Raw genomic sequence first — 57671 nt, 5'->3', positions numbered from 1 at the left:
GCAGCGCCATGCGGGTGGCGGCGCTCAATGCGGCCTTGAGGTTGGCGATCAATGCCAGGCGCATGTCCCGCGCCACCACGGCTGTGTGCAGGCCGATGACCGCGGCCAGTTGCGCCTGGTAACGGGCGCCGAGATCGAGGCTGCGGCACAGGGCCTTGAAGGTGTGCGCGGTCAGGCGCTCGCCGGTGCTGCGGTGCGCGACGTTCAGTACGTCCCGTTGGCCACGGGCATCTTCGGGGCCGAAGAAGGCGAAGTCGACAAACGTGTCATCGCGGGCAAAGTTGTACAGGGCTGCGTCCAGCAGCGAGCAGGTACGGCTGGTCTGCCCCTTGACCGTCTCGATCACCCACCATGCATTGGCGGCGTTGGCGTAGGTGCGCAGGAACACCTGGCGAACATCCAGCGCGCCGTAGGCCGCCAGTGCCTGTTTCAGCAGGGGCTCGGCGAACGCATACACATCGGTGAGGCCATGGAATTTCTGATCCAGGGTGTTCTGGGTGCGCCAGTGTTCAGCGATAGCGGCCTTGAGTTGGCGGTGCTGGTGGGCGCTGGCCTTCGGGTAGGGCGCAAGGTCCGGTAGGCCGACGGTTTTCAGCCTGGCAAGGCGGGCAAGGCTCGTGGTTTTTATCCACGGGGGCAGGGCGTCTTGCATCAGCGTGGCGTGGACGGACAGGGTGTTGGAATCGGGCATGGGGCAACCTGGAGAGACTCAAGAAAGCCTCGAGTCTAGGCACGCAGGCGCCGCCCGATACGGTGGAATGATAGGTGCAAGCCTCGCGCTTATTGCGCCATGCACAGCGTGTGGCTGGCCGGCTGCAGGTACGGCGTCAAAATCGGCGCCATGCCCTTGAGCACTTGTACTGGCAACGCCGAGGTGAATTTGAACGCCTGGGCCGAGGCACCTGGGACAAACGCGGTCAGGGCGCCAAAGTGATGGTCGCCGATGTAGAACACGAAGGTTGCGGTGCGGTTGATCGCCTTGGAGCTGAGAATCCGCCCGCCCGCGCCAATTGCCTCGATACGGTTGTCACCAGTGCCGGTCTTGCCACCCATGGCCAGCGGCGTTCCATCTGCCAGCTTGAAACTGCCGGAAACGCGCCGCGCGGTGCCTGCGTCCACCACCTGGGACAGCGCGCCCCTGAGGGCTGTCGCGACCTCGGCAGGCATCACGCGTTTACCCCGATTGGGGTCGTTGACCAGGCGGGTTTCGTACGGTGTGCCAGTGGCAAATTGCAGGCTGTCGATGCGCAGGGTGGGCTGGCGCACGCCGTCGTTGAGGATGATGCCCACCAGTTCGGCCAGCGCTGCCGGGCGGTCGCCGGAGCTGCCGATGGCCGTGGCGAGCGACGGCACCAGATGATCGAAGGGGTAGCCGACTTTTTGCCAGCGCTGATGAATATCGAGGAACGCTTCGATCTCCAGCATGGTGCGGATACGGCTGTCGCGGGCGCTCTTGTGGCGGCTCTTGAACAGCCAACTGTAGACCTCCTGGCGCTCGTGTTCACTGGCGGCGGTGGCCTGGGTGAAGGTAGCGTCCGGGGTGTTCAGCAGGTAGCCCATCAGCCACAAATCCAGCGGGTGGACTTTGGCGATGTAGCCTTGGTCGGGCAGGTTATAGGCGCCCGGGCCATAGTTCTGGTAGAGCTTGTCGAGGCGCTCGTCGGTGAGTTTTTCGGTGCTTTTGATGCTGCTCAAGTGCGAGCGAATGAAACTGTTGAAACTCGCCTGGCTGGCGTTGGGCAGCAAGTACCGGTGCACGGCAGCCAGGCGAATGGCAGTGGGGTGCATGCCGTCCAGGAAGGTGTCGAGGCGGGCCTGGGTGTTCTTGTTGCGGTACTTTTTCCAGAACTTGAGCAGGAAGGTGGTGCCTTCGCGGTCGGCAAACCTGGCGAGGTATTCCTGGCGGCGCGGGTCGTTGTCGTCCTTGAGCAACTCGGCACTGTTGTTGGCGCCGTGGTAAGTGCTGTAGCGCACCAGGTCACGCATCAGGCGTATGAACGGCAGGTTGATGGACTCGCGCAGGGCCTCGATCAGCGTGGGTGTGCGGCCATTGTCCTGGACGCGAAAGTTATGGAAGTGGTGCATGCCGCCCCCGGTGAAAAAACCTTCGCTGGTGTTGGCCGAGTAGCTGCGATTGAGGGCTGCGTCGAGCATCGCGGGCAGGTTGCGGTCGTTGTTCTGGGTCAGGTAGTCGAGGGCCCAGCGGGTGATGCGGTCCTGGTCGTCTACCGGCACTTTGCTCAGTTCGGCGGCCGGCATCGCGCCGTATTTGTCGTGCAGTTCGCTGACGATTTGCAGGTAGGTGGTCATCACGCGCAGCTTGGCGGTGGAGCCCAGTTCCAGCTTGCTGCCTTCGTTGATGTCGAAGGGTTGGTCGGTGCTGTCGGTTTGCACGCGCACGCGGGCGCCGTCCGCGGTCATCTCGTAGAGGTTGAAGCTGTAGCGGACCTGGGCGGTGCTGGCAGGCGTCAGCAGCGTAGGGCCAAGGATGCCGACCTGTGCGGCGAAGGCAGGGTCGGCGAGGTGCTTGAGGTAGGCGCTGGCCTGGCTTTGCAGGTCGGCTTGCAAGGTGCTGGTGGCGGCGAGGTCGAGGCGGTCGAGGTCGTACAAAGGCTGGTTGAGCAGGGCGGCCAGGCGGGTACGGGCGACGCTGATGCCCTTGTTGGTTTCGATCGGCTGGATCGTCGGCTGCTGCTGCCAGTCGCGGTAGGTGACCTTGCTGGCGAGGGCGGCGCTGGCCAGCGGTTGGTCGATCACGTTGTTGTGTGCGAGCAGGCGGATGTGGCTGTCGGTGAGGTCTGCCAGTTCCGTGTGGCCCTTGGACAAGTAGTGAGAGGGGCGGCGCTGGGCAATCATCAGCGACAGCACTTCGCGCAGGGCCAGGCCTTTTTGCGGCAACTGTTTGGGGTCGGTGCTGTTGAGCAATGCGTTGGTCTGGTTGAAGTCGGCGCCGTACCACACACGTAAACCTTCGGCCATGCCGTGCACTTCACCATGGCCGGGCACCGCCGACAGGGGCACGCTGTTGAGGTAGTCACGCACGATGTCCTGGCGGGCGGCGAGGGTTTGCGGGCCGTCCTGATAGGCGCGCACGCTGGCGGAAATCATCTGGCGGATTTTCTCGCCGCCGGACAGGGTCAGGCCGTCGGGCGAGTGGCGGTATTTCTCCAATTGCGTGGCCAGGGTACTGCCGCCTGCGGCCTGGCCGGGCAGGTGCAACAGCTTCGCCACCTGGGACCAGGCGGCCTTGGCAAAGCGCGGCCAATCCACGGCCGGGTTGAGTTGCGGGTTTTTCGGGTCGAGCAGGTCGCGGTCTTCGATAAACAACAGGCTGTTGACCACCACCGGCGGGATTGCCGCGAAACCTGGGTAGAACTGTTGTGGGTAAGTGAACTGATACAGCGGCGCGGCGCGGCAATCGGTGATGCTCAGGCCTGCCTGGATTTTTTCCGGGTAGGGCACGAACAGCCCGCGTTGGGCGTAGGCCATCAGGTCGGGGGAGAAGCGTGCCTGTGCCTGGATCAGGTAGTCACGCTTGATCAGGCGTGGCAGGAAGTCGCCAAGGGCGCTGTAGCCCAGGCGTTTGTCAAACGGCCCGGCGCCGGGGTAAACCCGCGCATCGCTGGGGCCGGCGTGCATTTGGTAGGTGAGGGTGGAGGCCAGGCCGGTGAAGGTTTTGGCCTGCAGCCTGGAGCTGCGCATCTCCCGCATGACGGCAAAGGCCAGGGCGATCAGCGCAATCAGCAGCACCAGCCAGAACAGCCGCCACCACAGACGGCGGCGACGGGGAGGGGGGCTTTGTGGCAATGGCTGTTCATCCGGGCTATCGGTGGATACCGCAGCCTTGGTCGAAGCGTTTTGCCATAAAGCGCCCATAGTCGATTGATCCCTTCACGCAGATTGATCGGACTTGGTTGAAGCTTAGACGGTGGTGGGCGAGTGGGAAGAATTTGTGAGGACGCAGTGATGCCGTCACTTCTTTTGGAGAGGGAGTTTGTCTGTGGCGAGGGAGCAAGCTCCCTCGCCACGCAGATGTCTATTCCAGCTTATAGCCAACAGGCATCCCAAAGTGGGTAGTCACCGGCGCGTGTTACCAGTCCTGCTCTGATGGGGTTGGCGATAATGTACCGAGCCACGTGACGCAAGTCTTCACCGTCCCTGATTCCCCTGTCGTGATAGCCGTTCTGCCAAAAAGCTCCTGTACTGTTCCTTGCCCGGTTGATCGTGTGTGTGCTGCGGGACTTAATCGCCTGCATCAGTTGGGGCAGGCTGTGTTGCTCAAGTTGGACCAGCCAATGGAAGTGGTCAGGCATGATGACCCAGGCTACGGAGCTTGCCCATTTTTGCTCATGGGCGCGCCTGAACTCTCTTACCAACAGACGGCCAAGGCGAAAGTCGGCAAACAGGGGTTTGCGATTGTGGGTGACAGCCGTTACCAGGTAAGCCCTGCCGGGCTCACTGAATCTGCCGGTTCTCAGGCGATGTGATTGAGGGCGAGTTGGCATTCCATTGCATTCCTTGCTGCTCCAGATGAATTGACGCTAGCAGCCTGATAGGTGCCCTGACCCCGGAATTATTGAGTACATATTTCTATCGCCGCGCATTCACTGTGGCGAGGGAGCTTGCTCCCGCTGGAGTGCGAAGCACTCCCATTGAACCCACCGCGATTTAACTGAAAAACCGCGTGCTTGGGTTTTTGGGCCGCTGCGCAGCCCAGCGGGAGCAAGCTCCCTCGCCACAGGGGTGGGGCAGGCAGGAAGTACCGCTCTAGAGCCTCCCCCACGGTAAATCCGCCAAAGGTCGGGGCATGACGCTGCACCATTACCGTGCAATACTCGCCGCCGTTTGTTGGCGACGGTTCTTGCGCTGGCCAGGTAATGCACCTCCGCTGAAGGGGCTTTTGCCGCGAGTTCCCGCTGAATCTTGCCGTTTATAGAGTGAAAACCCCTGGGTTTAGCTTTTTATACTGCACCCCCGCTGATCTGGCCCGGCCAGGCCGGTTTACCCAAAAGGTGAACCGCAAACGGTACGCCATGGCACACCCGCCGTGACGTCCCGGACTCGGTGGCTCATATCCAATAACAAGACGAGGTTGTATCCCTATGCCCGCTGGCAATCACCTGCCCCATGGCGAGACCGCTCAGGGCGGCCCACTTAAACGCGAACTTGGCGAACGGCATATTCGCCTGATGGCCCTCGGCGCCTGTATCGGTGTCGGTCTGTTCCTGGGCTCGGCCAAGGCCATTGAAATGGCTGGCCCGGCAATCATGCTGTCCTACATCATCGGCGGCCTGGCGATCCTGGTGATCATGCGCGCCCTCGGCGAGATGGCGGTGCACAACCCGGTGGCCGGCTCGTTCAGCCGCTATGCCCAGGATTACCTCGGCCCGTTGGCGGGCTTTCTCACCGGCTGGAACTACTGGTTCCTGTGGCTGGTGACGTGCGTGGCAGAAATCACCGCCGTCGCCGTGTACATGGGCGTGTGGTTCCCCGATGTGCCGCGCTGGATCTGGGCCCTCGCGGCGCTGGTCAGCATGGGCACCATCAACCTGATCGCGGTCAAGGCGTTCGGCGAATTTGAGTTCTGGTTCGCCCTGATCAAGATCGTCACCATCATTGCCATGGTGATCGGCGGCGTCGGCATCATCGCGTTCGGCTTTGGCAATGACGGCGTGGCCCTGGGCATTTCCAACCTGTGGACTCACGGCGGCTTTATGCCCAACGGTGTGCAGGGTGTGTTGATGTCCCTGCAAATGGTGATGTTCGCCTACCTGGGCGTGGAGATGATCGGCCTCACCGCCGGTGAAGCGAAGAACCCGCAAAAGACCATCCCGAGTGCCATCGGCTCGGTGTTCTGGCGCATTTTGCTGTTCTACGTCGGTGCGTTGTTTGTGATTTTGTCGATCTACCCGTGGAACGAAATCGGCACCCAGGGCAGCCCGTTCGTGATGACCTTCGAGCGTCTTGGTATCAAGACCGCCGCCGGCATCATCAACTTCGTGGTGATCACTGCGGCGCTGTCGTCCTGCAACGGCGGTATCTTCAGCACCGGGCGCATGCTCTACAGCCTGGCGCAGAACGGCCAGGCCCCGGCCACGTTCGGTACCACGTCGAGCAACGGGGTGCCACGCAAGGCGCTGCTGCTGTCGATCTTCGTGCTGTTGCTGGGCGTGCTGCTCAACTACATGGTCCCGGAAAAAGTCTTTGTGTGGGTGACCTCCATCGCCACCTTCGGTGCGATCTGGACCTGGCTGATGATCCTCCTGGCCCAGCTCAAATTCCGCAAGGGCCTGACCCCGGCCGAACGTGACGGCCTCAAATACCGCATGTGGCTGTACCCGGTCAGCTCCTACCTGGCGCTGGCGTTCCTGGTGCTGGTGGTGGGCCTGATGGCGTACTTCCCGGACACCCGCGTGGCGCTGTATGTCGGCCCGGCATTCCTGGTGCTGTTGACGGTGTTGTTCTACGTGTTCAAGTTGCAGCCGACCCAGGCTGCGGCAAGCACCGCGAGCTGATTTTTTGCGCTCAACAAAAAGCCCCTTTCGGGGCTTTTTGTTTTTCAGGCGGTGGCGGTGCGTGTCGGTTGTGTGAGCCGCTTGTTCAAATCCAGCCAGGCTCCGAGCAGCGCCATCAGCCCTGCGCCAACCAACGCGGTGAAAATTTGCATGGCGAAGGCATCGCCGGTGATCGCGTTGATCATGTCTGCCAGCGGTGCCAGCAACACCCCGAGGCAGAACACTTCGAGGGAGTAGCGCCCCATGCGGCAGGTTTGCTGCGCCAGCCAGTTCTGCGTCCAGGCGCGGCCGGGCAACAGTTTGGCGGTGACATAGGCCAGTGCCAGGAAGTGCAGCAGCCGCACCGGTGACAGGTCGGTCTTGCTGATGGGGTAGAGCAGTTCACTGAGTGCCGCCGGCATCAGCGCATCGTGGATATGCGGCCAACGCCACAAGACCGTAAGAACCCCTGCGGCCAGTGCGTACGCTGCCGCTGCGACGAACAACGGCTGACGCAGCAGGCGCCGAGTCTCGATGGGACGTGGTTGCCCGGCATGAATCGCCGCCGCACCGCCCAGCACAAACAGCAACTGCCAGGTTACGGGATTGAAGTACCACACGCCGTCGGCAATCGCCGCCAGGTTCCAGCCCAGGTGCGGTGCCAGCAGGTACACCGCCAGCGACACGGCCACCACTGCCCAGGTCTTGCGCAGCAGCAACGGCAGCACCAGCGGCAGGCAGCCCAGCAGTACGATGTACAGCGGCAGCGGGTCCATCAGGTTGGGCTTGAAGCGCAACAGCAATTCATCCACCAGGGCTTGCTGGGGATGGGTGACGAAGTGCGTCAGGCCCATCTCTTCGACCAGGTCGCGGGTTTCCACATGGCTGTTGGCGAAGAACACGATGCCCATCAGCATCGCCAGCAAAAAGATGTGCACCACGTACAGCACCCAGGTGCGCCGCCAGATTTTCACGCAGGCGACCAAATACCCGTCGCGCTGCAGGATCTTGCCGTAGGCCAGCACCGCCGCGTATCCGGCCAGGAATACGAAGACTTCCGCCGCGTCGCTGAAGCCGAAGTTGCGCAGAGTGACCTGGCCGAGCGGGTTGTGGGGCACGTGATCCCAGAAAATAGAGATCAACGCCAGGCCGCGAAAAAAATCGATGCGTGGGTCGCGTCCGTTCAGCATGGCAGCGGGCTCTTGAACAAAGGGTTTAGTAATGACAAGTGGACGACGGCTTTTGTCGTGCCGTACGTCGGGCGGGGCGCAGGTTGGCGGTATTTGTAAGCAATTGCAAAGCTCAGTTTTTACTGAATGTCTCATCGCTTCGGTTAAACATCGATGATCACCAGCGTGCCGTGGCTGCCGGCAAGCACGGCATGGGCAATGCCTGCTTGCACCAGGTACATCTGGCCGGCGCCGACGTCGATGGCTTCCTCGCCGATGGACAGGCGCAAAAGGCCGTCGATCACCAACAGCCCTTCGTTGTAGTCGTGGGTTTCTTCTGCGTAGGCTTGCGCGTCCATGCGCAGCACCTTGATCCGCGCCGGGCCGACGTGGCCCAGGCGCGTGGATTTCCAGGTGTCCGGCAGTTGCGCAGCGAGGGTAGTGAAGTCGAGTAACGGCATGGTGAAGCTCCTTGTTTCAACGATGCCGTTCGGTGGTCCGGTTCAGCGGGATTTTTGGGTGTGAGGCTCAGGCCGCAGCGACTTCATTCGGCTCAAAACTGTCCGCCCGCGCCATCTGCCACATGCGCGAATAAAACTCGCCGTTCACTTCGCCGGTGAGCAATTCGCCCGGCTTGAGGAACACATGCAGCTGCGAGAACAGCTTGATCTCGGTGGCCGACATGCGCCGCACCAGATGCTTGGCCGACAGTTGTGAAGGGTGGTCGAGACCGGCGGCAGCGAGCATTTCTGCCAAAGCCTTCAGCGTATTGCGGTGGAAGTTGAACACGCGCTGGGCCTTGTCCGGCACCACCAGTGCGCGTTGGCGCAACGGGTCCTGGGTGGCCACCCCGGTGGGGCATTTGTTGGTGTGGCAGCTTTGCGACTGGATGCAGCCGATGGCGAACATGAAACCGCGCGCCGAGTTGGCCCAGTCGGCGCCGATGGCCAGCACGCTTGCGATGTCGAACGCGCTGACGATCTTGCCGCTGGCGCCCAGCTTGATTTTGTCGCGCAGGTTCAAGCCCACCAGGGTGTTGTGCACAAACAACAGGCCTTCGCGCAGGGGCACGCCGATATGGTCGGTGAACTCCACGGGCGCGGCGCCGGTGCCGCCTTCCTTGCCGTCCACCACGATAAAGTCCGGCAGAATGCCGGTTTCGAGCATCGCCTTGGCGATGCCCATGAACTCCCACGGGTGGCCCAGGCAGAACTTGAAGCCCACTGGCTTGCCGCCCGACAGTTCACGTAACTGGGCGATGAACTGCATCATCTCGATCGGGGTGGAAAACGCGCTGTGACGCGACGGCGAGATGCAGTCTTCGCCCATCATGATGCCGCGGGTCTCGGCGATTTCCCTGGTGACCTTGTGCTTGGGCAGGATCCCGCCGTGGCCCGGTTTGGCGCCCTGGCTCATCTTGATTTCGATCATCCGCACTTGCGGGTTCTGCGCCTGCACGGCGAAGCGTTCCGGGTCGAAAAGGCCGGCGCTGGTGCGGCAGCCGAAGTAGCCGCTGCCCAGCTCCCAGGTCAGGTCGCCGCCGTGTTCCCGGTGGTATGGGCTGATGCTGCCTTCGCCGGTGTCGTGGGCGAAATTGCCGAGCTTGGCGCCCTGGTTGAGCGCGCGAATCGCGTTGGCGCTCAGTGAGCCGAAGCTCATGGCCGAGATGTTGAACACCGAGGCCGAATAGGGTTGCGTGCACTGCGGGCCGCCGACGATCACGCGAAACGCGCTGGGGTCGCTCAACGGCGCGGGGCGCATGGAGTGGCCGATAAATTCAAAGCCCGACTGGTACACGTCGATCAACGTGCCGAAGGGTTTGTCGGCGCTTTCGTTCTTGGCACGGGAATAGACCAGCGAGCGCTGGGCCCGGGAGAAGGGCAGGGCGTCGCTGTCGGACTCCAGCAGGTACTGGCGGATTTCCGGGCGGATGCCTTCCACCAGGTAACGGATATTGCCCAGGATGGGGTAGTTGCGGCGTACCGCGTGAGGGCTTTGCAACAGGTCGAAAATGCCGATCAGGCTGAGGATGCCGGTGACGACGGCGATGGGCCAGAGCCATTCGTGCTCGATGAACGGCATGCTGGCGAGGGTGAAAATAACGCAGACGGCAAAGAACGCGTAGCGGCTTAGTAACGACAGGCTCATACGGTTTTTCCTCAGGTTCAACTCTACAGGTCGATCCGCCATTCTGCGCCTGTACTCAAACCCCGAACAAGGATTGACCGCTCTGGGGCGCATTTTACCGGCCGTGACGCTGGCCCGCCCCGGGAACCATTCCCGAGGCATTTGCCACTATGGGCGTAGGACGCAAATCCCGTGCGTCAACTTCTGCCAGGAGTGAATGGGTTATGAGTATCAGTGTTTCGATTGCCCCTGATCGCTATGTGTCTCGGCCTGCGCCGCAACAAGAAGCGCTATCGCCCCCGGATCATGCGAAGGCGAACGATGTAGCGCCTCAAACGGATGATCAGGCGCAGGAACGGCCTGGACGCACGTGCCACGCCGCAGTAGTGCCCGACAACCCGGTCGTCAGGTTCCTGTTGAGCCAGAAAGCCGTCGAACCTCGCCAGGCCGTCGCTTTGCTTGCGGATGAGGGGGCGAATCTGGACGCTACGCCGAAAAACATGACGCAGAATATCGCCGGCGCAATCGGCAACAGGGCATGGATGTTCCCGGGCCTGAGCAACATGGCCCTGGGCGTCGAAAAGTCGGATGGCAGCACTGCCGGCATGATGGACGGTGCGAAAAGCGGGCTTGAAAAAACCCTGAACGATGGCCTGCAAACGTCGCTCAGTGGCGCCGCCCGGGGGGACTTGGTATCAATCTTCAAAGGTTATGCCGAGGCCGTCGCCAAAAACGAAGCCACGCCAGTGTTCGTCAAGGAGGTCGTGCTCAGGCTGTTGGATTGGTTAAGCACATGGGGGCGCCCTAGCCCTTCTGCGCCTGCAGGAAAATCGAAAACAGCTCTGACTGAGACTTGATCCCCAGCTTGCTGTACATGTGTTTCTTGTGGACTTTCACGGTCTCTACCGAGATCTCCAGCTTGCGGGCGATTTCCTTGCTGGAGCAACCACTGAGCATCAAGCGGCCCACATCCAATTCCCGCGCCGTCAGTTGTGCCCCCCAGTCGTCATTCTGCAACGGCGGCTCGGCGCAGCTGACCTCGTGCAGTTCATGAGGCAGGCGCTGGCGCAGCAGGCTCAAGACCCAGGGTTGAATCAGCGACAGCAAGGCAACCTGTTCCCGGTCAAAGCGCTGCCTGGACCCGAGTGACAGGCACAGCGTGCGCCCGTCCGGCAGTTGGCAATTGAACTGGATTTCATCGGCGACCACGTTCAGCCGGAAGTAGCGCTGGTAATACTCGGTCAGCTCAAAATGCTCCGGCGCCACTTCGGCCAGGCGAAACAGCCCGGTGCGCGAGTGTTCGCGGCTGGCGATGTAGAACGGGTCGAGCAGGTACAGGCCGTTGAGATAATCCTGGAACAGGTGGTCTGGCTCGCCGTCCTGGCCGGGGCATTCGGCGAACACCAGCGGCTTGTGCCCGCTGCTGAACAGCAACACCACCCAACTGTCGAACGGCACATATTGGTCGAGCAACCGCACAAGCTGGGTCCAGAAGTTGGGCTGGTCCAGGGCGTCTATCATTTGCCCCACCGAACGGTGCCAGGCGATGTCTTGCAGCGACAATGTCATGCATCTACCCCCATAGGGTTAACCCGGCTGCGTGATTTCCCGAGTGTTCGCGGCTGCGCATACTGCGCCACAGATAAAGAACAAGGAATCACCATGAAGGTCGAATTTGCCCAACTGGCAGGCCGCGATAACGGCACAGCTTACAACCTTGAGCGCGCGTTGGCGGCGATTGCTGCGTGTGCGGCGGATACCCGAATGGTGGTATTCCCGGAAACCCACCTGATGGGCTTTCCGAGCGCCGACACCGTGGCCGCTATTGCCGAGCCGGTGGATGGCCCGACAGTGCAGGCGATTATCCAGGCGGCCCGCACCCGCAATATCGCCGTGGTGATCGGCATGGCCGAGAACGACGCGGGGCAATTCTATAACACCACCTTGATGATCACGCCCGATGGCATTGCCCTGCGTTATCGCAAGACCCACCTGTGGGCCTCGGACCGCGGCGTATTCACCCCCGGCGACCGTTACGCCACCTGCCTGTGGAACGGCGTGCGCGTGGGCCTGTTGATCTGCTACGACATCGAATTCCCGGAAACCGCCCGCGCCCTGGCGCAGTTGGGCGCTGAAGTGTTGATCGTCACCAACGGCAACATGGACCCGTACGGTCCCACCCACCGCACCGCAATCATGGCCCGCGCCCAGGAAAACCAGGCGTTTGCGCTGATGGTCAACCGGGTGGAAGAGGGCGACGACGGCCTGATGTTTGCCGGTGGCAGTGCGCTGGTGGACCCGTTTGGCACGTTACTGTTTGAAGCCGGGCGTGACGAAGGGCAGTTCAGCGTTGAACTGGACCTTGGGCAACTGGCGGCGGCGCGACAGGACTATCGCTACCTGGACGACCAGCGCTTGAAATTGCCGGGGGAGGTGATCGAGCGCAACGACGGCACGCGGGAGCTGCTGATTCCTAAAACCTGACACCGATTTTGTGGCACGGATGCTGTTGTGGCGAGGGAGCTTGCTCCCGCTGGGGCGCGAAGCGGCCCTAAGATTTTTGGGGCCGCTGCGCAGCCCAGCGGGAGCAAGCTCCCTCGCCACAGAAAGCTGCACCTCACTTAAAAACTGTTTCAACCATAAAAATTATTGCGTTCGCTGCACCGACTTCAGTTCTGCCATAACTCTAATAATTGCGCGGAGAATCGCTCATGGCTCGTTTGCAACGTACCCTGTCGTTAGGGTCGGTGGTGCTGTTTGGCATCGCCTATATGACACCGATCATTGTCCTCGGTACCTTCGGGATCCTGGCGCAATCCACCGCCGGCATGGTCCCGGCCGCTTACCTGGCCGCCCTGGTGGCGATGTTCTTCACCGCCATGAGCTACGGCCGCATGGCCTCGGCGTTTCCGGTGGCCGGTTCCGCCTACAGCTACGTGCGCAAGGCCATCAGCCCCAAGCTTGGGTTTATCGCCGGTTGGGCGGTGTTGCTCGACTACCTGTTCCTGCCCATGGCCATCTGGCTGATCGGTGCGGCCTACCTGCATTCGGCCTTCCCGGCGGTGCCGCAATGGCTCTGGGTGCTGGCGTTTATCGGGATCACCACGGCGATCAACATCATCGGCCTGAAACTGGCCAACGGGATTAACGCGGTGCTGATGCTGGTGCAGTTTTTGGTACTGATCGCTTTTGTCGCGCTGTGCATCCACTACCTGGGCGGTGACGCCAGCAAGCCACTGTGGACCATTGCCCCGTTCTTCAACGGCCAGATGCAAATGCCGCTGATCATGAGCGGCGCGGCGATCGCCTGTTATTCGTTCCTGGGCTTTGATGCGGTCAGCACCCTGACCGAAGAAACCCGCGACCCACGCCGCACCATCCCCCGGGCGATCATGCTGATCACCCTGATCGGCGGGTTGATCTTCGTCGGTGTGTCGTACTTCGTGCAGATCGCCCATCCATCGTTCGAATTTACCGACGTGGACTCAGCCGCCTACGAGATTGCCCGCAACATTGGCGGCGACCTGTTCGTGTCGATCTTCCTGATCGGCCTGATCGTCGGCCAGTTCGCCTCGGGGCTGTCGGCCCAGGCCAGCGGGTCGCGGTTGCTGTTTGCGATGGGCCGCGACGGGGTGTTGCCCAAGTCGTTCTTCGGCACCTTGCATGCGCGCTTCGGTACGCCGGTGAACAGCATCCTGCTATGCGCGGTGGTCGCCTTGCTGGCACTGAAGCTGGACGTCACCACCTCCACGTCGTTCATCAACTTCGGCGCGTTCCTGGCCTTCAGCCTGGTGAACCTGTCGGTGATCTTCCACTACTGGATCGGTGCCAAGCAGCGCGGGCTGCGGGAACTGGTGCTGTTCCTGGTGTTCCCGAGCATCGGCCTGGTGGCAGACTTGTGGCTGATGGTCAGCCTCGATCACCTGGCGATTTACCTGGGCCTGAGCTGGTTGGCAATTGGCCTGGTGTACCTGGGTTTCCTGACACGGGGCTTCTCCCAACAGCCACCGGAGATGGACTTCCAGGAAGCGGCATAGAAGCCTGGGGTCTATCCTTATTGCAATCGGTTCTCGTTTGGGTGCATTGTGTGTGTTACTGTATAACACTTACTGATCACCCAGACGCCCCGGAGGCCTTATGAAACCTGGTATCCACCCCGACTACCGCACTGTGTTGTTCCACGACACCGCCGCCGATGTGTTCTTCCTGATCGGTTCCACTGTCGACACCGACCGCACGCAAAAACACAGCGACGGCAACACTTACCCCTACGTTCTGCTCGACGTCTCCAGCGCTTCGCACCCGGTGTACACCGGCCAACAGCGCAAGACCCAGTCCGAAGGCCGCATCGCCGGCTTCAACAAGCGGTTTGCGTCGTTCGGTTCGGCCGGCAAACCCGCCGAGGCGTGATGCGCAGCGCTTTGCCTCAGGGCCGCTTCAGTCGATGAAGCGGCCCTTTTTTATGTCCATCTGACGAAGTGACATCATAAGGCCATTACTGCAAGGAAAAGCCGACTAAACTGCTGGGTAATTGCCAGGAGGCTGTTACCTTGACCGTAGGAAGCGCACATCGAGGCCATACGAGGTGCCCCATGGGAGAGTCAGTGACATTCGTAAATGTAGACCGTCCGGTGGTGCTGTTGATTGACACACACGCCGACGTACTGGACCGCCTGACGCAGTTGCTGCGCCTGGAGCCGTTTGAAGTCTGCAGCGCCACCGACGCCGCTCAGGCGCTGGCCATTCTGGCGCAGCAACCCGTCGACCTGGTGATGAGCGCCGCGCGCCTGCCGGACATGGACGGTGCCACCCTGCTGGCGCAGATCCACCACGACTACCCGCACACCGTACGCATTCTGCTGACCGGCGAAACCGACCTGACGTTGATCATCAAGGCGATCAACGAAGGGCAGATCTACCGCTACCTCAGCAAACCCTGGAAGGACGAAGAGCTGCTTCTGGCCTTGCGCCAGTCCCTGGCCCATCAACATTCCGAGCGTGAGCGCCTGCGCCTGGAACAACTGATCCGCCAGCAAAATGACGAACTCAAGCAGCTCAACAGCAACCTGGAAAAACGCGTGGCCTCGCGCACCAGCGAGCTGCAGCAAACCGCCGACATGCTCGACCTGGCCTACGAAGAACTCAAGCACAGCTACGCCACCGGCACCGAGGTGTTTTCGCTGCTGGCCAACCTGCGCCTGCCGCGCAGCAAACAGACCAACCGGCAAATCATCGAACTGGTGCGTACCTGGTGCCACGGCCACGGCCTGGACGAGGCCAGCAACCGCGACCTGACCATGGCGGCGGCGCTCTACAACATCGGCAAGCTGAGTTGGAGCGACAGCATGATGATCGCGCCCGCCGACCTGCTGCACAGCACCGACCGTGAGCGCTATCGGGCGTACCCAACCCAGAGCGAGTCGTTGCTGATGACCCTGGAACCGATGAAAGATGCCGCCCGCTTGATTCGCCACCACCAGGAACGCTGGGACGGCAGCGGCTTTCCCGACCACCTCAAGGGCGATGCGATTCCCCTTGGCTCGCGCCTGTTGAAGCTGGCGGTGGACTTCATCGAACTGCAACGCGGCTTGATCCTTGAGCGGCAGATGAACAGCGATGAAGCGCTGCTTTACATCCGCAAATACGCCGGGCGCCTGTACGACCCGGACATGGTGGAAGACTTCATCCAGGCCTGCGCGGCGTTCCTCAGCGACGTGACGTTGGGCGACCCGACGGTGAAAGTCCTGACCACCCGCGAACTGGCCGAAGGCATGGTGCTGGCGCGCAACCTCAATGCCGACAACGGCATGCTGCTGCTCAATGCCGGCAAGGTGTTGAACCTGCCGCTGGTGGACAAGCTGATTGCTTTCGAGGCGATGGAAGGGGCGAAGTACAGCGTGTTTATCAAGGAGCCGGATGAGGCATTGCTTTCGGGGTAAGGCGGGTTCATGGGATCCTTGCGCTTTTGTTTTCAAGGCGACCTTTGCATGACTTCTATCATTCGTATCGCCGCTGCCCTGCTGATCGGCAGCGACGGCCAGACCCTGCTGGTACGCAAGCGCGGCACCCAGGCGTTCATGCAGCCGGGCGGCAAGATCGACGCCGGCGAGCAACCTGCCGAGGCTTTGGCTCGCGAGCTGCACGAAGAACTGGGGCTGCGGATCGATCCGGCGGCTGCGGTGTACCTGGGCCAGTTCTCGGCCCCGGCGGCCAACGAGCCGGGGTGTGTGGTGCAGGCCGAGTTGTTCCAGGTGCAGATTTACGAGCCGGTGGCACCGGCCGCCGAAATTGAAGAGGTGCGCTGGATCGACCCGGCCGGCGACGGCGATTTGCTGCTCGCGCCCCTGACCCGGGACTTGATCCTGCCGTTCTACCGCGCCTCGCTGATCCCTGCCTGATCTTGTGGCGAGGGCGCTTGCTGTGGCGAGGGAGCTTGCTGTGGTGAGGGAGCTTGCTGTGGTGAGGGAGCTTGCTGTGGTGAGGGAGCTTGCTGTGGTGAGGGAGCTTGCTGTGGCGAGGGAGCTTGCTGTGGCGAGGGAGCTTGCTGTGGTGAGGGAGCTTGCTGTGGCGAGGGAGCTTGCTGTGGCGAGGGAGCTTGCTCCCGCTGGGGCGCGAAGCGGCCCCGAGATTTTTGGGTCTGCTGCGCAGCCCAGCGGGAGCAAGCTCCCTCGCCACAGGTCTCCGCTATTTATCAGCGCACCGCGCTGACGCCGTCCAGGGTCGAAAACGAAGTGTCCTTGGCCGTCAGCAAAAAGTCGCGCATGTACGGTGCGTCCAGCATGTCGGCGCGAATCCCGGCGTACAGCGTGGCAAACAGGCCTTTCTCCCCCAGCCGCTTGGCCTTCACATAACCCCGGGAGCTGTATTCATGCAGCGCCCAGTGGGGCATGCCGCACACGCCACGGCCGCTGGCCACCAACTGCATCATCATCACTGTCAGTTCCGAGGTGCGTACCTGGGCCGGTTCCACGTCGGCCGGCTCCAAAAAGCGCGTGAAGATGTCCAGGCGATCCCGTTCCACCGGGTAAGTGATCAAGGTTTCGCTGACCAGGTCCTCGGGCACGATGTACGGCTTGTTCGCCAGCGGATGCTGGTTGGCCACGGCGAGCATCGCCTCGTAGGTGAACAACGGCACATAGGTGATGCCCGGCAGCTCCAGCGGGTCGGAGGTCACCACCAAGTCCAGGTCGCCACGGGCGAGGGCCGGCAGCGGCGCGAAGGCGAAGCCGGAGGCCAGGTCCAGTTCGACTTCGGGCCAGGCGTCGCGGAACTGGTCGATGGTGGGCATCAGCCACTGAAAGCAACTGTGGCATTCGATGGCCATGTGCAAACGCCCGGCGGTGCCGCCGGCCAGGCGCGCGATGTCACGTTCGGCGCCGCGCAGCAAGGGCAGGGTGGCGTCCGCCAGTTGCAGCAGGCGCAGGCCGGCGCTGGTAAAGCGCAACGGCTTGGTCTTGCGCACAAACAACTGCATCCCTAAGCGTTCTTCCAGCTCCTTGAACTGGTGGGACAGCGCCGATTGGGTCAGGTGCAAGCGTTCAGCGGCTTCTACCAGGCTGTCGGCTTCGCGCAAGGCGTGCAGGGTCTTGAGGTGGCGGATTTCGAGCACGGGCTCTCCATGAATATAACTTGTGACAAATTAGAATCGGATGAGTTTGTCTCATGTTTGCATGGCTGTCGACCGCGTCGCCGAGGTGGGCGGCGCGGGTAACGCAGGTTTATAGGCTGGCGAAGTGCTTCAGGAACAGCGCACGACTGATATCTCCACGCCAAATGGGCGTGTGGGTTGTTTGTTGCTTCTGCCATTCCAGGCCCAGGTTATGTTGCTCCGGCAGTTTCAAATGAGCTTTGACAACGGCGTCGAAGGGCGTTGTTGCCGAGTCGTAATGTGCATGGACGTACCACAGCACGGGTTCATTGGGTTTACTGAGGTCGTGCACGGCGTACTCCTGTAGAAAGTCGCTGCGGCCGCCCTGGCGTCTGCCATTGGCGATGCGTTCACCTATTTTGCTCAGGCGTACACAGGGCTTTGGGTCTTTCGGATCAGGCGTGAGCAGGTAATCGAGGTACCCACTGGTCGGGGTCTTGCTGATCATCGACTGCTCAATACGCAACTTGCGTCCAGTAACGGTCAGCTCATCCGCCTTGCTGCGTAGCAGTTCAATGATGGGCTCGTCGGGTGCCACGCGGTGAATCCGGTTGGCGCGCACCGTCAGCTCGCCGGCCTCTCTGATCAGCAGGTGCTCCAGATTCACAGGTGCCATGTTCTGGCTGGCATATCGTCGGGCATTGGTTTGGTGACTCTCCACGTCATTGAGCCTGGACTGGGCTTCCTGGACCAGGGTGTTGCGTGAAACGCTGCTGTCGGGGACCGGCGGGGGCTGGGTGGGGGTGGCAAGGCGAGCGCGATCGCTTTGGGGGTCAAGGTGCCAGGTTTCGACTTGGCCCGTAGACGTTTCGATGATGAATTGACGGGCGTGGGTTTGCGGGTGAGCTGTTTCGGTACCGACCATCAATTGATTGTCTTCGGTTGTAAATACCTGAAAGGTGGCGTTTTGCGGCCGGGCTGGAGTGAGGCCCAGGTCCTGACGGCCGAGGTCGACCATTTCGTCCAGGTCGTCGAGCAGTCTGCCCAGGTTCGGTTGATCGAAGTGCTGCGGGTAACCCAGGTTCCAGGCTTTCAGGTCAAGGCTGAATCTCTGGTATTCCAGGATGCAGGCTTCCAGAATGATGGCGCGCTGGGAGCGCGTGGCCGAGGATTGGCCCAGGGTGTAGTGGATCTGAAGGGCCCGCGTGATATCGAGATGGCGCCGGAATACCTGTTGGTGCAGGTAGAACCACGACAGGTCGTTGATAGCGTCGTAGCGGTAAAAGGTCTCGAGGCTGAAACTGAACTTGAGATAGCGGCGATACTCGGCGCCGAATTGGTTATTCAGGTCAGCGAGGTCCTTGCTCAGGTCCGCGAATTCCTTTCGGTTGACTTCCAGCCGCTCGGGATTGGTTTCGGTGTACTGGAAGTCTCGCTCGTTCCTGATTTTATGATGCCAGGCATTGGCCGCTTTGGCGTATTGGTCCAGGTCTTCGAGTGTCTTGCGGACCTCCACACTGACAGTTTTTCGTTGATTCAGAAGGTTGATCGCGCTGCCGGCGTCGATATGGTCGAGCGCCAATGCGCTGAATTGCGCCACCAGCGCCTGTAAGTCGAGCCTTGCTTTCCTGCTGAGTTCGATAGTGTTTCTGGCAATAATCGCGGCGTTGGCCTGGCGTATGCCGCGCAGGGCGTTGATGCGATCCCGGCCAACCGGTTGAGGCAGTTGTTGCAGTACATGATCGTGGCGGATGGCCAAATCATTCGTTGCACGCAAGGCCTGTCGCAGATCATCCCAGGCGAGCGTTTTGCCTTCGGGGGCCGCGTTCATGTAGCGCACCCCCAGTCGCCGCGCCCTTTGGATATGGTTGCTCACTTGGCTGCCCAGGGCCATGGATTCGTCTTGCAGGCGCAGTTGCTGGCGCAGGGCACGATCGGTCCACCAAACGGGCAAGCGTTCACGAATTGCATGCGGCCAGAGTGGGTCAAGCCGCTCGGCCATATGCCCAAGCACACCACCGCCACCGACCAGCCCGCCGTTGAATGCAACGCCGTACACGCCGAAGTGGGTGTCCCATTCGCCGTTTTCATCAAGGGTGATGGGCTGCTTGTAGGTTTTGCTGGGGGTGCCGCTCAGGCGCCAGCCCGGCGGGTCACCCGCGAGTTCGACCTGGTGGATGCGCCCGCGCCGCACGATGAAGTCGCCAGTGGCATGGCGGTACACCTGACGATAAAGGCCGTGGGCGTGAGGTTGCATTTCGGCCAGGGACACCAGCCCTTCGTATTCGTAACCGGCGAAGCGCTGGGCGGCACGGCGGGACTGGCTGATGCTCGACACTTGCAGGCCAGCGGCGCTGCTGCCCAGGCTGCGCAATTGCCGCTGGCGCGTGATTCCCCGGGCGCTAACAGGCAAAGCGATGCTGCCGGGCAAAACGTCCATCGCGCAGTCGATCAGCGCTAACAAGACGCCTTCCACTTCCGCCAGGCCGTGGCCAACATCGCCGCGCAAGAAATTTGCCACGGCCAGGTTGGCGCTGGTCCAGGCGTCGTACAGGGCAATCACCGAGCCTGCGAATGGCACCAACCCCAACGCGATTTTCAGATAGTTGAACACCAGCCCGGCGCGCAAGGCGTTCTGTTCCAGCAGCAGCGCGGCATTGGAGCGCGAAGTGGCGCGGTGGGCTTCGATCAACCGACCCATTCTGGCGTTGAGCAAATGGCCGGCCAGTGAGGTGGTGACGGGCCAGCGGGGGCCGACGGCGAACATCCCGTCGAAGTTTTTCAGTTGGGCCTGGGCGAGGCGTGCGAGGTGGGCCTGGGTATCACCCTTGATGGCCAGGCCGGCGAAATATGCACTCATGCCGCTGCCCAGGCTCAGGTCGTAAAGCGCCTTGCGCGCGAGGTCCAGGCTGGCATAGCGGCGTACGTGGCGGCCGTCCGGAATGTCGGGCAGGTACAGCAGTGTCACGCCTGACTGTTGCTCTTGAATAAACGTGACACCCGCCAGGGTGGTCGGCCCGTGGTCGGTGTCTTTGCCGCCGGCACTCAAGTGGGCCGGCAACAGCACAATGCGTTTGCCTTCCACCTGCCAGGCGGCGGTGTCGGTGGCGTCAATGGCGATGTTCAATATCTGCAGTTCGGTGTCGTTGAGCAGGCCCTGGGCCCGGGCGAGTTTGCCGTGCAGGGCGAGCATCAGGCGTAGGGGCTCGGTGAGGCATTCGCGCCGATATTGGGTGGCAAAGGGCGGGTCTGTCGGGGCGCCGAGGAAGGTGTGGGTGATCAATTGTTCGTAGGCGCCCGCCAGGTCCAGCTCCTTGACCAGCACCTTGAGGTAATCGAGGGTCAGGCCTTTGGTCAGCCGGTCGACTTCGATTGCGCTCGGGCCAGTGGCGTTGACCTTCATGTAGCTCAAGCGCTGGGCCAGAGGCTGGTCGATGTTCTGTTGCGCCAGTTGCAGCAGGGAAAGCGTGCCGCGGCCTTGGCTGGCGACCGTCACGTATTTGAACGGAGTGCCGGGGCCGGCATACGCAGACAGGTATTCGCGTTCCTGGCTCACCGAGTCAGGCAGGTCCAATTGCACCTCAAACGGCTGTTCAAGCATGAGGTCTTCGCGCAGGCGCGCGTCCAGGCGGCGCTGGCTGAAGTCTTGGAAAGGTTCCAGGTCGCGCTGCAGCAACTGCTCGGCCTGCTGCATGGCCTTGATCTGGGACAGCAGCAGGGCCTTGAGCGCTCCTCGCTCATCTTCGGAAAGTTGGCTCAGTGTCGTCGGTAGCGCGCTGGCCAGCTTGCTGCTGCAACAGTTGCCCGTACGCCAGTTCCCGGGCCGGGTGATGGTGGGCTTGCACCTCGAACAGGGTTTGCGCGTGGAGCTTGCCCATGGCTTCGGCCAGCTCTGTGGCGAAGGCGGGGGCCGGGTAGCGTTTGATCAACCCTACGGCCTGCTGTTCACTGGCATACAGCTGCTGTTGCAGCGAGTACTCGAAGGGGTTGCCGGTCAGGACGGACCATTGCAGGGTTACGCCAAGATCTTCGGCCGACAGCTTGAGCAACGCCTGTTCCAGGGCTTGGCGTGATGCAAAACGCTGCAGGCCGCCACTGACGCCGGGCCAGTACAGCAACAGGCTGTGGGGGGCCGCGGAGGTCAGCGCGGGGGTCTGGGTGAACAGCAGCAGGCCGTGCAGTTCTTCATCGGCCTGGGTGGTGTCGCTGCTGGTCAGGATCAAGCGGGCAACCGCGACATCGGCACGGTTTGCAGGGGTGTCGGGGTGGTCGAGTACCGCCTGAAGCATGTGCTGTTCATCGGCACTGATCTGTTTGAGTGCTTGCTGCAAGGCCGCTTCGGCGCGCAGCGCGGCGAGCCGTGCGTGGTACAGCACGTCGTAGTCAGCGTTGGGTTTATGCCGCAGTTCAAGCCACTGCAAGGCGCCTCTTTTGTCGAGCAGGGCGCTGGCGGCGGTGTTGGCCGCCTGCTCTGCATCGTCCAGCGCCTGCATCAAGGGTTTCAATGAGGCCAGGCGAGCCGACCATTGTTGATCGTCACCCAAAAACGCTTCAAGGGCGCTTCGTTGCTGTTTGACCGTGGCCAGACGCTCGCTCAGGGCAATGTCGGCGCTCAGTTGGCCGAACAGTGCCGGCTGATCGTCATCGTCTGGCCCGGCTGCCAGGTCCGGGCCGGGCGGCGCCGCGAGCAGTGGGTTTTCGCGGCGCTGGCGGTCCAGCTGGTCGGCATCGTCCAGGGCATGGCCGGCATAACGGCCCAGGTCGCTGCCGTTGCGATGGCGGTTGCGCAGGCTTTCCAGTTGGGCGGTGTGCAGGTGGGAGAGCAGGTCCTGTACGCCGTGTTCCAGCGCACCGTTGCGCGGGCTGTAATCGAAGGTGACGGCGCTCGGTGCAACATCGGGCGGTATCAACTGCTGGGCCAGGGCGGTCAACCAGTCTTCCATCTCGCTGCGCTGGCTGAACTGCACCAGGGTCGGCTTTCGGCAGGGCAGGTACAGGGTTTGCGTCAGCAGCGGTTTACCCGCCTCGGTAATCAACCAGGCGCCCGGCAGTTTGACTTTGCTCGCACCGGGCAGCACCAGCGCCAGTTGCCAGGTCTCGATAGCCGGTGCGCCGTTGGGCGGGGACATGAGATTGAGGATGGGTTGCAACGGCTTGAGTTGCGCGGCGCTCAGGTTCCCTGTGGCCAACGCCAGTTGGCTGCATGCTTCGAAGTGCTGGCGGTACAGTTGTGCGGCGCGATCAGCCCGGGACAACGGCGTGCCGGGAGCTCGGCTGCTCCAATACTGGTTCCAGTGTTCGGTGAGCAATTGGGCCAGGTTCAGCGCCTTGAGGTGCTGCAGCAGTTGCACCGGCGTCAGGCTCGACAGCCGGTGCAGCGCCAGCCCGACGACTGTGCTTTGGGCGTTCAGCGTGGCCGGGATATCCGGGAACTGGCAGATAAACGCCCAGGCATCGGCCAGGCTCACGGCGTGTTCATCCTGATGTTCGGTCTTGAGAAAACCCAGGCCGGCGGGGGCGCTGCCCAACTGCAATTGTTCCTTGAGCAGGTGCTCGATCGAATCGCGCACGCCAGGTGCCTGGGCGACCAGCGCGTGCAGTTCCTCGCGGCTGTCGCGCCAGCGGGCGGCGGCTTCCTGGTACAGGCTGTGGTCTTGGCGACGCAGCAGGCGCAACATCGCGGTGGAGGCTAACGGGGGTGAAAAAGTGAAGTCACTCATGATGGTGTTCGCTGTAGCCCTGATGAGACCGGTCGTGCCGGCAATGGCTCATTAAAAGGGCGCGCCCCGGGCTTGCGGTGATAGATAGATATCGGGATGACCATTGGGCGCCCTTCACGAAATTGTCACGTAACTGTGGCAGCGCGCTTGAACAAACTTCATCAGACTCGCGCTCTACTGGGGTTCTGCGTTTCGGTGTTTTTCATGCGTGTGTTGGTTTTGATGGCCGCTCTATTGTTCGGCCTGCCGTCCTTTGCGGCGTCTCGATGTGATGTGAATGTCCCGACTGAGCGGGTGGACCTGGACCAGGTAAGCCTGGCGTACCAGAGCATTGGTCGCGCCTCCGACCCGGCGTTGCTGCTGGTGATGGGCCTGGGCGGCCAGTTGATTCACTGGCCGGACGAGGTGGTGGTGGCCCTGTGTGAGCAAGGTTTTCGGGTAATCCGCTATGACAATCGCGACGTTGGCCTGTCGACCTGGCGCCAGGCGCCCGCCAGCGCCAACCTGACCTTTGAGGTGCTGCGCTACAAGCTCGGCCTGCCGGTGGCGGCGCCCTACACCCTGACCGATATGGCCGACGACGCACTGGGCCTGATGGACGGGTTGCACATCCAGCAATTCCACGTGCTGGGGGCGAGCATGGGCGGGATGATCGCCCAGCATTTGGCGGCGATGGCGCCCCAGCGGGTGGAAAGCCTGACCCTGATCATGACCAGCTCCGGTGCCGAAGGCCTGCCGGCGCCGAGCGCAGCACTGGTGCAATTGCTGTCACGGCGCAGCGCACCCAATCGTGAAGTGGCCCTGGAACAACAGGCCGACCTGCTGGCGGCGCTGGGCAGCCCCTACGTGAAGGATGATCGCCAGGTGCTGTTGCAGCAGGCGGCGCAGTCCTACGACCGGGCGTTCAACCCCGACGGCGTGAAGCGCCAGATCATGGCGATCCTCGCTGAACCGAGCCGGGTGCCGCTGCTCAACCAACTGCGCGTACCGACCCTGGTGGTGCACGGCACCGCCGATCCGCTGTTGCCGGTGATGCACGGCGTGCACCTGGCAGCGCATATCCAGGGCAGCCAGTTGCGGCTGATCCCAGGCCTGGCCCATCGTTTCCAGGAGGCGTTCAAGGCGCCGTTGCTGGCGGCGGTGCTGCCCTATTTGCAAGAGCACCGCCAGGATGCAGCCCATTGGGCACAGATCGACCCGGTGGGGCCGGCGAAGGTTTTGTAAGGGCTTGGCGGGGTGTATCGTGGGACCTTTCTAGCGTTTAATGCCTGCGAGGTTGCCTAGTCATGAGTACTCCCCTGAAAATCGATTTCGTCAGCGATGTATCCTGCCCCTGGTGCATCATCGGCCTGCGTGGCCTGACCGAAGCCCTGGACCAACTGGGCGCGCAGGTGCAGGCCGAGATTCATTTCCAGCCCTTTGAGCTGAACCCGAAGATGGCCCCTGAAGGCCAGAACATCACCGAGCACGTCAGCGAAAAATACGGCTCCACCGCCGAACAATCCCAGGCCAACCGTGCGCGGATTCGCGACATGGGTGCCGAACTCGGGTTTGCCTTCCGCACCGACGGCCAGAGCCGCATCTATAACACCTTTGACGCGCACCGGCTGTTGCATTGGGCCGGGCTTGAGGGCTTGCAATACAACCTCAAGGAAGCGCTGTTCAAGGCCTACTTCACCGACCAGCAAAACCCCTCGGATCACGCCACCCTGGCGGCGATTGCCGAAGGTGTGGGCCTGGACCGCCAGCGCGCGGAAGAAATCCTGGCTTCCACTGAATACGCAGCCCAGGTGCGTGAGCAGGAGCAGGTGTGGGTGTCTCGCGGTGTGACTTCGGTGCCGACCATCGTGTTCAACGACCAGTACGCAGTCAGCGGCGGGCAACCGGCAGAAGCCTTCGTCGGAGCGATCCGGCAGATCATCGCCGAGGCCAAGGGTTAAGCGCTGGCCCGTCCCTTGCATTCACCCCCTAAAGCCCATTCGGCCGGTGTTCATGCGTGATGAACCCGGTGTCTGGATGGGCGCTGCCAGGAGGTGAAACATTTCCTTGAACATTCTTGACCTCGATCACAGCCTCACCGGCCAGGCACCGATTGCCCAACGTCTTGCCAGCGGCCAGGCCACGCGCCTGGACCTGCTCGACCTCGGCCCGAAGCTGCGCCTGTGGTCTACCGAAAAAACCTATAGGCGCTTTGCTGAACGCCTGGCCCGGCGGCCCCGGCCCACCGGCGCCCGGCCCGAAATCCTGTTCGTCGGCTCCGGCGACTATCACCACCTGACCCCGGCGTTCCTGGCCGACCTGAAAGAACCCATCAGCCTGATCCACTTCGACAACCACCCCGACTGGGTGCGTTTTGCGCCGCGCCGCCACTGTGGCTCGTGGGTCAATCGGGCGCTGAAAATGCCGGCGATCAAACGCATCGTCACCCTCGGCCCGTGCAGCGATGACCTGCACAACCCGCAGTTACGGGGTGGCAACCTTGGCGCCCTGAAACGTGGGGATTTGCAGCTGTTTCCCTGGCAGCACGCGCCGTCGAAAGTCTGGGGCCGGGTGGGCGATGGCGCCGGTCACCACCAGCAGGAAAACCACCTGCACTGGCAAAACCTGGCCGAACTGGACTGGAGCGTGTTCCTCGCGCAGATGATCGCCAGCCTGCCCACCGAAGCGATCTGGATCACCATCGACAAAGACGTGCTCGCCAGCGAAGACGCGGCCACCAACTGGGACCAGGGCGGCATGCGCCTGACCCACCTGCTGCAAGCCCTGCGAGCGCTGGCTGCGAGTAAGCGCATCATTGGCATTGATGTGTGTGGCGAGTTCGCGACGCCGGCGTTCAGTAACGCGTTCAAGCGCTGGGAAGCCAAGTCCGACCAACCGCCGGCCGAGCGCTGGAGTGAAGAGGACTTGCTGCGCAACGCCGCGACCAACGAGGCGTTGATCAATCTGTTTGAGGAGCTGTTTCCGTGACCCTGACTGTGGTGTTGCTGGTGGCCTTTTCCATCGTGCTCGATGTGGTTGGCCAGTTGTGTTTCAAGATCGGCCTGGACCGGTTGCCGGAACTGGAGGGCGGGTTTCGCCTGAATGCATTCTGGGGCCAGGTGTTCAATGCGCCGCTGTTGTGGGCCGGGATCGGCGCCTACGCGATCGAGTTTTTCGTATGGCTGGAGGCATTGTCCCGAGCGCCCTTGAGCCTGTTGTTTCCGTCAGCGGCGCTGGCGTATTGCGGCGTGGTGCTGGCAGGTAAGGTGGTACTCGGTGAAACCGTCAGCCGCCGCCGCTGGATCGGCACGATGGTTATCACTGCCGGCGTGATGCTGGTGGCTATTGCAGGAACTCAAGCATGAACTCAGAGAATATTGCCGTGACGCCCGAACGGCCGGCCGGCTGGCTGCACGGGCGCCTGGGCACCGTGGTGTTGTGGGCGTTGCTGATCGGCACCGAAAGCGCCGGGCAATTGTTTACCAAGGTGGCCGGCGACCAATTGGGGCAGATGGATTTTACCCTGCAATGGCTGGCAGACGTGGCGCGCAACCCGGGGATCCTGGCGGCGATTGCCAGCTATATCGGCGCGTTTTTCGTGTGGATGCTGATACTGCGGCGCAGCAGTTTGTCGCTGGCCTTTCCGCTGAGTTCACTGGTATTTGTGGTGGTGCTGCTGGGCTCCTGGCTGGGCCTGGGGGAGCACGTCAGCGTGCTGCACTGGGTGGGCGTGGCGGTGATTATCGGCGGGATAGCGTTGCTGGCTGAAGGCGAAGAGAACTGAATTGATCGTTCCCGCGCACAGCGTGGGAACGTTCGTCATTACGTGCGGTGTGCCACCCAAAAGCCCAGCCCGTGTGACACCGCAATATCCTTCACGCACGCCTCACGCTGCTGTGGGGCAATCGGCACGTGCGGGTTGCCGCCAAAATGCTCGTAGTAACAAACGGTGTATCGGCTACTCGAACTTGTAGCTGATGGCCGTCTGCACCTGGCCCTGATTCACGTCCCCGGTTTCCTTGACGATGCTGCTGTTGGAGGCCGAGCCCACCAGGTGGACCCAACTGGCGCTGGTCAGCAGCGACCAGTTGTGCGCCAGGGGGAATTCGAAGCTCTGGGTCAGCGTCAGGTTCTGGAAACCGCCGCTGGCGTTGTACGGGCGAATGCCGGAGGAGGCGGATTCGTTGGCGTCGACGCCAAAATAGGTTTGGGTCTGGCGTGCGTCGGCAAAGTGCGCCATCAGGCCGCTGCTGCCGATGATACCGCCGCCCAGCGGGTAGCCCAGCTCGCCGCCGAGTTTGCCCAGCACGCCACTTTGGTCACGACCACCGCCTACGGCCTGGCCCATCTGGGCGTAGATGCGCCAGAAGTCTGCGGGCGCGTACTGGATGAAACCACCCACCTCGGCCATGTCCGAGACATTGCGCAAGCCCTGCAGCGAACCGTTGGAGGTGCGCCCCTGCAGGTAATTGATGTAGGGCCCGGCGGTAATGCCGTGGGTATTGAGGGCGCTCCAGGTCAAGCCGTCGTCGGTGCCCAGGCTGACGCTTCCCCAATCCAGGTCGGAATAGGGGATGGGCCGCGTTTCGTAGCGGCTGGCGGTAGGGTCGTGGGGCTGATAGCTGATACCGGCGCCCACCTCACCCGTGATGCCGTCGGCCAGGACGTCGCCACAAACACCCCACAGCCCCAGTAAACCGGCGAATACAGCAGAAGTAACCCTGAACATGGAGCGTTTCCTTATCTGAACATGCGCGCATGAACGCGCGAACGCCCTTGGCTGCGCAAGCACTCATCTTGTTTGTAGCGAGCTACAAAAATTGTAGCTCCATCGACACATATCCGCCGGCCCCTGCGCCGAACCCCCAGCCCTGCTGGGCTTTGGCCACTTGGCACAATCCCTGCTCTACCCCTCTTAGCAAGCGCAGACAGCGCGCCCCTTCTCAAGCCCTCCAACTCAAGGAAAGGCAGATGATTCACTGGCATATCGTGTGTGACTTCGACGGGACCATCACCCCCACCGATGTCATCGACAACGTCCTCCAACGCTTCGCCGGCCCCGAGTGGGAAACCATCGAACAGGAATGGCTGGACGGGCACATCGGCTCACGCGAATGCCTGAGCCGCCAACTGGCCCTGATCAAGGCCACGCCCAGCGAGTTGCTGGCGTATTTCGACAGCGTTGAGATCGACCCGGACTTCCCGGATTTCGTCGACCACGTGATTGGCCTGGGTGCTTCCATTGAAGTGGTCAGCGATGGCATCGAGCAAGGCATCGCGCGGATCCTGTCGCGCAACTACGTGACCTTGCTGCCGATCCTCGCCAACCGCCTGCGCCAGGTCGACCAGAACAGCTGGCGCATCGACTTCCCGTATTCCAGCGATGCCTGCCGCGCCGCTTCCGGCAACTGCAAGTGCAAGTCCACGCCGGGCAACAAGCGCGTGCTGGTGATCGGCGACGGCAAGTCCGACATGTGCGTGGCCTCTACCGCCGACTTCGTATTTGCCAAGGCCAGCCTGGCCGACTACTGCGAAGCCAACGACATCCCTTACGTGCGGTTCGACACCTTTGCCGAACTGCCTGCATTGCTGGCAAAGCTGCCTCAGGGCATCGCCGCCAACGCCACCTCTTTCAACACGTCTTCCGACAATCAGGAACTCTTCCACCATGTCTGATATCCGCATCGCTACCGCAGAAGACCAGGTTCTTCTGGATAAAGAAGCCAAGTACTGCTCCTACGGCGACACCGTGCACTACATCGACCCGCCGCGCATTTTCAGCCGCTGCGAAGGCTCCTACGTGTGGGATACCGAAGACCAGGCTTACCTCGACCTGCAAATGTGGTACTCGGCCGTCAACTTCGGCTACGCCAACCCGCGCCTGAACAACGCGCTGAAACAGCAGATCGACACCCTGCCGCAAATCGCCAGCCAGTACCTGCACAAAGGCAAGATCGAACTGTCGGAAATGATCGCCGTCGACGCCAAGAACAAGTTTGGCCTGGACGGTCGCGTGCACTTCAACGTGGGCGGTTCGCAGTCCATCGAAGACTCCTTGAAGGTTGTGCGTAACGCCTCCAACGGCAAGAGCCTGATGTTCGCCTTCGAAGGCGGCTACCACGGCCGTACCCTGGGCGCTTCCTCGATCACTTCGAGCTTCCGCTACCGTCGCCGCTACGGCCACTTCGGCGAGCGCGCCAACTTCATCCCGTTCCCGTACCACTTCCGCGGCCCTAAAGGCATGACCAAGGAAGAATACGGCAGCCACTGCGTGCAGCAGTTCGCCCGTCTGTTCGAAACTGAATACAACGGCGTTTGGGACCCAAAAACCAACCAGTGCGAATACGCAGCCTTCTACGTCGAGCCGATCCAGGGCACCGGCGGCTACGTGATCCCGCCGATGAACTTCTACAGCGAGCTCAAGCAGGTCCTCGACCAGCACGGCATCCTGATGGTCGTCGACGAAATCCAGATGGGTTTCTGGCGTACCGGCAAGCTGTGGTCGATCGAACACTTCGACGTCAAGCCGGACGTGATCGTCTTCGGCAAGGCACTGACCAACGGCCTGAACCCGCTGGGCGGCATCTGGGCGCGTGAAGAGCTGATCAACCCGAAGATCTTCCCGCCAGGTTCCACCCACTCCACCTTCGCATCCAACCCGCTGGGTACTGCGGTAGGCCTGGAAATGTTCAAAATGACCAGCGAAGTCGACTACGGCGCGATGGTCATGGCCAAGGGCAAATACTTCCTGGCCGGCCTGCAAGAGCTGCAAAAGCGCTTCCCGATCATCGGCGACGTCGATGGCCTGGGCCTGGCGCTGCGCTGCGAAATCTGCACCGCTGACGGCTTCACCCCGGACAAGGCCACCCTGGACTACATGGTCGATGAAGGCATGAAGGGCGACATGGTGGTGGACGGTCAGAAACTTGGCTTGATCCTCGACGTGGGCGGCTACTACAAGAACGTGATTACCCTGGCCCCGTCGCTGGAAATCACCTACCCGGAAATCGACCTGGGCCTCAAGCTGCTCGAGCAACTGCTTGTGCGAGCGACCAAACGGTGATCGGCCACGAGATCGACCTCGGTGAAGGTGATGCCGGCTTCGTTCTCGGTAGCGGTCCGGTGGGGATCCTGTTGATCCACGGCCTGACGGGCACCCCGACGGAACTCCGTCGGGTGGCCCAGGGCTTGGCCAAGGTCGGTAATTGCACGGTGTACGTGCCGACCCTGGCCGGGCACTGCGGGGACAATAGCGACCTGCAAGCCACCGGCTGGCAGGACTGGTACGAGGGCGTACGCAAGACATTCGTTGGCGTGAAACAGCGCCACGAGCAGGTATTCGTCGGCGGCCTGTCGATGGGCGCGGTGATGTCGATGTACGTGGCGTCGCAGTTCCCGGGCCAGGTCACCGGCTTGCTGATGTACTCCACCACCCTGAAGTACGACGGCTGGAGCATCCACAAGCTGGCGTTCCTGACGCCGTTGCTGATGAAAATTCCGTTCGGCGTACACATTTGCAGCTTCGAGGAAAAACCACCTTACGGCATCAAGAACGAACGCCTGCGGGCGATCGTCGAGCGGCAGATGAAGGAAGGGGAGAGCAGCCAGGCGGGTCTGTTGACCATGGAGGGCATCACCGTGCGCGAGTTGCACCGGATGAACGCCGTGGTGAAAAAACTCATGCCGTCGATCAAGACGCCGGCCCTGGTGCTGCACTCGATCGAAGACGATATCACCAGCCGCTGGAACGCCGATTACGTGGAGCGCCACCTCGGCGGGCCCGTGACCAAGATCCTGCTGGATAACTGCTATCACATGATCACCGTCGACCTGCAATACCGTCGAGTGATCGAGTTGAGCGCCGAGTTTGTCGAACAACACGCCGCCGCTGCAGGAGCGGGCTTGCTCGCGAAGGACGCTAACGAAAACAGCTATTGCCTGGTTTAACGATGTGCTCTTGCGTTCTTCGCGAGCAAGCTCGCTCCTACAGGGAATTGGCCGTGAGCCTAAGGATTTGACGTGATTACCGCCCAAGCCTTTTCGACCATTCGGGCCATCGAACGCAGTGCCTGGAACGACTGTTTTCCCGGTGCCCTGGAGGATTGGGATTATTACGTGGCCGTGGAAAACGCTGCGATTGATGATTTTCAGTGGCGTTACCTGGCCGTGTTTGAGGATGCAACGCTGGTGGCGGTCGCGCCGGCGTTCATCACGCATTATCGGCTCGACACCACGGTGTCGGGCATCGGCAAGCGGTTTACCGAGCGCCTGGAGCGACTGTGGCCGGGTGTTTTGCAGTTGGGCCTGTACGCCATTGGTTCGCCCGTGGCCGAGCAGTGCAATGCGGGGACGGCCAGCCATGTTCCCGTATCGCAACGCCAGGCGCTGCTCCAGCAGTTGCTGATTGCCGCCCGCCAGGATGCCGACGTGTTCGGTATCGGTCTGGTGGCCGTCAAGGATGCACCGACCAGGGATGAGCATTGGTCCAACAGTTGCCAGGCCGCCGGCTTTCAAAGCATGCCCAGCCTGCCGTCGGCATTATTGCCGATCCCTTTCGGTTCAGTGGACGCCTACCTGGGTTCCCTGGGCAAATCCACCCGCAAGGACCTGCGCCGCAAATTGCGCGCGCCGGGCCCACGGGTAGAGTGGCGGCGCAACATCGACGATGTGCTGCCAGACATCATGCGTTTGTACGAAGCCACCCTGATCCGTGCCGAGATGCAGTTTGAGCGGCTGCCCGTGGAGTATTTCACCGGTATCCTCGAACAGTTGGAAGAGCGCGCGGTCTGTGTGCTTTATTGGGTGGACGAGCAACTGGTGGCCTTCAACCTGGTGTTGTTGAACCAGGACCGGTTGATCGACAAGTTTTTTGGGCATGACATCGAGTTCAGCCGCGATTACAACCTGTACTTTCGCAGTTGGCTGACCAACGTCGACTACTGTATTCAGCACGATATTGCGGTGTATGAATGCGGCCAGGCCGGGTACGCCAGCAAGTTGCGGCTGGGCTGTGAGTTTCAGGGCAACAGCATGTTCTTCCGGCATCGCAACTGGCTGGTCAACAGCGTGCTCAAGATAGCGAAAACGTTTTTCCGACCGGATCGATCCGACCCTGCCATGGCTGCTGCGATAAGCGAAACCTGATGATCAACAAGACCCGCCAGACTGCCCGCCCCTTTGCCATTTCGCGTTGGAGCGTCCAGCGCAAGCTGGTGCTGGCGTTTTGGCTGGTCAGCGTGATCCCGACCATGATCGCCGCCGAACTGGCGGCAACCACGTTGTCGCAGATTTTCGACAGCAACGTACGCATCTGGCTGCAGGAGTCGACCAAGATCGTCAAGGACGAGATCGGCGACATCCTCCACGACAACGCCCGGGTCGCCCAACTGTTCCTGCGCTATACCAAGCCCCCGTCTTCTCGCCAGGCGGCCAGGCATGACAAGCTGACCGCCGACATTGCCGCCGCCACCGACATCGATGTGGTAGCGCTGATCCGCAGCAGCGACCACAAGATTGTCTTCAGCACCGCCGCCGACGACGTCGTCAAGCAGATCAGCCTGGCCAGCAACGCCGTGCTGCAGACCGTCCAGGTGGGCGGCGTGAGTACCGGGGTGGTGGTGTCGACCTTTGAAACCAGCGAGGACGGTGTCGACTACCAGTTGTTGGTGGCGACCTACCTGGACAGCAGTTTCCTCACCAGCGTGGCCGATGTGCACTCCCTGGATTTGCGCCTGTACCTGGCAAACCCCACTGGCTTCTCGGAGATTTTCTCGACCCAGCGCTTTGAAGATCACCCGACCAGAATCCCGGCGAAAATCGAAGACGTGTTGCGCAACACCAAGCAGCCCAGCGAGCAGTTCACCAATAATTACAGCGGTTTGTACTGGCCCATCTTCAACGATGCCGGCGAGCTGCAAGGCGTGATTTTCAGCGGCCTGCTGCGCCACACCAGCCTGGTCGGGCTGGTGAACCAGAGCAATCTGTTCGTGCTGATCTTCCTACTCAGCTCGGCATTGTCCCTGGGCGCCGGGATGCTGGTGTCGCAACGCCTGACGCGCCCGCTGCGGGATTTGTCCCAGGGCGTCAGCGCGGTGATCTCCGGTAACTACCAACACCGCGTGGCGGTCAGTGGCGGCGACGAACTGGCGCAACTGAGCAGCACCTTCAACCACATGACAGAGCGTCTGGGCGAATTGCATCACCTGGAAGCGCAACTGCGTCGGCGCGACCGCCTGCATGCCCTGGGCGAGGTTGCAATGGGCCTGGCCCACGAAATTCGCAACCCGCTGGGCATCATCAAGACCGCCACCCAGTTGCTGCACCGGCGCGCCGACCTGCCGGAAACCGACAAGCGCCACCTGGAATACGTGATCAGCGAAGTCAGCCGTATCAACGACCTGATCACCGAGTTTCTCGACTTCGCCAAGCCCAGCGCGCCGTTGCGCACCCTGCAACCGGCGCGGCCACTGGTGGAGGAAATCCTTGGCTTCTGCGGCCCGGAGCTGTCCACCCATAATATCGACGCACAAATCGACGACCAGGCGCCTGGCGCGACGATTTACGCCGATGCCAAGCAGCTCAAGCAGGCGTGCCTCAACCTGATACTCAACGCCATCGACGCGATGCCCGAAGGCGGTCGGCTGACCCTGGGCATCAGCACCGTGGACCACAACACCGTGATCAGCATTGCCGATACCGGCCAGGGCATTCCGGCGGACATGATCGAGCGCATCTTCACGCCATTCGTCACCACCAAGGCCTCGGGCACGGGGTTGGGTCTGGCTAAAGTCTTCTCGATCATGGAAAGTCATGACGGCAGCATCGAATGTGTCAGCGAGAAAGATGCCGGCGCCACCTTCAGCCTGTACATTCCGGCTCAGGGTGACGACGACGACGGCGATGATGAGGATGGTGATGACGCATAACGTATTGGTAGTCGACGACGAACCCAAGCTCTGTGACCTGCTCTCGTCGGCCCTGAGCCAGAGCGGCATCCAGGTGTTCACCGCGGGTAACGGCTTGCACGCGCTCAAGGTGCTGGAGCAGGAAGACATCGACCTGGTGATCAGCGACTGGCGCATGCCTGGCATGGATGGGCCGGCGTTGCTGGCTGAGATTAAGGTGCGCTACCCGCAGTTGCCGGTGATCGTGATGACCGCCTACAGCACCGTGAAAAACGCGGTGCAGTCGATGCGCAACGGCGCCTACGACTACATTGCCAAGCCGTTCGACATCGACGAGCTGGACATCACCGTGGCCAAGGCCCTGCAGTTTCGCGACATCATGCGCGACAACGCGCGAATGCGCGCCGAGCTGGATGAGCATGCACAGTTCGACAGTCTGGTGGGTGACAGCCCGGCGTTTCGCCGGGTGCTGCACGCTGTGGACTCGGTGCGCGACAGCAACGCGACGATCCTGCTGACCGGCGAAAGCGGCACCGGCAAGGAAATGGTCGCCCGCGCCATTCACAAGCATGGCAACCGCGCTGACAAGCCGTTTGTGGCGGTCAACTGCGCGGCGATCCCCGAGGGCTTGCTGGAAAGCGAGATGTTCGGCCACCGCAAGGGTGCCTTTACCGGCGCGGTGGCGGACCGGGTGGGGCGTTTTATGCAGGCGGACAAGGGCACGCTGTTTCTCGATGAAGTGGGGGACATGCCGTTGGCGTTGCAGGCGAAAATCCTGCGGGCCTTGCAGGAGCGGGTGATCGAGCCGGTGGGCGACCCACGCGAGCGCAAGGTGGACGTGCGGGTGATTGCGGCCACCAACAAGAATTTGCTGGATGCGGTGGCGAACAAGGAGTTTCGTGAAGACCTTTACTACCGCCTGAATGTGTTTCCGATTCCGCTGCCGGCGTTGCGTGAGCGGGTGGAAGACATTGCGCCGTTGGCCCGGCACTTTGCCCAGACCTTGAGTGCCACGGCGGGCAAACGCATTACCGGTTTCAGCTCTGAGGCGTTGCAGGCGATGGCGGCGTATTCCTGGCCAGGGAATATTCGTGAGCTGCAAAATTGTGTGGAGCGCGCGACCATTGTCGCGGCGACGCCGGTGATCGAGGATATTGATTTGCCGGCGTATTTGTTTGCTTCGCGACCTGCGCAGGACGGGGTTGGGGTGATACTTGGCGACGGGCCGGGTGTGCCGCAGGATCTGGATGCGGCGCTGGCCGAGGTGGAGAAGGCTTACATCATGGCTGCGTTGCAGGAGAGCAATGGCGTGCAGGCCGCGGCTGCGCAGAAGATCGGGATTTCCGAGCGCAGCTTTTGGTATCGGTTGAAGAAGCTGGGGATTCAGGTGGACAAGATTGTTCGCTAGGGGGTGGTTAGCGGTTGTTTGGGGGGGAGTGTATATCCGTTATTTAGGTAACGGCCGCTTGGGGTTCCGCTCTTACAGCGGGTCACTTTTGAAAAGCGCAAAAGTAACCAAAACGCTCTGCCCCGCCTGTCGGCGCCTCGCCTAGGCTCGGCGTTCCCTCACTCCGGAATTGCTCCGCGGGCCGCCGCGACGGGCCATCCATGGCCCGGCGCGGCTAAACCGGCGTCCTGCCGGTTTACCCGCTCCTCAATCCCTGCGTTCGGCCTCGGGCTGAATGGGGCAGTCAGGTCAAGATCAACAGCAAGATCAAGTGCACGGCGGCCTGAAAGCCGACCTGAGTGTTAAAAGCCAGAGCGAAAGCAGAGCTGCTTTTCTGTAGGAGCTGGCTTGCCGGCGATGCAGGCGACTCGGTCTTTCAGATACACAGAGGCGATGCCATCGCCGGCAAGCCAGCTCCCACATTTGAACCGTGCCCGCCCGCTTTAGCTTTTGATCTGGCTTTTAACACTCAAGCCGGCCTGTAGGCCGCTGTGTTCTTGATCTGCTTGTGATCTTGATCTTAGGCGCCCCGTCAACCACGCTGGCCGAACGCAGGCTTTGGAGCGTGGGTAACCCGGCAGGACGCCGGGTTAGCCGCGCTGGGCCAAGGATGGCCCATCGCGGCGGCCCACGCTCCAAAGCCGGAGTGAGGGCACACCGAGCCTAAGCGAGGTGCCGAGTGGTGGGGCAAGAGCGTTTTGCTTACTTTTGCGCTGTTCAAAAGTGAGCCGCTGTAAGAGCGGAACCATAGGCGGCCATCACCTGAATAACGGATATACACCCCCACCCAGCTCCAAATTTTTGATAGGCGTATGTCAGGCGTGCAGGCGAACCCACACGCTGACCAACACCGTAGCCGCCATCAACCACGCCACTGCCGCCACTGCCAGCGATGCCTCCAGGCGCATCCGGTCGACCATCACGTACAACGTCGCCAGGTACACAAAGTACGGAATAATCGACCACATCCCGAACACGATGGTGGTCTTCAAATCCTCCACCGAGCGACCCTTGCCGACGATGTAATGCGCGATCAACGCGAACGTCGGAAACAGCGGAACCAACCCGGCGATGTAATAACTTTTGGTCTTGGCCAGCGCCGCCAGAATCAGCACCACCCCCGCGCCCAATGCCGCCTTCAACAATAAATCCACAGTGCACTCCTAGTGGCTCAACCCGTATTTCTTGACCTTGTCGAACAGCGTGGTCTTGGCCATCCCCAGTTCCTGGCTCGCCTGGGTCAGGTTGCCGCCGCTGCGTTGCAAGGCATCGTTGAGCAGGTTGCGCTCGAAGGCTTCCACCGCTTCGGTAAAAGCCAGCCCATGGTTGCCGCTGCTGGCGCCGCTCTTCTTGAACGCCGGCAAGCCCAGGGCAAACCGCTCGGCCACGTTGCGCAGTTCACGCACGTTGCCCGGCCAGTCGTGGCTCATGAGGTTGGACAGGGTCTGGTTGTCGAGGTCCGGCGCGGTGCGGTCGAAACGCAGGGACGACTGCTGCAGGAAGTGTTCGAACAGCTGCAGGATGTCTTCACGGCGCTCGCGCAAGGGCGGTAGTTCCAGCGTCACCACATTGAGGCGGTAGTACAGGTCGCTGCGAAACTGGTTGGCGCGGCTCAGGTCGTCAAGGTCGGACTTGGTGGCGGCGATCACCCGGCAATCCACCGCCACGCTCTGGTTCGAGCCCAGGCGTTCCAGGGTGCGTTCCTGCAATACCCGCAGCAGTTTGATCTGCAGGTTCATCGGCATGCTTTCCACTTCGTCGAGGAACAGCGTGCCTTCGTGGGCGTGTTCGATCTTGCCGATGCGGCGTTTGCCGGCGCCGGTAAACGCGTTGGCCTCGTGGCCGAAGATTTCGCTTTCGAACAGGTTTTCTGGCAGGCCACCACAGTTCAAGGCAACGAACTGGTGGGAGTGTCGCCGGCTGAAATCATGCAAGCAGCGGGCGACCAGTTCCTTGCCGGTGCCGGTCTCGCCTTCGATCAGCACGTTGGCCGAGGTATCGGCGACGTTGGCGATCAGTTCCCGCAGGTTCTGCATGGCAGGCGAGCGGCCGATGATCCGGCCTTCCAGCGAGTCGCGCTCGGCCAGTTGCCGGCGCAGCGACCAGACTTCCCGGGCCAGCCCGCGTTGCTCGAGGGCGCGGCGGGCGACGTCCACCAGGCGCTCGGGGGAGAAGGGTTTTTCCATGAAGTCATAGGCGCCGTTGCGCATCGCGCCCACGGCCATGGAGATGTCGCCGTGGCCGGTGATCAGCACCACTGGCAGGCTTTTATCCAACGCCTTGAGCCGGGTCAGCAACTCCAGCCCGTCAATGCCCGGCAGGCGGATATCGCTGATGACAATGCCGGCGAAGTTTTCACCGACGCGGGTCAGGGCTTCTTCGGCGCTGCCTACGCCCACGCTTGGAATGTCTTCCAGGGCGAGGGCTTGCTGGCAGCCGAGCAATACATGGGGGTCGTCTTCGACGATCAGGACGGTCAGGTCGGTGGTTTTTTCTGCGTTCATTTCGACTCGACGTGTTGAGGGCTTGCCAGCGGCAAACTCAGGACAAAGGCAGTACCACCGCCGGCAGGATGCTCGACGGCAAGATTGCCGCCGGTAGCCGCCGCGAGGCTGGCTGAAAGCGTCAGGCCCAGGCCCAGGCCTTGCTCGCCGGGTTTGGTGGTAAAGAACGGTTCGAACAAATGCTTGCGGGTCTCGGTATCAATACCGTGGCCGTTATCGCGCACCCGCAGGCGGTATTTGCCCTCGACGATATCGCCGTCCAGCCACAGTTCGGGTGCCGGTTGCGCTTGCATCGCGTCCAGGGCGTTGCCGATCAGGTTGACCAGGATCTGCTCCAGGCGTGTCTGGTCGATTTGTAACTGCGCGCTGGCGAAGTGGCGGTGCACCGTCAGCGGCAGGGTTTCCAGGCGACTGCCGAGGATCTGCAACGTGGCGTCCACCGCCTTGCCCAGATTGGCTTCGCCCTGGTCATCACCGCGCCGGGCAAAGGAGCGCAGGCTGGCGGTGATACGGCCCATGCGGTCGATCAGCTCGTTGATGGTCTTGAGGTTGGCACTGGCGGTGTCCAGCGCCCCACGCTCAAGGAAGCGCACGGTGTTGCCCGACAGGGTGCGCAAGGCGGCCAGTGGCTGGTTCAATTCGTGGGCAATGCTGGTGGACATCTGGCCGATGGCCGCAAGTTTGCCGGCCTGTACCAGTTCGTCCTGGGCCCGGCGCAGGGTTTCCTCGGCCTGGCGCCGCTCGCGGATCTGGCTTTTGAGCCGTTCGTTGCTGGCCCGCAGGTCGGTGGTGCGTTCGGCAATCCGTCGCTCCAACTGGTTATTGGCTTCCTGCAACGCTTCCCGGGCGGCGAGGCGGGTGGCGATCACCTTGCGCCGCTCGTTCCAGGCGATCAGCAGGAACGCCACCAGGGCGAAGGCCACGGCCACCAGGATACCCTGGTTGATGGCGGCCCGGCGCAGGTCATTCAGTGGGGTGAGCAGGGTGAAGTTCCACGGTGTGTCGTTCAGCGGGCGAGTCTGGGCCAGGAAGCTGACTTCCTTCTCGTCGGCCACCACTTCGGTGTTGGCCGGGAAGGTGAGTTTTTCCGTGCATTCGCTCAGGCGTTCGCGGGCCAGGGGTTGCAGTTCGTTGAGGGTCGCCCAGTAATATTGCAGGCTGCGGGCCAGGCGTTCCTTGGTGTCGTCGCTCAATGGGCGCACGGCCTTGAGGCGCCGGGCCGGGTCGCTGGAGAGGATGATGATGCCGTTCTCGTCACTGACGAAGGCCTCCAGGCGCGCGCGCTGCCAGCGTTCTTCCAGGGCTTCGAGGCGCACCTTGACCACGGCCACGCCGATGATCTTGCCGTGTTCTTCCAGGCCATGGGCCAGGTAGTAGCCAGGTTCGCCGTTGGTGCTGCCGATGCCATAGAACCGGCCGGGCTGGCCGCGCACGGCGTTCTGGAAATAGGAGCGAAAGGACAGGTCTTCACCGAGGTAACTGTCGGCATCGCGCCAGTTGCTGGTGGCCAGTACGCGTCCGGTGGTGTCCATCACATAGATGGCTCGGCTGCGGCTGCGCCGGTTCAGGCCTTCGAGGTAGTCGTTGACCGTGGAGCGGGTGTCAAAATTGGGGTCGGCCAGCAGCTTGGAGACGCTGGTTTCCAGCTCAAGCAGGCTGGGCAGGTACGTGTATTTGCTGATTTCGCTTTCGACGGTACGGGCATGCAGCTCCAACTGGCGCTCGCCGGTCTCGCTGAGGGTGCGGATCCCATAGAACTCACTGATCCAGAAGCCGACGTAACCCAGTCCGATCATCAGCGCGATGATCAGCGGCGGCAGGAACAATTGGCGAATCAGACGAGGCTTCACGGCAAGTGATGGCGGCGCGGCGCGAAAGAGGTTGGGGTCGCATTTCATCACAGATGCCTTGGGTCAACCAGTGTGAGCACGGGCCTGTTCTGGGTGGGTGTGGCCAGGAGCTTGTGTGGTGAGCGGGCTTGCCCCGCGCTGGGCTGCGTAGCTGCCCCAAAACCAGTCAGGGTGATTTGCCTGGAAAAGCGCGATGACCGTATTGGGGCTGCTGCGCAGCCCAGCGCGGGGCAAGCCCGCTCACTACAGTAAGGCTGCTCACCACGGTGAACCCGTCCCACGGGAGGACGAGGTCGCACTTAGTGCTGCAGGATTTTCTCAAGGAAGTGCTGCGCACGCTCGGAGCGGGCGCTGATGTCGCCGAAGAACTCCTCTTTCGGGCAGTCTTCGATGATCTTGCCGGCATCCATGAAGATCACCCGGTCGGCTACCTTGCGGGCGAAACCCATTTCGTGGGTCACGCACATCATGGTCATGCCTTCGTGGGCCAGTTGCACCATCACGTCGAGTACTTCGTTGACCATTTCCGGGTCGAGCGCCGAGGTCGGTTCGTCGAACAGCATGACGATCGGGTCCATCGCCAGCGCACGGGCAATCGCCACACGCTGCTGCTGGCCGCCGGAAAGCTGGCCCGGGTGCTTGTGGGCGTGGGCCGACAAACCCACACGTTCGAGCAGTTGCAGGCCTTTCTTGGTGGCTTCTTCCTTGCTGCGGCCCAACACCTTGATCTGCGCGATGGTCAGGTTTTCGGTAATGGTCAGGTGCGGAAACAGCTCGAAGTGCTGGAACACCATGCCAACGCGCGAGCGCAGTTTCGGCAGGTTGGTCTTCGGGTCGGCAATGGAGGTGCCATCAACCACCACGTCGCCTTTCTGGAACGGTTCCAGGGCGTTGACGCACTTGATCAGGGTGGATTTGCCCGAGCCGGACGGCCCGCACACCACGATCACTTCGCCTTTTTTAACCTCGGTGCTGCAATCGGTCAGCACCTGGAAGTCGCCATACCACTTGTTGATATTCTTGATAGAGATCATACGGCAAACCTTTTTTGCAGACGCTTGACCAGCAGCGAGGCGGAAAAGCTGATGATGAAGTAGACGACACCGGCGAAGATCAGGAACTCATTGGAGCGGCCGATGATGTCGCCGTTGGAGCGGGCGGAGTTGAGGAAGTCCACCAGGCCCACGGTGTAGACCAGCGAGGTGTCCTGGAACAGGATGATCGACTGTTGCAGCAGCAACGGGGTCATCTTGCGGAACGCCTGCGGCAGGATGATCAGGCGCATGGTCTGGCCATAGGTCATGCCCATGGCTTGGGCTGCGGCCATCTGGCCCTTGGGGATCGACTGCACGCCGGCCCGCACGATTTCGCAGAAGTACGCGGCCTCGAACATCATGAAGGCCACGACGCAGGAAGTGAACGCACCGATCGGGGTGTCTTCGCCGGTGATCCAGCGCAGCACGAACGGCACCGCCAGGTAGAACCAGGTGATCACCAGCAGCAGCGGGATCGAGCGGAAGTAGTTCACGTAGGCGCCGGCCAGGCGCGACAGCAGTTTGCTGGACGACAGGCGCATCAGGGCCAGGATGGTCCCCAGCACGATGCCGCCGACCACACCCATGACCATCAACTGCAAGGTCATGACCATGCCGTTCCACAGGCCCGGGATGGCAGGGATGATACCGCTGAAATCGAATTCCATTATTTACCCCCCACGGAGATCAGGCCGGGCACGGCGACTTTCTTCTCGACCACGCGCATCAGCAGCATCAGGCTCATGTTCAAGGTGAAGTAGATCAGCGTGGCCAGGGTGAAGGCCTCGAACAGGTTGGCCGAGAACTCGGCGGTCTGTTTGGTTTGCGCAAGCAACTCCATCAAGCCGATCAGGGACGCCACGGAGGAGTTCTTGAAGACGTTGAGGAATTCGGAGGTAAGCGGGGGAATGATGATGCGGTAGGCCTGGGGCAGCAGCACGTTCCAGTAGATCTGCGGCAGCTTGAAGCCCATGGCGCGCGCGGCGGCTTCCTGGCCACGTGGCAGCGCCTGGATGCCGGTACGTACTTGCTCGCACACCCGGGCGGCGGTGAACAGGCCCAGGCACACGACAACACTCAGGTAGGCCGAGGTGGTCGGGTTGAGGTCTTGTTTGTACCAGTCTTGCAGGTTCTGCGGCAGCATGTCGGGTATCAGGAAATACCAGATGAACAGCTGAACCAGCAGCGGTACGTTGCGAAACAGCTCCACGTAGCAGGTCGCGATGCCCGATACGATGCGGTTTGGCACGGTGCGCATGACGCCGAGTACCGAGCCCAGCAGCAAGGCGATGATCCATGCCACGACGGCGATGGCGATGGTCCAGCCCAGTCCGGAGATGTACCAGTCGAGATAAGTCTCGCTGCCAACGCCGGTGGACTTGAAGAATACGCCCCAGTCCCAGTTGTAATTCATTAGGGTCTCCCCTCGAGATCGATCGATGTACAAGCACCCGCCTGGGGAAGATCCTTTCCCGCCCGGCGGTGAACGCCAGGCACACACGATCGGCTCGAAAACCGCCAGGTCGAGTGTTCCAAAATTAAAGCCAGCAGGTAGTAACAGACGCCTGAGGGAGCGTTGGCTCCCTCAGGACATAAGCGTAGTCAGGTATCAGATTTTTACGTCAGGCGCTGGCTTGTCGCTTGGAGTTGCGATCAGATCCTTTACCTTCTCGCTCATCGGGAAGTTCAGGTTCAGGCCTTTAGGCGGGATCGGGCTCTCGAACCACTTGCTGTAGATCTTGTTGATCTCGCCGGATTTGTACAGGCCGACGATCGCGTCATCCACGGCCTTCTTGAAGGCTGGGTCGTCTTTACGAACCATGCACGCGTAGGCTTCGAAGGACTGTGGAGTACCGGTGATGACCCAGTCGTCCGGCTTCTTGGCCTTGGCTTCTTCGCCAGCCAGCAGGGCGTCGTCCATCATGAAGGCAACGGCGCGGCCGCTTTCCAGCATCTGGAAGGATTCGCCGTGGTCCTTGGCAGAGATGACGTTCATGCCCATCTGCTTGTCGGCGTTCATCGCCTTGATGATGCGCTCGGACGTGGTGCCGGCGGTGGTCACGACGTTCTTGCCTTTCAGGTCAGCGAAATCGCTGTAGGAAGGCTTGCCATCCTTGTCTTTCTTGACCAGCAGACGGGTGCCGATTTCGAAGATATTGATGGTGAAGTCGACCTGCTGGGCGCGTTCGGCGTTGTTGGTGGTGGAGCCGCACTCGATGTCCGCGGTGCCGTTCTGGATCAGCGGGATACGGGTTTGCGAGGTGACCAGGTTGTACTTGGTCTTCAGGTCGGGTTTGTTCAGGTCTTTTTTCAGGGCTTCAACGATGGCCAGCTGAATGTCGTGGGAGTAGCCCACGGGTTTACCCGAACCATCCGCGATGTAGGAAAACGGAATGGAGCTGTCGCGGTGAGCGAGAGTGATTGTGCCGGAGTCGTTGATTTTCTTCAGTGTGCCGGTGAGTTCGGCGGCGAAAACTGGAGTGCTGATCAGAGCAGCAGCGATAGCTGCGCCCAAAATATGGGGAACGATACGCATCAATACTTCCTCGACATTTGTTTTTTTTATGAGACCGATTAGGACGGCCACGTTTTTATATAAACAGTACTGCGAATGCCCATGACGGCTCCTGAGGCGCCTCAGGCAATCGCCTACGAGTGTAGAGCATGAGTCGTGCCAGGCCAGCGATAAAAGGTTAAGCGCATGATTTATATAGAGATTAACTTTATGTTACGGGGGATTGTGTCGCGCCAGATCCGGCAAACCGAATAGGCTGAGGTGTCGTGTTCGGAAAACCGAATGCCGGGCAGCGTTTATAACGCCCATGAAAAAGCCCCGGGAGCGTGGCTCCCAGGGCTGCTTGGTGTGGCTTTTTCGTCAGAACGTATAGTCAGCCGATACAACCGCTGCACGCCCATCGCCGGGCACCGCCCAACCGTTGTTACGGATGCGGGTCAGGTAGTCCTTGTCGAACAGGTTGTTGATGTTCAACTGCAGGTTCAGCTGCTTGTTGACCTTGTAGCCGAGCATCGCGCGCTGTACTGCGTAGCCGGGCGAAGTCGGTGACCCGGCGGCGCTGACTAGGTACTGCTTGGTTTGCGCCGTTATCCCGTAGCCCACCTGGAAGTTGTAGGGCAGGTCATACACCGTCCAGATGCTTGCCGCATGTTTGGGGGTGAAGGTCAGCGGTTCGCCTTTCTGCACGTCGATGCCGGTGGTCGCCAGGGTGTAGTCGCTGGCGCTGCGCAGCACGCGGGTGTTCAGGTAGGTGTAGTTGGCGAAGACTTTCCAGCGGTCGGTGATCTGACCGCTCAGGCCCAGCGCCACACCGTCGGCACGCGCCTTGCCGTCCAGGGTTTGCGTGCCACTCAGGTTGCTCGGGTCGTTATCGGCGACTTTGTAGTTGGTGCGGTCATTGCGAAAGATCGCGCCCGTCAGTGACAGCGCATTGTCGAGCAGGTCCCATTTGGTGCCGATCTCATAGCTGACGGCGGTTTCCGGGGAAACGTCGCAGTTGTTGGTGGCCACGCTCGAGGTTTTGGCCGGGGTGTAGCAACCCCCGTTGACGCTGGCTTGCGACGGCGTCTTGCTGTTGCCATAGGCGATATAGAAGCTGCCATTTTCCACCGGCTTGTAGACCAGCGCCATGCGGTAGGACGTCAGGTCATCTGCCTGGCCATAACGTATGCCGGGGGTTTCCACGCCGGTGCTGGAGTAGGCGTTGGTCACCGAACTGCCGGCGTTGTGCTCGTAACGCAGGCCGCCATTGATTTCCCATTGCGGGTTGAGCTTGAGCGTGTCGAAGGCATAGGCGGCGCGGTTGTTCAGCGCGCCATCGATGTGGGCGGCACGGGTGAAGTTGACCGGCCCCGTCCAGTCCGAGTTCGGATCGCTGTAGCTGACTGGTGGCGGGACTATCGTGCTGCCGTTGGCATTGGTCAGCCATTTGCCGGTATCCGCCTCGTACTCCTCGCGGCTGATGGAGATGCCGGTCACCAGCGTGTGGTCGATGAAACCGGTGCTGAAGTGGCTGGTGACGTCGGTCTGGTTGGTGAACATTTTGTTCTGGGTATTGCGCTCATTGCCCAACGAACCACCGCTTGGCTGGAAATAGCCCGGTTTGAGGCCTGCTGCGCAGGGAGCGCCCGTTATCTGGGTGCCACTGGCCAGGCAACCGGTCAGTGCACCTTCGGGGCCGGAAGCGCGCAGGTCCTGGCGAACGCGCTCGACGCGGGTGAAGTTGCGCACGGACACGGCGTCGTTGAAGTCGTGTTCGAGCTTCAGGCTGAACGAGTCCGACGTGATCTGCTGGTCATTGATGTTGTGGTAGCCGTAGTAATCGCTCCAGCCCACACCAGGCATCGGCTTGCCGTTGTAGATCGGGATGCCGTATTGCGGCGTGTTGTTGTCTTTCTGGTGCTCATAACTGACGGTTACGCGGGTTGGCGTGCCCAGGCCAAAGGCAATGGAAGGCGCGATGCCCCAGCGTTCGTAATCTTCATAATCGCGACCGGGCACATCGTTACCATGGGCCATCAGGTTCAGGCGAAACGCCGTGGTGTCGTTGAACGTCTGGTTGGTGTCCAGAGTGGTGCGCTTGTAGTTATCGGTGCCGATGCCGGCACTGAGGGTGGTTTTGTCGCGCAGCTCTGGTTGCTTGCTCACCAGGTTGATGGTGCCACCGACCGCGCCGGAACCTGAGTACACCGAACTCGCACCGCTGACGACTTCGACCTGTTCCAGGTTGAACGGGTCGGTGCGGCTGTATTGCGCGCTGTCGCGTACGCCGTCCACGTAGATGTCGCCGCTGGCGGAGAAGCCACGCAGGTTGATGCTGTCGCCGTAGCCGCTGCCGCCTTCGCCAGCACCGAAGGTAATGCCCGGCACGGTACTGAGCACATCGCGCAGGGTCAGCAGGTTCTGGTCATGAATGACTTCCTTGGGCACCACCGTGATGGTCTGCGGCGTGTCGCGCAGTGCCTCGGTGTACTTGGGGGATGAAGGAGCCACAGGGTTGTAGACGCTCTGGCTCGGCGCCTGGCCTTCGATGCTGGTCGCGCCGAGCTGAATGACGCCTGTGGTGTCGTCTGGTGCGGCGTCCGCCGCATAACTGAATCCTCCTTGCGCAGCCACTGCCAAGCCCACTGCCGACGCGAGCAAATGCCGCGATGAAAGGGGGGCAGAACTGATCCCGGTAGCCATTGAGTAATCTCTTGTGGGTGTTAGTGAGATGCGATCGTAATTGATAAGCGATCTCAAATGTAATACTTTGTAACCAAATAATTCATGAAACTTTTGCGATCCTTGATCTCCACGTGGGGCACCAATGCAGCGTGCACAACCAGGCAGCGAGCCGTCTGATATCGGTAATAACCCGCGTGCCTATGTGCGCTGGGTGATGCATGCCGCTCAATTGGGTGATGCGGATGCACAGGCGACCCTGGCCCAGTTGCTGCTTGACGGTCGTGGCGTGCAGAAGGATGAGGCGCTGGCGTTGAGCTGGTTTCGCATCGCCGCCCGGCAGCGTCACCCGATGGCGATCAACATGATCGGACGTTGCCTTGAGAACGGGTGGGGCTGCGAAATCGACTTGGGCGATGCCGCGCAGCATTACCGCAAGGCTGCCGATCTGGGCCTGGAATGGGGCTTGTATAACTACGGCCAGTTGCTCACACGGGGCCGCGGCGTGGAGCGCGATCTTGGCGCGGCGTATGAGTTGTTCCGCCAGGCCGCGGCCAAGGGCCACGCCAAGTCGATGAACCTGCTGGGACGGTTCCACCATGAAGGCGTTGTGGTGCCCAGGGATGTTCAACTGGCGCGGCAGTGGTATCAGCGTTCAGCCGAGGCCGGAGACTTTCGTGGGCAATACAACCATGCCTCGGAGCTGGCTGAAGACGGCGACGAGGCGCAGGCCTGCCTTTGGCTGGAACGGGCGCTTGCGACGGCTACACCGGGGTTTCTCCACGCGGCTTATCCAGTGTTGCTGGGCTCTGCCTTCTCCGGGATTCGTGATATGGGCCTGCGTTATCAGCGTCATCTTGAGGCATGAAAAAGCCCCTGGACCTTTCGGTGCAGGGGCTTTTTTACAACAGGGCAATCAGGCGGCTTCGATCTTGCCGCGATTGTGCTCAACCTTCGACAGGTAACGCTGTACGTTTTCCTGTTCTTGCGGGGTGGTGAACAGCCCCAGCTTGCTGCGGCGCCACAGGATATCGTGGGGCTGCGTGGCCCATTCCTCGGCGCACAGGTAGTCGACTTCACGGGTGTACAGGCCGCCACCGAGGTGCTCGCCCATGTCGGCCAGCGACTGCACGCCTTCCAGCAGGCGCCAGGTGCGGCTGCCATAGGTGGTGGACCAGCGACGGGCAATCTCGCTCGGCACCCAGTCATGCTTGCTGCGAATCGCATCGGCCAGGGCCTCTGGCGTGCTCATGTTTTCGCCGCCGGGCAGGGTGGCCGTGGCGGTCCAGCTTGGGCGCATCTGCGTGAAGTACGGCGCCAGTTGTGCCATCGCCGACTCGGCCAGCTTGCGGTAGGTGGTCAACTTGCCGCCGAACACCGACAGCAACGGCGCCTCGCCCGAGGTGCCGGACAGCGCCAGGGTGTAGTCGCGGGTCACGGCCGACGGGTTGTCGGATTCGTCGTTGCACAGCGGGCGCACGCCGGAATAGGTGTGCACGATGTCATCGCGGCTCAACTGTTTCTTGAAATGCGCGTTGACCACGTTGAGCATGTAGTCGGTCTCACCTTCGGTAATCGCCACTTTCGCCGGGTCGCCGGTGTATTCGCGGTCGGTGGTGCCGATGATGGTCAGGTGATTCAGGTACGGAATGGTGAAGACGATGCGCTGGTCTTCGTTCTGCAGGATGTGCGCGTGGGCGCCTTCGTACAGCTTCGGCACGATCAGGTGGCTGCCCTGGATCAGACGGATGCCGTAGGGCGAATCCAGCTTCAAGTCATCCTTGATGAACTTGGCCACCCACGGGCCGGCGGCGTTCACCAGCGCACGGGCGCGGATCGAGAACAGGCTGCCGTCGGCACGTTCCATGTTCATTTCCCACAGGCCTTTGCTGCGGTGCGCGCTGACGCAACGGGTCTGGGTGTGGATATGCGCACCCTTTTCCCGCGCAGCCATGGCGTTGAGTACGACAAGGCGAGCGTCGTCGACCCAGCAGTCGGAGTATTCGAAGCCTTTGGTGATTTCGCTTTTCAGCGGGCTGTCGGGGCCGAACTTGAGACTCTTGGATCCTTCGAGTTTTTCCCGCTTGCCCAGGTGGTCATACAGGAACAGGCCGGCGCGAATCATCCACGCCGGGCGCAGGTGCGGGCGGTGTGGCAGTACAAAGCGCATCTGCTTGACGATGTGCGGGGCCTTGGCCAGCAGCACTTCACGTTCAGCCAGGGCTTCGCGCACCAGGCGGAATTCGTAATGTTCCAGGTAGCGCAGGCCGCCGTGGATCAGTTTGCTGCTGGCGGAAGAGGTATGGCTGGCCAGGTCGTCCTTTTCACAAAGGAATACCGACAAACCGCGCCCGGCTGCGTCTGCTGCGATGCCGACGCCGTTGATCCCGCCACCGATAACGGCAACGTCATAGACTTCGGCAAGCGGTGGGGCAGGCAAGGTAGAAGGGTTCATCGGCTGGCCTCGCAATCTTTTCGTATTGGAATTCGAACATAAATGTTCATTTGCGAAAATGGTAGCGTATAAGCGCAGGCACAGCCAGCCCGCTTCGATTGAAAATACTGATCGAAGGGCGAAGAAAGGAAAATATGTGAACATCAGGGGGCGGAACACCCCCTGTATAGGCTTACACCACTTCCAGCCGAATCTTGTGCTGATTCAACAGTTGCACCAGCGCCGGAACCGGCTGCTGATCGGTGACTAAACAATCAATCAAACTGATAGGTCCCAGGCGAATCATGGCGTTGCGCCCGAATTTGCTGGAGTCCGCCGCCAGGATTACCTTGCGCGCGTTGGCAATGATCGCTTGGGAAACCCGCACTTCCTGGTAATCGAAATCCAGCAGGCTGCCGTCTTCATCGATGCCGCTGATGCCCACCAAGGCGAAATCGACCTTGAACTGGTTGATAAAGTCGACGCTGGCCTGGCCCACCACGCCACCGTCACGGCGCACGTTGCCGCCGGTCAGGAGTACGTCGAAGTCGTCTTTGGCACTGAGCATCATGGCGACGTTGAGGTTATTGGTGATGATTTTCAGGTGGCTGTGGTTCAGCAGCGCACGGGCGATCGATTCGGTGGTGGTGCCGATATTGATGAACAGCGAGGCGTGATCGGGGATTTGCGCGGCGATGGCTTCGCCGATGCGCTGTTTCTCGTCGCGCATCTGGTCGGCACGCATCGCGTACGCGGTGTTTTCAACGCTTGAGTCGTAGGCTGCGCCGCCATGGTAGCGGCGCAACAGATTGGCTTCCGCCAGTTGATTGATATCACGGCGGATGGTTTGCGGGGTGACAACGAAGAGCTGCGCCATTTCCTCGATACTCACATAGCCGCGTTCGCGAACCAGTTCGAGGATTTGTTGCTGGCGGGGAGGCAGATTCATGGTGCGTCCTTTGGGCTGCCGTAAAAAGTGGCCCATGATGACGCAGGAATCTGCTCCCTGCCAGTTACAACCCTATGTGGGTCCGGCGCTTGGCTTATTCAGCGCCTTCGTGGGGTTCCCAGTCGCGGGTGCGGCTGACCGCTTTTTGCCAGCCGGCGTAGAGTTTCTCTTTCGCCGCCTCTTCCAGTTGCGGTTCGAATTGACGCTCGATCACCGCCTTGCCGCGCAGTTCGTCCAGGCTGCCCCAGAAACCGCACGCCAGGCCCGCCAGGTAGGCGGCGCCCAACGCGGTGGTTTCGCGCATTTGCGGGCGCTCAACCTGAGTGCCGAGGATGTCGGCCTGGAACTGCATCAGGAAGTTGTTGGCGACCGCGCCACCGTCTACCCGCAGGGATTTGAGGCGTTCGCCGGAATCCTGCTGCATGGCATCGAGTACGTCGCGGGTCTGGTAGGCAATCGACTCCAGGGCTGCACGAATGATGTGGTCCACGCGTACGCCACGGGTCAGGCCGAACAGTGCGCCACGGGCATACGGGTCCCAGTACGGAGCGCCCAGGCCGGTGAAGGCTGGCACCAGGTACACGCCGTTGCTGTCCTTGACCTTGCCGGCGAAGTATTCGGTGTCGGTGGCATCGGCGATGATCTTCAACTCGTCACGCAGCCATTGCACGGTGGAGCCGCCGTTGAACACGGCGCCTTCCAGGGCGTAGGCCACTTCGCCACGCGGGCCGCAGGCGATGGTGGTGAGCATGCCGTGCTTGGATTTCACCGCCTTGTCGCCGGTGTTCATCAGCAGGAAGCAGCCGGTGCCGTAGGTGTTTTTCGCCTGGCCCGGTTCTACGCACATTTGGCCAAACAGCGCCGCCTGCTGGTCACCGGCGATACCGCCGATGGCGATGCCGCTTTTGGTGCGGCCGTAGATTTCCGAGGAAGACTTCACTTCCGGCAGCATTTCGCGCGGCACGTCGAGAATCTCCAGCATCTTCGAATCCCACTCCAGCGTGTGGATGTTGAAGAGCATGGTGCGCGAGGCGTTGGTGTAATCGGTGACGTGGGTCTTGCCGCCGGTAAATTTCCAGATCAACCAGCTGTCGATAGTGCCGAACAGCAGCTCGCCGTTACGCGCACGTTCGCGGCTGCCTTCGACATTGTCGAGGATCCACTTGAGCTTGGTGCCGGAGAAGTACGGGTCGGTCACCAGGCCGGTGGTGTCGTTGATGTATTGCTCGTGGCCGTCGCGTTTGAGCTGCTGGCAGATCTCGGTGCTGCGGCGGCATTGCCAGACGATCGCGTTGTAGATCGGGCGGCCGGTGATTTTGTCCCAGACCACGGTGGTTTCACGCTGGTTGGTTATACCGATGGCCGCGACCTGGTCATGGTGCAGGCCGGCTTGTGCCAGGGCCTCGACCATCACCGCGCTCTGGGTGGCGAAAATTTCCATCGGGTCATGTTCGACCCAGCCGGCTTGCGGGTAATGCTGGGTGAATTCACGCTGGGCGGTGCAGACCACATTGGCGTCACGATCAAAGATAATCGCCCGGGAACTGGTGGTGCCCTGATCGAGGGCAATGATGTAGTTCTTATTCTGAATGTCGGTCATGTCGATTGCCTTGGACGGAGAATAGGGGAGTCAAGTAAACAGCCTGGGCGGCAAAGGGGCAGTACGGCCCAGGCTATCGCATCAGGAAGTACGGGTTTTGCCGGTGGCGGCACCTTCGGTTGCATCAGTTGTAGCAGCTGCGGCGCTGGGCAGGTGACGGGCAATCAGCCCGCGATACGCTGCTGCACCGAGGCAGGCGCCGACGATCGGCGCAAAGATCGGAATCAGGAAATAAGGAATGTCGCGCCCGCCGGTGAAGGCCATTTCACCCCAACCGGCGAAAAAGGTCATCAGCTTGGGGCCGAAGTCACGGGCCGGGTTCATCGCAAACCCGGTCAGCGGGCCCATGGCGCTGCCAATCACGGCGATCAGCAAACCAATCAGCAGCGGCGCCAACGGGCCACGCGGCAGGCCGTTGTTATCGTCGGTCAGGGCCATGATCACACCCATTAGGATCGCGGTGATAACCATCTCCACCAGGAACGCCTGGGCTGTGCCCAGCAGCGGATGCGGGTAGGTGGAGAACACCGACGCCAATTCCAGGCTGGCCTGGGTGCCGCGAATCATGTGGTGGGTTTGTTCGTAATCGAAAAACAGGTTGCTGTAGAGCGTGTAAACCAACGCGGCCGAGCAGAAGGCGCCGGCGACTTGGGCAATGATGTAGAACGGCAGTTTGCGCTTTTCGAAATCGGCAAAAATACACAGGGCAATACTGACGGCCGGGTTGAGGTGAGCCCCGGAAATGCCGGCGCTCAGGTAGATCGCCATGCTGACGCCGATCCCCCAGATGATACTGATTTCCCACAAGCCAAAGCTGGCGCCCGCGACCTTGAGCGCAGCAACACATCCGGTACCGAAGAAGATCAGCAACGCAGTACCCAGGAACTCGGCCATGCATTGGCTTGAAAGTGAAGGCTGTTGACGAGCAGTTGTCATGGAAAACCTCTGTTTTTGTTGTTGTCTGGCGTTTTGCCTCAATGGGCAAGCGGCGATTTTCACCACAGCGAGGATCCCCATCTTCGTCGCGGCTTACTGCTGTGAATCTGGAGGTGTATTCCTACAGTATTCGTAAACGAAAAAATATAGACAAGAATGACGGCTGTCAAAGGTCGAAAGTGAACGGTCGGTCATTTTGTAATTATTGGTGTGGTGAATGATCGTGGCGTGGGCACCTTGAGTGGCTGGCGAGGGCAGCGCGCAGGTACGGCAGAGGGCTTCGGACTAGAGCCTTTTGCCGCGTGTTGGCCTAGAATTGGCCATCTGTTTTTTCACCTTTTTGCCAAGCCTGGAGCCTGCATGACGCCCGCATTGGACCTGTTGAAAAAAGTTCGCGCCGAACATCGAATCCACAGTTACGAACATGATCCCAAGGCCGCGTCCTATGGTCTGGAGGCCGCGGAAAAATTGGGGCTTGATCCGACGCAGGTGTTCAAGACCCTGCTGGTCAGCAGTGAAAAAGCAGAACTGCTGGTGGCGGTTGTGCCGGTCGTCGGAAGTTTGGATTTAAAAGCGCTGGCGCAGGCGGCCGGAGTGAAAAAAGTCGAGATGGCTGACCCGGCTGCGGCGCAGCGCGCGACGGGTTACTTGCTGGGAGGTATCAGCCCGCTGGGGCAGAAGAAACGCCTGCGCACTTTTGTCGACGTGACCGCGCAGTCGTTTCCGACGATTTTTATCAGTGCCGGCAGAAGGGGGCTTGAGGTGGAGTTGGCAGCGGCCGTGCTGGCTGAACACACCCAGGCCAAATTCGCGGAAATTGGCCGGGCGTGAGGCTTTCTTTATGAGCGAGCTTGCTCGCGAAAAACTTGAGGGCGCCGCGTAGATTCAGGGTGCCAGCGTCATGGTTAACGACTTTCGCGAGCAGGCTCGCTCTTACAGGGGCTGGAACAACACCAGGTGCTCGGCTGCCACGCGTATGCCCACATCGGCACCGACCACGTGGTCGGCATGGCTGGGAAAGATCGATTCCAGTTGCGCGCCTGTAGGCAACTGCAGGCGATACAGGGTCGACGCCCCGAGGAACGTCTTGCCGACAATCCGCGCTTTCAAGGCGCTGTGCGGCGCATAGACGATGTCGTCCGGGCGCAACAATACATCCACTGCGCCGCCGACAGGCCAGGGGTACGCGCGGTTGCCGCGCAACTCGCCCAGCTCGGTGCTGACCGAATCCGCCGTGTTCAACTGCCCGCGAATGAAGTAACCCTGGCCAATAAAACTGGCGACGAAGGGTGTTTGCGGTTCGTGGTAGAGGTTGTAGGGCGTATCCCACTGCTCCAGGCGTCCCTGGTTGAACACGCCGACATGGTCGCTCACGGCAAAGGCTTCTTCCTGGTCATGGGTCACCAGGATCGCACTGGTGCCCCGCGCCTTGAGAATGTCGCGCACTTCATGGCTTAGTTTGCGCCGCAGTTCGCCGTCGAGGTTGGAGAAGGGCTCGTCGAGCAGCAACAGTTGCGGTTCCGGTGCCAGGGCGCGGGCCAGGGCGACCCGCTGTTGCTGGCCGCCGGAGAGTTCGTGGGGGAAACGCTTGCCCAGATTCTTAAGGTTCACCAGTTCCAGTAATTCGGCGACCACCCGCTCTTTTTGCGGGTGTTTGCGAATGCCGAAGGCGATGTTGTCGGCCACGCTGAGGTGCGGAAACAGCGCGTAGTCCTGGAACACCATGCCGATCCGACGTTTTTCCGGGGCCAGAGTGAAACCGGCGCTGGAGATGACCTCGCCCGCCAGGCTGATTTCACCTTCGTGTATCGGCTCAAACCCGGCAATTGCTCGCAGGGTGGTGGTCTTGCCGCAGCCCGACGAGCCCAGCAGGCAACCGATGTCGCCGGCGTTAAGGTGCAGGTTGAGGTTCTGCACCACCCGTTGATCCTGATAACCGCATGCCAGATTGCGTAGGTTCAGCAAAAGTGGCTGGCTCATGCAGGGCGGTACGCTGGCGCAACCAGAAATTCGAGCAGGGCCTTTTGGGCGTGCAGGCGGTTTTCTGCCTGGGCCCAGGCGACCGAACGTTGATCGTCCAGCAGGTCGAGGCTGATTTCTTCACCACGGTGGGCCGGCAGGCAATGCATGAACAGCACGTCTGGCGCTGCCAAATCGAGCAGGGCACGCGTTACCTGGAACGGTGCGAACAGCTTGAGGCGCTTGGCGGTTTCTTCTTCCTGGCCCATGGAGGTCCAGACGTCGGTGCTCACCAGGTGCGCGCCGATCACTGCGTCACGCGGGTCGCGCACGATGGTTACGCGCTCGCCGGCTTGTGCCAGGAACCTTGCGTCCGGTTCATAGCCTTCGGGGCAGGCAACACGTAATTGGAAGTCGAACTGGATCGCCGCTTCTATATAGCTGTTGCACATGTTGTTGCCGTCGCCGATCCAGGCCACGGTCTTGCCCTGGATCGAGCCGCGCTGTTCGAGGAAGGTTTGCATGTCGGCCAGCAACTGGCACGGGTGCAGGTCATCGGACAGACCGTTGATTACGGGCACGCTGGAGTTGGCGGCAAATTCGGTCAGGGTGCTGTGGGCGAAGGTACGGATCATTACCGCATCGAGCATGCTCGACATCACAATCGCGCAATCGCTGATCGGCTCGCCACGGCCCAGTTGGGTATCGCGAGGCGAAAGGAAGATAGCCTGGCCGCCGAGCTGGATCATGCCGGCTTCGAAGGACACGCGGGTACGGGTCGACGACTTCTCGAAAATCATCCCGAGCACGCGGTTTTTCAAAGGCTCGAACAGTTCGCCGCGGTTACGCAGGTCTTTAAGCTCAATGCCTCGACGGATCACGCTGACCAGCTCTTCGGGCGTGCAATCCATCAGGGAGAGAAAGTGCCTTGCGCTCATCATTAACTACCTTTTGCAACAGACCGCAGATACTCAAAGCCTTGTTTATTTTGAAAACGGGCGAGACCTGCGGCGAAAGCCGCACGGGGCGACGAAATAGGGGGAGGCGCGATATTGACATTAAATGTCGCGTCTTACCAATAGGGCTACAGTTTTAGGGGAGTTCAAGGACGCGGGGAGGGCGCTTTTGAAGCCTGTTTCCTGACAGCAGTCGCTCATTTGTACACTGGCGCTGCGCCACTTTGCAATGCACGAAGGCGGGCGCAGGCCAAGGTGCGTCGGTTTCAGTGGGCTGTCGGAGGGCGCTGAAACATTTCCTGATGTTTCCTCATGGCCTGGCCTGATGCCGGTGGATTCACACGACGAACGTTGCTGGCGCTGCTCGCGAGGGCGGGCCATAGTTTTTCTCCGAAGCGCCCAGCCCACAATAAAGAGACTGGCCATGACCAAGACTCTCCACCACCGTGCCTGCCATCTGTGCGAAGCCATCTGCGGCCTTACACTGGAAACCACCCAGGGCGAAGACGGGAGCCTTGCGATCACCTCGATCAAGGGTGACCCGCTGGACACCTTCAGTCGTGGCCATATCTGCCCCAAGGCTGTAGCCCTGCAAGATATCCAGAATGACCCGGACCGTCTGCACCAGCCCATGCTGCGGGTGGGCAGCGAATGGCAGCCTATCCCGTGGGAAGACGCCTTTGCGCTTGTAGCCGAGCGTCTCGCGGGCATCCAGGCGCGCCATGGGCAGAACGCGGTGGCGGTGTACCAGGGCAATCCGAGCGTGCACAACTATGGCCTGATGACCCACAGCAATTACTTCCTGGGCCTGCTCAAGACCCGTAATCGATTCTCTGCGACCTCGGTGGACCAACTGCCCCATCACCTCACCAGCCACCTGATGTACGGCCACGGCCTGTTGCTGCCGATCCCGGACATCGACCATACCGACTTCATGCTGATCCTTGGTGGCAACCCGCTGGCGTCCAACGGCAGCATCATGACCGTGCCGGATGTAGAGAAACGTTTGAAGGCCATTCAGGCCCGCGGCGGCAAAGTCGTGGTGGTTGACCCACGGCGCAGCGAGACGGCGGCGATGGCTGACCAACATCTTTTTGTGCGCCCGGGCGGCGATGCGGCGTTGTTGTTCGGCTTGCTCAATACGCTGTTTGCCGAAAACCTCACCCGTGACAGTCACCTGCCAGTGGACGGCCTGGATGAAGTACGCCACGCCGTCGCCGGATTCACTGCTGAAGCCATGAGCCGCCAATGCGCAGTGCCCGCCGAGCAGATCCGCCAGTTGGCGCGGGATTTTGCCGCGGCCGACACGGCAGTGTGTTATGGCCGCATGGGCGTCTCGACCCAGGCGTTCGGCACGCTGTGCCATTGGCTGGTGCAGTTGATCAACCTGGTCACCGGCAACCTGGATCAAGTCGGTGGCGCCTTGTGCACCACGCCGGCAGTCGACTTGGTGGCTTCCACCTCCGGCGGCCATTTCAATCGCTGGCAGAGCCGGGTTTCCGGGCGGCCGGAGTACGGTGGCGAGTTGCCGGTTTCTGCATTGGCCGAAGAAATGCTTACCGAGGGCGAAGGGCAAATCCGCGCCCTTGTAACCGTGGCGGGGAATCCGGTGCTGTCCACACCGAATGGCCGGCAGTTGGAGCAGGCGCTGGAGGGCCTGGAGTTCATGGTAAGCATCGACCTGTATATCAACGAAACCACGCGCTATGCCGACCTGATCCTGCCGTCCACCTCGGCGCTGGAAAACGATCACTACGACACCACGTTCAATATGTTCGCGGTGCGCAACGTCACCCGCTTCAATCGCGCCATTCTGCCAAAACCCGAGGGCGCGTTGCATGACTGGGAAATATTCGTCGGACTGGCCCAGGCGTTTGCGGCGAAAACCGGCACTGCGCTCAAGCCAACCCTGCCGCCTGCGCAGATGATCGACTTTGGGCTGCGGGCCGGGCCTTATGGCGACAGGTTGTCCATTGCCGAGCTGGCCGATCATCCTCACGGCCTGGACCTGGGGCCGCTGAAGCCCAACCTGGCGGGCCGCATGAAAACCGCCAATGGCCGTTTGCAGGCCGCCCCGCCGGTGATCCTCGCAGACTTGGCACGCTTTGCCGCGCAACCAGTGCCCGAGGTGAATGAGTTGCTGCTGATTGGCCGCCGGCATGTACGCAGCAACAACTCCTGGATGCACAACTACCACCGGCTGGTGAAAGGCAAACCCCGCCACCAGTTGCTGATGCATCCCGACGACCTGGCCCACCGTCAGCTTATCGACGGGCAGCGGGTGCGTGTGAGTTCGCGCATCGGCATGATCGAAGTGGAAGTGTTGGCCAGCCTGGACATGATGCCTGGCGTGGTCAGCCTGCCCCACGGCTGGGGCCATGGCCGCCCGGGCGTGCAGATGACCATCGCCAGCGGGCAGCCAGGGGCGAGTGCGAATGACCTGACGGATGAGCGGCAACTGGATGAACTGTCGGGCAACGCGGCGTTGAACGGTGTGCCGGTGCGGGTGGCAGCGGCGTAGGGATTGTCTGTCGGGGAGTCCGAGCGTCACGCTGGGGTTTGCGTTACAATGCGCCACCGTGCCGACCCATGAGTCGGAAAGTTCCAGCCGAGGTGTTCCATGGATATCATCGAAACGATCAAAGAGCAGATTGCCAGCAACACTATTCTGCTTTACATGAAGGGCGCACCTAACGCTCCCCAGTGTGGCTTCTCCGCAAAGGCTTCCCAGGCAATCATGCAATGTGGCGAGAAATTCGCCTACGTGGATATCCTGCAGAACCCGGAAATCCGCGCCAACCTGCCGAAGTACGCTAACTGGCCAACCTTCCCGCAGCTGTGG

The 57671-nt window shown here is 61.3% G+C and carries 48 protein-coding genes and 1 pseudogene (2 of these 49 only partly in view); 23 read left to right on the top strand and 26 right to left on the bottom strand.

Features of this window, described 5'->3' with window-relative positions; genetic code table 11:
- The 3 genes from ACZRN6_RS13115 to ACZRN6_RS13105 all read right to left on the bottom strand — a co-directional run.
- Positions 1 to 691 carry the beginning of an NEL-type E3 ubiquitin ligase domain-containing protein gene (locus ACZRN6_RS13115; RefSeq protein WP_464008146.1) on the bottom strand. 4226 nt of this gene lie to the left of the window's left edge, so the window shows 691 of its 4917 coding nt (coding positions 1–691); its start codon is at positions 689 to 691; its stop codon lies off the left edge, out of view.
- Between the two features lie 89 nt (positions 692 to 780).
- Positions 781 to 3876, bottom strand: a complete 3096-nt coding sequence (locus ACZRN6_RS13110) for a transglycosylase domain-containing protein (protein WP_464008145.1) — start codon at positions 3874 to 3876, stop codon at positions 781 to 783.
- Between the two features lie 170 nt (positions 3877 to 4046).
- Positions 4047 to 4505, bottom strand: a complete 459-nt coding sequence (locus ACZRN6_RS13105) for an REP-associated tyrosine transposase (protein WP_464008144.1) — start codon at positions 4503 to 4505, stop codon at positions 4047 to 4049.
- 597 nt (positions 4506 to 5102) lie between these two features.
- Between ACZRN6_RS13105 and ACZRN6_RS13100 the strand changes: the two genes are divergently transcribed.
- Positions 5103 to 6515 (top strand): amino acid permease, encoded by a 1413-nt coding sequence (locus ACZRN6_RS13100; RefSeq protein ID WP_322147241.1) that lies wholly within the window; start codon positions 5103 to 5105, stop codon positions 6513 to 6515.
- A 44-nt stretch (positions 6516 to 6559) separates the two neighbouring features.
- Here ACZRN6_RS13100 and ACZRN6_RS13095 read toward each other — a convergent pair whose 3' ends face one another.
- From ACZRN6_RS13095 to ACZRN6_RS13085, 3 genes are all read right to left on the bottom strand, one after another.
- Positions 6560 to 7684: an OpgC family protein gene (locus ACZRN6_RS13095; RefSeq protein WP_464008143.1), complete on the bottom strand. Its 1125-nt coding sequence runs from the start codon at positions 7682 to 7684 to the stop codon at positions 6560 to 6562.
- A gap of 143 nt (positions 7685 to 7827) precedes the next feature.
- Positions 7828 to 8124, bottom strand: a complete 297-nt coding sequence (locus ACZRN6_RS13090; protein WP_464008142.1) for a cupin domain-containing protein — start codon at positions 8122 to 8124, stop codon at positions 7828 to 7830.
- A 67-nt stretch (positions 8125 to 8191) separates the two neighbouring features.
- The gene (locus ACZRN6_RS13085) at positions 8192 to 9811 is read right to left on the bottom strand and encodes an FMN-binding glutamate synthase family protein (protein ID WP_322147237.1); all 1620 of its coding nucleotides are present in this window, start codon (positions 9809 to 9811) and stop codon (positions 8192 to 8194) included.
- A 203-nt stretch (positions 9812 to 10014) separates the two neighbouring features.
- On the opposite strand from ACZRN6_RS13085, the gene ACZRN6_RS13080 reads away from it, so the two are divergent.
- Positions 10015 to 10647, top strand: coding sequence for a hypothetical protein (locus ACZRN6_RS13080; protein ID WP_464008141.1), 633 nt, complete (start codon positions 10015 to 10017; stop codon positions 10645 to 10647).
- Here the strand turns inward: ACZRN6_RS13080 and ACZRN6_RS13075 are convergent.
- The gene (locus ACZRN6_RS13075) at positions 10595 to 11359 is read right to left on the bottom strand and encodes a helix-turn-helix transcriptional regulator (protein ID WP_464008140.1); all 765 of its coding nucleotides are present in this window, start codon (positions 11357 to 11359) and stop codon (positions 10595 to 10597) included. The genes ACZRN6_RS13080 and ACZRN6_RS13075 overlap by 53 nt on opposite strands.
- 93 nt (positions 11360 to 11452) lie before the next feature.
- On the opposite strand from ACZRN6_RS13075, the gene ACZRN6_RS13070 reads away from it, so the two are divergent.
- The 6 genes from ACZRN6_RS13070 to ACZRN6_RS13045 all read left to right on the top strand — a co-directional run bounded on the left by ACZRN6_RS13070 (position 11453) and on the right by ACZRN6_RS13045 (position 16498).
- Complete coding sequence (locus tag ACZRN6_RS13070; RefSeq protein WP_464008139.1) at positions 11453 to 12274, top strand: carbon-nitrogen hydrolase family protein; 822 nt, start codon at positions 11453 to 11455, stop codon at positions 12272 to 12274.
- A 227-nt stretch (positions 12275 to 12501) separates the two neighbouring features.
- The gene (locus tag ACZRN6_RS13065; RefSeq protein WP_464008138.1) at positions 12502 to 13827 is read left to right on the top strand and encodes an APC family permease; all 1326 of its coding nucleotides are present in this window, start codon (positions 12502 to 12504) and stop codon (positions 13825 to 13827) included.
- Positions 13828 to 13927: 100 nt separating this feature from the next.
- Positions 13928 to 14200 carry a type B 50S ribosomal protein L31 gene (locus ACZRN6_RS13060; protein WP_322147232.1) on the top strand — a complete coding sequence of 91 codons (273 nt, stop codon included), beginning with the start codon at positions 13928 to 13930 and terminating at the stop codon, positions 14198 to 14200.
- A gap of 182 nt (positions 14201 to 14382) precedes the next feature.
- Entirely contained in the window at positions 14383 to 15729 is a 1347-nt protein-coding gene (gene nosR, locus ACZRN6_RS13055) for a response regulator c-di-GMP phosphodiesterase, NosR family (RefSeq protein WP_464008137.1), read from the top strand.
- 48 nt (positions 15730 to 15777) lie between these two features.
- The gene (locus ACZRN6_RS13050) at positions 15778 to 16188 is read left to right on the top strand and encodes an NUDIX hydrolase (RefSeq protein ID WP_464008136.1); all 411 of its coding nucleotides are present in this window, start codon (positions 15778 to 15780) and stop codon (positions 16186 to 16188) included.
- Positions 16189 to 16210: 22 nt separating this feature from the next.
- Positions 16211 to 16498 carry a hypothetical protein gene (locus ACZRN6_RS13045; protein ID WP_464008135.1) on the top strand — a complete coding sequence of 96 codons (288 nt, stop codon included), beginning with the start codon at positions 16211 to 16213 and terminating at the stop codon, positions 16496 to 16498.
- On the opposite strand, the gene metR is transcribed toward ACZRN6_RS13045, so the two are convergent.
- The 3 genes from metR to ACZRN6_RS13030 all read right to left on the bottom strand — a co-directional run bounded on the left by metR (position 16482) and on the right by ACZRN6_RS13030 (position 23098).
- Positions 16482 to 17399 (bottom strand): transcriptional regulator MetR, encoded by a 918-nt coding sequence (gene metR, locus ACZRN6_RS13040; protein ID WP_322147227.1) that lies wholly within the window; start codon positions 17397 to 17399, stop codon positions 16482 to 16484. The genes ACZRN6_RS13045 and metR overlap by 17 nt on opposite strands.
- A 109-nt stretch (positions 17400 to 17508) precedes the next feature.
- Entirely contained in the window at positions 17509 to 21072 is a 3564-nt protein-coding gene (locus tag ACZRN6_RS13035; protein WP_464008134.1) for a hypothetical protein, read from the bottom strand.
- Between the two features lie 43 nt (positions 21073 to 21115).
- Positions 21116 to 23098, bottom strand: coding sequence for a dermonecrotic toxin domain-containing protein (locus tag ACZRN6_RS13030; RefSeq protein WP_464008133.1), 1983 nt, complete (start codon positions 23096 to 23098; stop codon positions 21116 to 21118).
- Positions 23099 to 23302: 204 nt separating this feature from the next.
- On the opposite strand from ACZRN6_RS13030, the gene ACZRN6_RS13025 reads away from it, so the two are divergent.
- From ACZRN6_RS13025 to ACZRN6_RS13005, 5 genes are all read left to right on the top strand, one after another.
- Positions 23303 to 24322 carry an alpha/beta fold hydrolase gene (locus ACZRN6_RS13025; protein WP_322147225.1) on the top strand — a complete coding sequence of 340 codons (1020 nt, stop codon included), beginning with the start codon at positions 23303 to 23305 and terminating at the stop codon, positions 24320 to 24322.
- Positions 24323 to 24384: 62 nt separating this feature from the next.
- The gene (locus tag ACZRN6_RS13020) at positions 24385 to 25038 is read left to right on the top strand and encodes a DsbA family oxidoreductase (RefSeq protein WP_464008132.1); all 654 of its coding nucleotides are present in this window, start codon (positions 24385 to 24387) and stop codon (positions 25036 to 25038) included.
- Between the two features lie 106 nt (positions 25039 to 25144).
- Entirely contained in the window at positions 25145 to 26065 is a 921-nt protein-coding gene (locus ACZRN6_RS13015; protein ID WP_464008131.1) for an arginase family protein, read from the top strand.
- Positions 26062 to 26442 (top strand): DMT family transporter, encoded by a 381-nt coding sequence (locus tag ACZRN6_RS13010; RefSeq protein ID WP_464008130.1) that lies wholly within the window; start codon positions 26062 to 26064, stop codon positions 26440 to 26442. Before ACZRN6_RS13015 ends, ACZRN6_RS13010 begins: the two co-directional genes overlap by 4 nt.
- Positions 26439 to 26861, top strand: coding sequence for a DMT family transporter (locus ACZRN6_RS13005; RefSeq protein WP_464008129.1), 423 nt, complete (start codon positions 26439 to 26441; stop codon positions 26859 to 26861). Before ACZRN6_RS13010 ends, ACZRN6_RS13005 begins: the two co-directional genes overlap by 4 nt.
- 174 nt (positions 26862 to 27035) lie before the next feature.
- Here the strand turns inward: ACZRN6_RS13005 and ACZRN6_RS13000 are convergent, their stop codons facing one another.
- Positions 27036 to 27806 carry a MipA/OmpV family protein gene (locus tag ACZRN6_RS13000; protein ID WP_464008128.1) on the bottom strand — a complete coding sequence of 257 codons (771 nt, stop codon included), beginning with the start codon at positions 27804 to 27806 and terminating at the stop codon, positions 27036 to 27038.
- Positions 27807 to 28048: 242 nt separating this feature from the next.
- Between ACZRN6_RS13000 and ACZRN6_RS12995 the strand changes: the two genes are divergently transcribed.
- From ACZRN6_RS12995 to ACZRN6_RS12970, 6 genes are all read left to right on the top strand, one after another.
- Positions 28049 to 28753, top strand: a complete 705-nt coding sequence (locus ACZRN6_RS12995) for an MtnX-like HAD-IB family phosphatase (protein ID WP_322147218.1) — start codon at positions 28049 to 28051, stop codon at positions 28751 to 28753.
- The gene (locus ACZRN6_RS12990; protein ID WP_464008127.1) at positions 28746 to 30140 is read left to right on the top strand and encodes an aspartate aminotransferase family protein; all 1395 of its coding nucleotides are present in this window, start codon (positions 28746 to 28748) and stop codon (positions 30138 to 30140) included. Before ACZRN6_RS12995 ends, ACZRN6_RS12990 begins: the two co-directional genes overlap by 8 nt.
- Positions 30137 to 31024 carry an alpha/beta hydrolase gene (locus ACZRN6_RS12985; protein ID WP_322147216.1) on the top strand — a complete coding sequence of 296 codons (888 nt, stop codon included), beginning with the start codon at positions 30137 to 30139 and terminating at the stop codon, positions 31022 to 31024. The genes ACZRN6_RS12990 and ACZRN6_RS12985 overlap by 4 nt, the downstream gene beginning before the upstream one ends.
- A 72-nt stretch (positions 31025 to 31096) precedes the next feature.
- Positions 31097 to 32221 carry a GNAT family N-acetyltransferase gene (locus ACZRN6_RS12980; RefSeq protein WP_464008126.1) on the top strand — a complete coding sequence of 375 codons (1125 nt, stop codon included), beginning with the start codon at positions 31097 to 31099 and terminating at the stop codon, positions 32219 to 32221.
- Positions 32221 to 34002 (top strand): sensor histidine kinase, encoded by a 1782-nt coding sequence (locus tag ACZRN6_RS12975; RefSeq protein ID WP_322147214.1) that lies wholly within the window; start codon positions 32221 to 32223, stop codon positions 34000 to 34002. The genes ACZRN6_RS12980 and ACZRN6_RS12975 overlap by 1 nt, the downstream gene beginning before the upstream one ends.
- A complete protein-coding gene (locus ACZRN6_RS12970) occupies positions 33992 to 35389 on the top strand; it encodes a sigma-54-dependent transcriptional regulator (protein WP_322147213.1) in 1398 nt (465 codons plus the stop codon). The genes ACZRN6_RS12975 and ACZRN6_RS12970 overlap by 11 nt, the downstream gene beginning before the upstream one ends.
- Before the next feature lie 854 nt (positions 35390 to 36243).
- On the opposite strand, the gene ACZRN6_RS12965 is transcribed toward ACZRN6_RS12970, so the two are convergent.
- The 8 genes from ACZRN6_RS12965 to ACZRN6_RS12930 all read right to left on the bottom strand — a co-directional run bounded on the left by ACZRN6_RS12965 (position 36244) and on the right by ACZRN6_RS12930 (position 46016).
- Positions 36244 to 36573: a GlpM family protein gene (locus ACZRN6_RS12965; protein WP_464008206.1), complete on the bottom strand. Its 330-nt coding sequence runs from the start codon at positions 36571 to 36573 to the stop codon at positions 36244 to 36246.
- Positions 36574 to 36591: 18 nt separating this feature from the next.
- Positions 36592 to 37932: a two-component response regulator AauR gene (gene aauR, locus ACZRN6_RS12960; RefSeq protein ID WP_322147212.1), complete on the bottom strand. Its 1341-nt coding sequence runs from the start codon at positions 37930 to 37932 to the stop codon at positions 36592 to 36594.
- Complete coding sequence (aauS, locus tag ACZRN6_RS12955; protein WP_464008125.1) at positions 37929 to 39830, bottom strand: two-component sensor histidine kinase AauS; 1902 nt, start codon at positions 39828 to 39830, stop codon at positions 37929 to 37931. The genes aauR and aauS overlap by 4 nt, the downstream gene beginning before the upstream one ends.
- Before the next feature lie 251 nt (positions 39831 to 40081).
- A complete protein-coding gene (locus ACZRN6_RS12950; RefSeq protein WP_010170183.1) occupies positions 40082 to 40816 on the bottom strand; it encodes an amino acid ABC transporter ATP-binding protein in 735 nt (244 codons plus the stop codon).
- Entirely contained in the window at positions 40813 to 41484 is a 672-nt protein-coding gene (locus tag ACZRN6_RS12945; protein ID WP_046384547.1) for an amino acid ABC transporter permease, read from the bottom strand. Before ACZRN6_RS12945 ends, ACZRN6_RS12950 begins: the two co-directional genes overlap by 4 nt.
- Positions 41484 to 42230: an amino acid ABC transporter permease gene (locus ACZRN6_RS12940; RefSeq protein ID WP_177084729.1), complete on the bottom strand. Its 747-nt coding sequence runs from the start codon at positions 42228 to 42230 to the stop codon at positions 41484 to 41486. Before ACZRN6_RS12940 ends, ACZRN6_RS12945 begins: the two co-directional genes overlap by 1 nt.
- 195 nt (positions 42231 to 42425) lie before the next feature.
- Complete coding sequence (locus ACZRN6_RS12935; protein ID WP_322147209.1) at positions 42426 to 43352, bottom strand: glutamate/aspartate ABC transporter substrate-binding protein; 927 nt, start codon at positions 43350 to 43352, stop codon at positions 42426 to 42428.
- A 339-nt stretch (positions 43353 to 43691) separates the two neighbouring features.
- Entirely contained in the window at positions 43692 to 46016 is a 2325-nt protein-coding gene (locus ACZRN6_RS12930; RefSeq protein WP_464008124.1) for a TonB-dependent receptor, read from the bottom strand.
- 124 nt (positions 46017 to 46140) lie between these two features.
- On the opposite strand from ACZRN6_RS12930, the gene ACZRN6_RS12925 reads away from it, so the two are divergent.
- Positions 46141 to 46863, top strand: coding sequence for a tetratricopeptide repeat protein (locus ACZRN6_RS12925; protein ID WP_464008123.1), 723 nt, complete (start codon positions 46141 to 46143; stop codon positions 46861 to 46863).
- A gap of 48 nt (positions 46864 to 46911) precedes the next feature.
- Here ACZRN6_RS12925 and glpD read toward each other — a convergent pair whose 3' ends face one another.
- The 4 genes from glpD to ACZRN6_RS12905 form a co-directional block, all read right to left on the bottom strand.
- Positions 46912 to 48450 (bottom strand): glycerol-3-phosphate dehydrogenase, encoded by a 1539-nt coding sequence (gene glpD, locus ACZRN6_RS12920; protein ID WP_322147204.1) that lies wholly within the window; start codon positions 48448 to 48450, stop codon positions 46912 to 46914.
- A 172-nt stretch (positions 48451 to 48622) separates the two neighbouring features.
- Entirely contained in the window at positions 48623 to 49378 is a 756-nt protein-coding gene (locus ACZRN6_RS12915; RefSeq protein WP_003208723.1) for a DeoR/GlpR family transcriptional regulator, read from the bottom strand.
- 94 nt (positions 49379 to 49472) lie between these two features.
- A complete protein-coding gene (glpK, locus tag ACZRN6_RS12910; protein WP_063027424.1) occupies positions 49473 to 50978 on the bottom strand; it encodes a glycerol kinase GlpK in 1506 nt (501 codons plus the stop codon).
- Between the two features lie 81 nt (positions 50979 to 51059).
- Positions 51060 to 51914: an MIP/aquaporin family protein gene (locus tag ACZRN6_RS12905; protein ID WP_464008122.1), complete on the bottom strand. Its 855-nt coding sequence runs from the start codon at positions 51912 to 51914 to the stop codon at positions 51060 to 51062.
- Between the two features lie 360 nt (positions 51915 to 52274).
- Between ACZRN6_RS12905 and ybaK the strand changes: the two genes are divergently transcribed.
- Positions 52275 to 52745, top strand: coding sequence for a Cys-tRNA(Pro) deacylase (gene ybaK / locus ACZRN6_RS12900; protein WP_322148741.1), 471 nt, complete (start codon positions 52275 to 52277; stop codon positions 52743 to 52745).
- Positions 52746 to 52758: 13 nt separating this feature from the next.
- Here the strand turns inward: ybaK and ACZRN6_RS12895 are convergent.
- The 3 genes and pseudogenes from ACZRN6_RS12895 to argF all read right to left on the bottom strand — a co-directional run.
- Positions 52759 to 52839: pseudogene (locus ACZRN6_RS12895) on the bottom strand (outer membrane lipoprotein carrier protein LolA); the annotation flags it as partial.
- Between the two features lie 8 nt (positions 52840 to 52847).
- A complete protein-coding gene (locus ACZRN6_RS12890) occupies positions 52848 to 53894 on the bottom strand; it encodes an ABC transporter ATP-binding protein (protein WP_322147202.1) in 1047 nt (348 codons plus the stop codon).
- Positions 53891 to 54811 (bottom strand): ornithine carbamoyltransferase, encoded by a 921-nt coding sequence (gene argF, locus ACZRN6_RS12885; protein ID WP_464008121.1) that lies wholly within the window; start codon positions 54809 to 54811, stop codon positions 53891 to 53893. The genes ACZRN6_RS12890 and argF overlap by 4 nt, the downstream gene beginning before the upstream one ends.
- A 442-nt stretch (positions 54812 to 55253) precedes the next feature.
- Between argF and ACZRN6_RS12880 the strand changes: the two genes are divergently transcribed.
- On the top strand, positions 55254 to 57350 hold the full coding sequence (locus ACZRN6_RS12880; protein WP_464008120.1) for a molybdopterin oxidoreductase family protein: 2097 nt from the start codon (positions 55254 to 55256) through the stop codon (positions 57348 to 57350).
- Between the two features lie 99 nt (positions 57351 to 57449).
- Positions 57450 to 57671 carry the 5' portion of a Grx4 family monothiol glutaredoxin gene (gene grxD / locus ACZRN6_RS12875; RefSeq protein WP_088422925.1) on the top strand. Its footprint extends 117 nt past the window's final position, so only the first 222 of its 339 coding nucleotides appear in the window; it begins with the start codon at positions 57450 to 57452; its stop codon lies off the right edge, out of view.

The organism is Pseudomonas sp. A125 (assembly GCF_055409485.1).
This window is presented reverse-complemented; position numbering and strand designations above follow the sequence as displayed.

Bases quoted from the DNA above. Each gene is read 5' to 3' on its own strand.
- ACZRN6_RS13030 (WP_464008133.1), bottom strand. From the start codon at position 23,098: ATGAGTGACTTCACTTTTTCACCCCCGTTAGCCTCCACCGCGATGTTG.
- ACZRN6_RS13050 (WP_464008136.1), top strand. From the start codon at position 15,778: ATGACTTCTATCATTCGTATCGCCGCTGCCCTGCTGATCGGCAGCGAC.
- ACZRN6_RS12975 (WP_322147214.1), top strand. From the start codon at position 32,221: ATGATCAACAAGACCCGCCAGACTGCCCGCCCCTTTGCCATTTCGCGT.
- nosR (WP_464008137.1), top strand. From the start codon at position 14,383: ATGGGAGAGTCAGTGACATTCGTAAATGTAGACCGTCCGGTGGTGCTG.
- ACZRN6_RS12970 (WP_322147213.1), top strand. From the start codon at position 33,992: ATGACGCATAACGTATTGGTAGTCGACGACGAACCCAAGCTCTGTGAC.
- ACZRN6_RS13080 (WP_464008141.1), top strand. From the start codon at position 10,015: ATGAGTATCAGTGTTTCGATTGCCCCTGATCGCTATGTGTCTCGGCCT.
- ACZRN6_RS12880 (WP_464008120.1), top strand. From the start codon at position 55,254: ATGACCAAGACTCTCCACCACCGTGCCTGCCATCTGTGCGAAGCCATC.
- ACZRN6_RS13110 (WP_464008145.1), bottom strand. From the start codon at position 3,876: ATGGGCGCTTTATGGCAAAACGCTTCGACCAAGGCTGCGGTATCCACC.
- ACZRN6_RS13000 (WP_464008128.1), bottom strand. From the start codon at position 27,806: ATGTTCAGGGTTACTTCTGCTGTATTCGCCGGTTTACTGGGGCTGTGG.
- ACZRN6_RS13090 (WP_464008142.1), bottom strand. From the start codon at position 8,124: ATGCCGTTACTCGACTTCACTACCCTCGCTGCGCAACTGCCGGACACC.
- ACZRN6_RS12995 (WP_322147218.1), top strand. From the start codon at position 28,049: ATGATTCACTGGCATATCGTGTGTGACTTCGACGGGACCATCACCCCC.
- ACZRN6_RS12915 (WP_003208723.1), bottom strand. From the start codon at position 49,378: ATGAATCTGCCTCCCCGCCAGCAACAAATCCTCGAACTGGTTCGCGAA.
- ACZRN6_RS13085 (WP_322147237.1), bottom strand. From the start codon at position 9,811: ATGAGCCTGTCGTTACTAAGCCGCTACGCGTTCTTTGCCGTCTGCGTT.
- ACZRN6_RS13025 (WP_322147225.1), top strand. From the start codon at position 23,303: ATGCGTGTGTTGGTTTTGATGGCCGCTCTATTGTTCGGCCTGCCGTCC.
- ACZRN6_RS13075 (WP_464008140.1), bottom strand. From the start codon at position 11,359: ATGACATTGTCGCTGCAAGACATCGCCTGGCACCGTTCGGTGGGGCAA.
- ACZRN6_RS12940 (WP_177084729.1), bottom strand. From the start codon at position 42,230: ATGAATTACAACTGGGACTGGGGCGTATTCTTCAAGTCCACCGGCGTT.
- aauS (WP_464008125.1), bottom strand. From the start codon at position 39,830: ATGAAATGCGACCCCAACCTCTTTCGCGCCGCGCCGCCATCACTTGCC.
- ACZRN6_RS13100 (WP_322147241.1), top strand. From the start codon at position 5,103: ATGCCCGCTGGCAATCACCTGCCCCATGGCGAGACCGCTCAGGGCGGC.
- ACZRN6_RS13065 (WP_464008138.1), top strand. From the start codon at position 12,502: ATGGCTCGTTTGCAACGTACCCTGTCGTTAGGGTCGGTGGTGCTGTTT.
- ACZRN6_RS12950 (WP_010170183.1), bottom strand. From the start codon at position 40,816: ATGATCTCTATCAAGAATATCAACAAGTGGTATGGCGACTTCCAGGTG.
- aauR (WP_322147212.1), bottom strand. From the start codon at position 37,932: ATGAACGCAGAAAAAACCACCGACCTGACCGTCCTGATCGTCGAAGAC.
- ybaK (WP_322148741.1), top strand. From the start codon at position 52,275: ATGACGCCCGCATTGGACCTGTTGAAAAAAGTTCGCGCCGAACATCGA.
- ACZRN6_RS12890 (WP_322147202.1), bottom strand. From the start codon at position 53,894: ATGAGCCAGCCACTTTTGCTGAACCTACGCAATCTGGCATGCGGTTAT.
- ACZRN6_RS13105 (WP_464008144.1), bottom strand. From the start codon at position 4,505: ATGCCAACTCGCCCTCAATCACATCGCCTGAGAACCGGCAGATTCAGT.
- ACZRN6_RS12990 (WP_464008127.1), top strand. From the start codon at position 28,746: ATGTCTGATATCCGCATCGCTACCGCAGAAGACCAGGTTCTTCTGGAT.
- ACZRN6_RS13035 (WP_464008134.1), bottom strand. From the start codon at position 21,072: ATGCAGCAGGCCGAGCAGTTGCTGCAGCGCGACCTGGAACCTTTCCAA.
- ACZRN6_RS13020 (WP_464008132.1), top strand. From the start codon at position 24,385: ATGAGTACTCCCCTGAAAATCGATTTCGTCAGCGATGTATCCTGCCCC.
- ACZRN6_RS12945 (WP_046384547.1), bottom strand. From the start codon at position 41,484: ATGGAATTCGATTTCAGCGGTATCATCCCTGCCATCCCGGGCCTGTGG.
- ACZRN6_RS12905 (WP_464008122.1), bottom strand. From the start codon at position 51,914: ATGACAACTGCTCGTCAACAGCCTTCACTTTCAAGCCAATGCATGGCC.
- glpD (WP_322147204.1), bottom strand. From the start codon at position 48,450: ATGAACCCTTCTACCTTGCCTGCCCCACCGCTTGCCGAAGTCTATGAC.
- ACZRN6_RS13060 (WP_322147232.1), top strand. From the start codon at position 13,928: ATGAAACCTGGTATCCACCCCGACTACCGCACTGTGTTGTTCCACGAC.
- ACZRN6_RS13070 (WP_464008139.1), top strand. From the start codon at position 11,453: ATGAAGGTCGAATTTGCCCAACTGGCAGGCCGCGATAACGGCACAGCT.
- ACZRN6_RS12930 (WP_464008124.1), bottom strand. From the start codon at position 46,016: ATGGCTACCGGGATCAGTTCTGCCCCCCTTTCATCGCGGCATTTGCTC.
- ACZRN6_RS12935 (WP_322147209.1), bottom strand. From the start codon at position 43,352: ATGCGTATCGTTCCCCATATTTTGGGCGCAGCTATCGCTGCTGCTCTG.
- ACZRN6_RS13095 (WP_464008143.1), bottom strand. From the start codon at position 7,684: ATGCTGAACGGACGCGACCCACGCATCGATTTTTTTCGCGGCCTGGCG.
- ACZRN6_RS13005 (WP_464008129.1), top strand. From the start codon at position 26,439: ATGAACTCAGAGAATATTGCCGTGACGCCCGAACGGCCGGCCGGCTGG.
- argF (WP_464008121.1), bottom strand. From the start codon at position 54,811: ATGAGCGCAAGGCACTTTCTCTCCCTGATGGATTGCACGCCCGAAGAG.
- glpK (WP_063027424.1), bottom strand. From the start codon at position 50,978: ATGACCGACATTCAGAATAAGAACTACATCATTGCCCTCGATCAGGGC.
- ACZRN6_RS12925 (WP_464008123.1), top strand. From the start codon at position 46,141: ATGCAGCGTGCACAACCAGGCAGCGAGCCGTCTGATATCGGTAATAAC.